The organism is Candidatus Villigracilis saccharophilus, assembly GCF_016711665.1.
In genome coordinates this window covers 1-57,671 of the sequence record NZ_JADJSO010000020.1, presented here as the reverse complement: position 1 = coordinate 57,671, position 57,671 = coordinate 1, and the positions used below count along the sequence as shown (strand labels likewise).

General features: G+C 51.0%; 48 protein-coding genes (1 of these 48 running past the window's edge). 16 read left to right on the top strand and 32 right to left on the bottom strand.

Annotated elements, in window-relative coordinates; all coding sequences use genetic code 11:
- On the top strand, positions 1 to 796 hold the 3' portion of the coding sequence (locus tag IPL17_RS08390; RefSeq protein ID WP_345306632.1) for a TIGR03560 family F420-dependent LLM class oxidoreductase. Its footprint begins 89 nt before the window's first position; only the last 796 of its 885 coding nucleotides appear in the window; the start codon falls outside the window, past its left edge; it ends in the stop codon at positions 794 to 796.
- Positions 797 to 807: 11 nt separating this feature from the next.
- Positions 808 to 1,842: an alcohol dehydrogenase catalytic domain-containing protein gene (locus IPL17_RS08385; RefSeq protein ID WP_345306631.1), complete on the top strand. Its 1,035-nt coding sequence runs from the start codon at positions 808 to 810 to the stop codon at positions 1,840 to 1,842.
- 230 nt (positions 1,843 to 2,072) lie between these two features.
- On the opposite strand, the gene IPL17_RS08380 is transcribed toward IPL17_RS08385, so the two are convergent.
- The 8 genes from IPL17_RS08380 to IPL17_RS08345 all read right to left on the bottom strand — a co-directional run bounded on the left by IPL17_RS08380 (position 2,073) and on the right by IPL17_RS08345 (position 11,194).
- Complete coding sequence (locus IPL17_RS08380; RefSeq protein ID WP_345306630.1) at positions 2,073 to 2,714, bottom strand: CBS domain-containing protein; 642 nt, start codon at positions 2,712 to 2,714, stop codon at positions 2,073 to 2,075.
- 150 nt (positions 2,715 to 2,864) lie between these two features.
- The gene (locus IPL17_RS08375; protein ID WP_345306629.1) at positions 2,865 to 3,575 is read right to left on the bottom strand and encodes an ABC transporter ATP-binding protein; all 711 of its coding nucleotides are present in this window, start codon (positions 3,573 to 3,575) and stop codon (positions 2,865 to 2,867) included.
- A gap of 1 nt (position 3,576) precedes the next feature.
- The gene (locus IPL17_RS08370; RefSeq protein ID WP_345306628.1) at positions 3,577 to 4,329 is read right to left on the bottom strand and encodes an ABC transporter ATP-binding protein; all 753 of its coding nucleotides are present in this window, start codon (positions 4,327 to 4,329) and stop codon (positions 3,577 to 3,579) included.
- A complete protein-coding gene (locus IPL17_RS08365) occupies positions 4,326 to 5,297 on the bottom strand; it encodes a branched-chain amino acid ABC transporter permease (RefSeq protein ID WP_345306627.1) in 972 nt (323 codons plus the stop codon). The genes IPL17_RS08370 and IPL17_RS08365 overlap by 4 nt, the downstream gene beginning before the upstream one ends.
- A complete protein-coding gene (locus IPL17_RS08360) occupies positions 5,294 to 6,160 on the bottom strand; it encodes a branched-chain amino acid ABC transporter permease (RefSeq protein WP_345306626.1) in 867 nt (288 codons plus the stop codon). The genes IPL17_RS08365 and IPL17_RS08360 overlap by 4 nt, the downstream gene beginning before the upstream one ends.
- An 81-nt stretch (positions 6,161 to 6,241) precedes the next feature.
- Positions 6,242 to 7,588, bottom strand: a complete 1,347-nt coding sequence (locus tag IPL17_RS08355) for an amino acid ABC transporter substrate-binding protein (protein ID WP_345306625.1) — start codon at positions 7,586 to 7,588, stop codon at positions 6,242 to 6,244.
- A gap of 223 nt (positions 7,589 to 7,811) precedes the next feature.
- A complete protein-coding gene (locus IPL17_RS08350) occupies positions 7,812 to 8,501 on the bottom strand; it encodes a response regulator transcription factor (protein WP_345306624.1) in 690 nt (229 codons plus the stop codon).
- Positions 8,498 to 11,194: an ATP-binding protein gene (locus IPL17_RS08345; RefSeq protein WP_345306623.1), complete on the bottom strand. Its 2,697-nt coding sequence runs from the start codon at positions 11,192 to 11,194 to the stop codon at positions 8,498 to 8,500. Before IPL17_RS08345 ends, IPL17_RS08350 begins: the two co-directional genes overlap by 4 nt.
- A 216-nt stretch (positions 11,195 to 11,410) precedes the next feature.
- Between IPL17_RS08345 and IPL17_RS08340 the strand changes: the two genes are divergently transcribed.
- Entirely contained in the window at positions 11,411 to 13,813 is a 2,403-nt protein-coding gene (locus IPL17_RS08340) for an ATP-dependent DNA helicase (RefSeq protein ID WP_345306622.1), read from the top strand.
- A gap of 190 nt (positions 13,814 to 14,003) precedes the next feature.
- Here IPL17_RS08340 and IPL17_RS08335 read toward each other — a convergent pair whose 3' ends face one another.
- Complete coding sequence (locus IPL17_RS08335) at positions 14,004 to 14,219, bottom strand: YjfB family protein (RefSeq protein WP_345306621.1); 216 nt, start codon at positions 14,217 to 14,219, stop codon at positions 14,004 to 14,006.
- A 260-nt stretch (positions 14,220 to 14,479) separates the two neighbouring features.
- Between IPL17_RS08335 and IPL17_RS08330 the strand changes: the two genes are divergently transcribed.
- The 5 genes from IPL17_RS08330 (at position 14,480) to IPL17_RS08310 (ending at position 21,311) form a co-directional block, all read left to right on the top strand.
- Complete coding sequence (locus tag IPL17_RS08330; protein ID WP_345306620.1) at positions 14,480 to 19,339, top strand: protein kinase; 4,860 nt, start codon at positions 14,480 to 14,482, stop codon at positions 19,337 to 19,339.
- A 158-nt stretch (positions 19,340 to 19,497) separates the two neighbouring features.
- Complete coding sequence (locus tag IPL17_RS08325; protein WP_345306619.1) at positions 19,498 to 20,010, top strand: choice-of-anchor D domain-containing protein; 513 nt, start codon at positions 19,498 to 19,500, stop codon at positions 20,008 to 20,010.
- 54 nt (positions 20,011 to 20,064) lie between these two features.
- A complete protein-coding gene (locus tag IPL17_RS08320; RefSeq protein ID WP_345306618.1) occupies positions 20,065 to 20,589 on the top strand; it encodes a choice-of-anchor D domain-containing protein in 525 nt (174 codons plus the stop codon).
- Between the two features lie 52 nt (positions 20,590 to 20,641).
- Positions 20,642 to 20,962, top strand: coding sequence for a hypothetical protein (locus tag IPL17_RS08315; protein WP_345306617.1), 321 nt, complete (start codon positions 20,642 to 20,644; stop codon positions 20,960 to 20,962).
- 73 nt (positions 20,963 to 21,035) lie between these two features.
- Positions 21,036 to 21,311 carry a hypothetical protein gene (locus IPL17_RS08310; protein WP_345306616.1) on the top strand — a complete coding sequence of 92 codons (276 nt, stop codon included), beginning with the start codon at positions 21,036 to 21,038 and terminating at the stop codon, positions 21,309 to 21,311.
- 168 nt (positions 21,312 to 21,479) lie between these two features.
- Here IPL17_RS08310 and IPL17_RS08305 read toward each other — a convergent pair whose 3' ends face one another.
- Positions 21,480 to 21,797, bottom strand: coding sequence for a hypothetical protein (locus IPL17_RS08305; RefSeq protein WP_345306615.1), 318 nt, complete (start codon positions 21,795 to 21,797; stop codon positions 21,480 to 21,482).
- 137 nt (positions 21,798 to 21,934) lie between these two features.
- Between IPL17_RS08305 and IPL17_RS08300 the strand changes: the two genes are divergently transcribed.
- From IPL17_RS08300 to IPL17_RS08290, 3 genes are all read left to right on the top strand, one after another.
- The gene (locus IPL17_RS08300; protein WP_345306614.1) at positions 21,935 to 22,378 is read left to right on the top strand and encodes a hypothetical protein; all 444 of its coding nucleotides are present in this window, start codon (positions 21,935 to 21,937) and stop codon (positions 22,376 to 22,378) included.
- Between the two features lie 35 nt (positions 22,379 to 22,413).
- Positions 22,414 to 23,796 (top strand): hypothetical protein, encoded by a 1,383-nt coding sequence (locus tag IPL17_RS08295; RefSeq protein ID WP_345306613.1) that lies wholly within the window; start codon positions 22,414 to 22,416, stop codon positions 23,794 to 23,796.
- A gap of 148 nt (positions 23,797 to 23,944) precedes the next feature.
- Positions 23,945 to 24,988: a GNAT family N-acetyltransferase gene (locus IPL17_RS08290; RefSeq protein ID WP_345306612.1), complete on the top strand. Its 1,044-nt coding sequence runs from the start codon at positions 23,945 to 23,947 to the stop codon at positions 24,986 to 24,988.
- A gap of 531 nt (positions 24,989 to 25,519) precedes the next feature.
- Here the strand turns inward: IPL17_RS08290 and pfkA are convergent.
- The 9 genes from pfkA to IPL17_RS08245 form a co-directional block, all read right to left on the bottom strand.
- Positions 25,520 to 26,491: a 6-phosphofructokinase gene (pfkA, locus tag IPL17_RS08285; protein ID WP_345306611.1), complete on the bottom strand. Its 972-nt coding sequence runs from the start codon at positions 26,489 to 26,491 to the stop codon at positions 25,520 to 25,522.
- Positions 26,492 to 26,542: 51 nt separating this feature from the next.
- Positions 26,543 to 27,100 (bottom strand): phosphatase PAP2 family protein, encoded by a 558-nt coding sequence (locus IPL17_RS08280; protein WP_345306610.1) that lies wholly within the window; start codon positions 27,098 to 27,100, stop codon positions 26,543 to 26,545.
- Between the two features lie 22 nt (positions 27,101 to 27,122).
- The gene (locus IPL17_RS08275) at positions 27,123 to 29,870 is read right to left on the bottom strand and encodes a cation-translocating P-type ATPase (protein WP_345306609.1); all 2,748 of its coding nucleotides are present in this window, start codon (positions 29,868 to 29,870) and stop codon (positions 27,123 to 27,125) included.
- Positions 29,871 to 29,886: 16 nt separating this feature from the next.
- Entirely contained in the window at positions 29,887 to 30,585 is a 699-nt protein-coding gene (locus tag IPL17_RS08270; RefSeq protein ID WP_345306608.1) for a histidine phosphatase family protein, read from the bottom strand.
- A gap of 54 nt (positions 30,586 to 30,639) precedes the next feature.
- Positions 30,640 to 31,323 (bottom strand): phosphatase PAP2 family protein, encoded by a 684-nt coding sequence (locus IPL17_RS08265; RefSeq protein WP_345306607.1) that lies wholly within the window; start codon positions 31,321 to 31,323, stop codon positions 30,640 to 30,642.
- Between the two features lie 11 nt (positions 31,324 to 31,334).
- Positions 31,335 to 31,571, bottom strand: coding sequence for a hypothetical protein (locus IPL17_RS08260; protein ID WP_345306606.1), 237 nt, complete (start codon positions 31,569 to 31,571; stop codon positions 31,335 to 31,337).
- A gap of 11 nt (positions 31,572 to 31,582) precedes the next feature.
- Positions 31,583 to 32,272 carry a hypothetical protein gene (locus IPL17_RS08255; RefSeq protein ID WP_345306605.1) on the bottom strand — a complete coding sequence of 230 codons (690 nt, stop codon included), beginning with the start codon at positions 32,270 to 32,272 and terminating at the stop codon, positions 31,583 to 31,585.
- A gap of 19 nt (positions 32,273 to 32,291) precedes the next feature.
- Entirely contained in the window at positions 32,292 to 33,155 is an 864-nt protein-coding gene (locus IPL17_RS08250) for a hypothetical protein (protein ID WP_345306604.1), read from the bottom strand.
- A gap of 74 nt (positions 33,156 to 33,229) precedes the next feature.
- Positions 33,230 to 33,388 (bottom strand): lmo0937 family membrane protein, encoded by a 159-nt coding sequence (locus tag IPL17_RS08245; RefSeq protein ID WP_345306603.1) that lies wholly within the window; start codon positions 33,386 to 33,388, stop codon positions 33,230 to 33,232.
- A 231-nt stretch (positions 33,389 to 33,619) separates the two neighbouring features.
- On the opposite strand from IPL17_RS08245, the gene IPL17_RS08240 reads away from it, so the two are divergent.
- From IPL17_RS08240 to IPL17_RS08220, 5 genes are all read left to right on the top strand, one after another.
- Positions 33,620 to 34,579 carry a diacylglycerol kinase family protein gene (locus IPL17_RS08240; RefSeq protein ID WP_345306602.1) on the top strand — a complete coding sequence of 320 codons (960 nt, stop codon included), beginning with the start codon at positions 33,620 to 33,622 and terminating at the stop codon, positions 34,577 to 34,579.
- A 439-nt stretch (positions 34,580 to 35,018) separates the two neighbouring features.
- A complete protein-coding gene (locus IPL17_RS08235; protein WP_345306601.1) occupies positions 35,019 to 36,032 on the top strand; it encodes a LacI family DNA-binding transcriptional regulator in 1,014 nt (337 codons plus the stop codon).
- Positions 36,033 to 36,099: 67 nt separating this feature from the next.
- Positions 36,100 to 37,287, top strand: coding sequence for an MFS transporter (locus tag IPL17_RS08230; RefSeq protein WP_345306600.1), 1,188 nt, complete (start codon positions 36,100 to 36,102; stop codon positions 37,285 to 37,287).
- An 86-nt stretch (positions 37,288 to 37,373) separates the two neighbouring features.
- The gene (gene bglX, locus IPL17_RS08225; protein WP_345306599.1) at positions 37,374 to 39,596 is read left to right on the top strand and encodes a beta-glucosidase BglX; all 2,223 of its coding nucleotides are present in this window, start codon (positions 37,374 to 37,376) and stop codon (positions 39,594 to 39,596) included.
- Between the two features lie 344 nt (positions 39,597 to 39,940).
- Positions 39,941 to 41,485 (top strand): aminotransferase class V-fold PLP-dependent enzyme, encoded by a 1,545-nt coding sequence (locus tag IPL17_RS08220; RefSeq protein ID WP_345306598.1) that lies wholly within the window; start codon positions 39,941 to 39,943, stop codon positions 41,483 to 41,485.
- 267 nt (positions 41,486 to 41,752) lie between these two features.
- On the opposite strand, the gene IPL17_RS08215 is transcribed toward IPL17_RS08220, so the two are convergent.
- The 13 genes from IPL17_RS08215 to IPL17_RS08155 form a co-directional block, all read right to left on the bottom strand.
- Positions 41,753 to 44,077 (bottom strand): HD domain-containing protein, encoded by a 2,325-nt coding sequence (locus tag IPL17_RS08215; protein ID WP_345306597.1) that lies wholly within the window; start codon positions 44,075 to 44,077, stop codon positions 41,753 to 41,755.
- Positions 44,077 to 47,118, bottom strand: a complete 3,042-nt coding sequence (locus tag IPL17_RS08210) for an Npt1/Npt2 family nucleotide transporter (protein ID WP_345306596.1) — start codon at positions 47,116 to 47,118, stop codon at positions 44,077 to 44,079. Before IPL17_RS08210 ends, IPL17_RS08215 begins: the two co-directional genes overlap by 1 nt.
- A complete protein-coding gene (locus IPL17_RS08205) occupies positions 47,115 to 49,163 on the bottom strand; it encodes a tetratricopeptide repeat protein (RefSeq protein ID WP_345306595.1) in 2,049 nt (682 codons plus the stop codon). Before IPL17_RS08205 ends, IPL17_RS08210 begins: the two co-directional genes overlap by 4 nt.
- 124 nt (positions 49,164 to 49,287) lie before the next feature.
- Positions 49,288 to 50,748 (bottom strand): adenylate/guanylate cyclase domain-containing protein, encoded by a 1,461-nt coding sequence (locus IPL17_RS08200; RefSeq protein WP_345306594.1) that lies wholly within the window; start codon positions 50,746 to 50,748, stop codon positions 49,288 to 49,290.
- Between the two features lie 45 nt (positions 50,749 to 50,793).
- Entirely contained in the window at positions 50,794 to 51,063 is a 270-nt protein-coding gene (locus IPL17_RS08195) for a hypothetical protein (RefSeq protein ID WP_345306671.1), read from the bottom strand.
- An 8-nt stretch (positions 51,064 to 51,071) separates the two neighbouring features.
- Positions 51,072 to 51,536, bottom strand: coding sequence for an STAS domain-containing protein (locus tag IPL17_RS08190; RefSeq protein ID WP_345306670.1), 465 nt, complete (start codon positions 51,534 to 51,536; stop codon positions 51,072 to 51,074).
- Complete coding sequence (locus tag IPL17_RS08185; protein ID WP_345306593.1) at positions 51,425 to 52,993, bottom strand: SulP family inorganic anion transporter; 1,569 nt, start codon at positions 52,991 to 52,993, stop codon at positions 51,425 to 51,427. Before IPL17_RS08185 ends, IPL17_RS08190 begins: the two co-directional genes overlap by 112 nt.
- 21 nt (positions 52,994 to 53,014) lie before the next feature.
- On the bottom strand, positions 53,015 to 55,321 hold the full coding sequence (locus tag IPL17_RS08180) for an adenylate/guanylate cyclase domain-containing protein (RefSeq protein ID WP_345306669.1): 2,307 nt from the start codon (positions 55,319 to 55,321) through the stop codon (positions 53,015 to 53,017).
- A 28-nt stretch (positions 55,322 to 55,349) separates the two neighbouring features.
- Positions 55,350 to 55,802 carry a hypothetical protein gene (locus IPL17_RS08175; RefSeq protein ID WP_345306592.1) on the bottom strand — a complete coding sequence of 151 codons (453 nt, stop codon included), beginning with the start codon at positions 55,800 to 55,802 and terminating at the stop codon, positions 55,350 to 55,352.
- A 224-nt stretch (positions 55,803 to 56,026) separates the two neighbouring features.
- Complete coding sequence (locus tag IPL17_RS08170) at positions 56,027 to 56,218, bottom strand: hypothetical protein (protein ID WP_345306591.1); 192 nt, start codon at positions 56,216 to 56,218, stop codon at positions 56,027 to 56,029.
- A gap of 326 nt (positions 56,219 to 56,544) precedes the next feature.
- A complete protein-coding gene (locus tag IPL17_RS08165) occupies positions 56,545 to 56,949 on the bottom strand; it encodes a hypothetical protein (protein WP_345306590.1) in 405 nt (134 codons plus the stop codon).
- A 66-nt stretch (positions 56,950 to 57,015) separates the two neighbouring features.
- Complete coding sequence (locus IPL17_RS08160; protein ID WP_345306589.1) at positions 57,016 to 57,156, bottom strand: hypothetical protein; 141 nt, start codon at positions 57,154 to 57,156, stop codon at positions 57,016 to 57,018.
- Positions 57,157 to 57,425: 269 nt separating this feature from the next.
- On the bottom strand, positions 57,426 to 57,671 hold a 246-nt coding region (locus tag IPL17_RS08155; RefSeq protein WP_345306588.1), incomplete at its 5' end, for a hypothetical protein.

The following is a 57,671-nucleotide window of genomic DNA, read 5'->3' as shown; positions in this document are numbered from 1 at the left end:
AGAAGGAGCAGGTTTTCATAGCCTGTGGGTGATGGATCATTACTATCAGATCAAAGGCTTGTTCGGTGAAGCCTATACCGACCCAATGCTGGAAGCCTATACCACGCTCGGATATTTTGCAGGGTTGACTGAAAAAGCCAGACTCGGCGTTCTGGTCACGGGCGTGATCTATCGCAACCCCGCCGTGTTGATGAAGATGGTCAATACGCTCGATATCCTCTCTGGTGGTCGTGCTTATTTTGGAATTGGCGCGGCGTGGTATGAAGATGAGGCAAAAGGGAATGGAATTCCCTATCCGTCAACATCGGAACGTTTCGAGCAACTGGAAGACAGCCTGAAATTGGCAAAGGCGCTCTGGGCCAGTGATGAGACATCTTTTGCAGGCAGGCATTTTTCTGCTCCTGCAATTACCAATAATCCGCGCCCGCTTTCAAGCCCGCATCCTCACATCATGATCGGCGGTACGGGTCCCAATAAAACATTGCGAATGGTCGCCCAATATGCGGATGCCTGCAATATCGGTGATTGGGTCGGCACAGAAAACATGCAGAAATCGCTCGACACGCTCAAGGAACATTGCGAGACTTTGGGACGTGATTATGAAACGATTGAGAAAACCTGCCTTGGCACTGTGCATCTTTCTGCGAAGGATACGGTAGACGGCGTTATAGATCGAATCCAGAAACTTTCTGAGATGGGCTTCACCCACGCGATCTTCAATATGCCGGATGTCTACAAAATTACCCCGCTTGAAGACTTTGCAAAAGAGATCATCCCCGCTGTGGCGGGGCTTTAAGGAGAAAAAATATGAAAGCAACTGTAATGTATGGCGCGGGAGACGTTCGCATCGAGAATGTTCCTGACGCTCGAATTATTGAACCCACCGACGCTCTCGTCATTGTCACCCGCGCCGCCATCTGCGGCAGCGACCTCTGGCCTTACAAGGGGATGCGGGCCAGCGAAGAAGGCCGCCGCATGGGACATGAATTTATCGGCATCGTTGAAGCAGTTGGCGCGGATGTCCGCACCATCAAGGTTGGTGATATGGTAGCCGCGCCTTTCGCATGGTCTGACGGAACCTGCATTTACTGTCAGGAAGGCTTGCACACTTCCTGCTTGCATGGAGGGTTCTGGGGCGGCACCAAACTGGATGGCGGACAAGGGGAAGCGGTGCGTGTCCCTCAGGCGGATGGGACTCTCTATCCTCTTCCTGTGGGGCGAGATGACTCCTTAATGCCCTCGCTTCTTACTCTGACCGATGTAATGGCTACAGGCCATCATGCAGCTGTCTCAGCCAGAGTTGGTCCCGGGAAAACCGTGGCAGTTGTCGGTGGCGGGGCGGTCGGCTTGTGCGGTGTCATCGCCGCGAAAAGACTCGGAGCCGAGCAGGTCATCCTGCTGGATCGTCACGCCAGTCGAATCGCACTTGCGAAAGAATTCGGCGCGACCGATATTGTCAGCGAGCGCGGAGAGGAAGCGGTTGTGCGTGTACGCGAACTGACCAAAGGGCTGGGCGTGCAATCCGTTCTTGAATGTGTGGGCTACGATGAATCCACGCTCACCGCGCTGAGCATTGCCCGTCCTGGTGGCGCGGTGGGGCGCGTGGGTGTTCCGCAGGGTGAAGCCATGCCCGCCGCCATGCCGACCTTTTTCAACAACGTCACCATTGCCGGAGGCCCTGCCCCAGCCCGCGCATATATCGCAGAACTGCTGCCAGATGTCCTCGAAGGAAGAATCGAGCCGGGCCGCGTCTTCGATTGGGCCGGCGGACTCGATCAAGTTCCCGATGGCTACCGCGCCATGCACGCGCGCGAAGCCATCAAGGCCATTATCGCATTTTAGCAGCGATGTTTTATGTACCGTCCCGCAGGTTTGTGTAAATCAGTCGGTTTACAGTTCAAACCTTCGGGACGGTAGTGAGAAAAGGATTTCCCAATTGCCGCATGGATAAGCGAAGAACGTAACAAGACCGGCTCAGTCGAAGAATTTTTATTTCTATCTACTCACACACAACAAGAATTGTTTTATTGTCCACTCTGAGGGAATACTGGGTAGTTAGCATAGGGCTTCTATCAGCACTCTCTTATATCAATAAACTTCAGCACAACCTTCGACAGCGTTTTCTTGACATCTTCCAACTTCATCTCCGCCACTTTGAATGTGACGATAACGGTCTTTCCATCTTCTGTCGCAAACTGGCCAAAAGAAATGAAGTTGCCGCCCACATCTGCAATGGCTTTGGTGATCATCGCTAGTTGACCAGGGTGATCTTCGGCAATGGCCGTCACACGGATTCCTTTTGTGCGCGCGCCCATCAATTCAAGGAATATCTTGAACAAGTCTGTCTCTGTGATCATGCCGACGACTTTGTCCGCTTTCATTACAGGCACGCCGCCGATCTTGTTATCTGCCATTATGCGCGCAGCTTCTTCGATGGGAGTATCAGCCTGCACGGTTAACACTTCGCGCGTCATCACTTCCTTGACCGTGATCTTGCTAAGCATGTAATTCATTTCCCACACGCTCAAACTTGTGGCCTGTGACGGGGATGCGTTCAGCAGGTCCTTATCCGATATGATACCGATCAATTTGCCATCCTTCAGGACAGGCGCGCGGCGGATTTTTTCCTTCTTGAACAACGCCAGCGCATCATGAATGGGCATATCTCTTGTGATCGAAATAACAGGGCGGGACATTCTTTCACCGACTAACATGGGGAGCCTCCTAATTTGAATAATGTCGCTGCGAGGCGCTCTTGTTTTTTGCCGAAGCAGTCTCCTAATTATAGGGGGATTGCTTCGTCGGGAAGAGCAAGGGCCCTCCTCGCAACGACATATTGAAAATTACTATTTCAATTTTTTGATTTACAAACCAAGATACGCCTCGCGGACATGTTTATCCTTGATCAATTGCCGCGCGGGACCTTCGATGCCAGACTTGCCTTCGGCGAGCACATATCCATAATCACTGATGGCCAATGCCATTTGAACATTTTGTTCCACCAGCATGATCGTAAGACCCGTATCACGCAGGGCTCGCAGCCCTTCAAAGAGTTGCAGAACAAGCAAAGGCGCAAGACCGAGCGAGAGTTCATCGATCATCAAGACTACCGGGTCTGCCATGATGCCTCTTGCCACTGCCAGCATTTGCTGTTCGCCGCCGCTCAATGTCCCAGCCTTTTGAGTCTTGCGTTCAAGCAGGCGCGGGAACATGGTGTACACCTTTTCAAGATTCTCCTTGACCTTCGGGCGCGCGCGTTTATTCGATGCACCCAATTCAAGGTTTTCGTACACGCTCATATCTGTGAACAACTGCCTGCCTTCAGGCACGAGCACCAGTCCCAACTCTGCTTTGGTGTATGCGGGCATGCGGCTGACATCCTGTCCCTGAAACCAGATCGAGCCGCTCCACGGTTTGAGCAGTCCCATCACAGCCCGCAGCATGGTTGTCTTGCCCGCGCCATTCCCGCCAACCAGACAGGTTAACTTTCCAACTTCCAGATTCATGCTGGCGCCCCACAAGATTTGCACTTCGCCATAACCAGAGGTGATGTCACGAACTTCAAGAATAGCCATGTTAATCATCCTCCATCAACTGTTCGGCAAGTTTGGGGTCGCCCAGATAAGCCTCGATCACTTTCGGGTGGCTGACGATCTCACTTGGCGAACCTTCAGCGATCTGCGTGCCATAATCCAGCACAAGGATGCGGTCTGAGACATTCATAACAGCCTTCATCAAATGCTCGATCATAATAATGGTGACGCCCTGCGCGCGAATATCCAAAACCATTTGGATCATGCCATCGATCTCAGATGGATTCAAACCCGCGAGAACTTCATCCAACAAAAGCAGATGTGGGTGTGATGCGAGCGCGCGCGCCATCTCAAGCCTTTTCTTCTGTGCCACGTTCAGGCTACCCGCTAACTGGTCGGCGCGAACTGAGAGACCGACAAACCCGAGCACTTCGTCCGCGATCTTTGCGGCTTTACTCAAACTTTGATTCTCATGTCCGAAACATGCGCCAACCATCACATTCTCACGCACGCTCAACTCATTCAACGGGCGCACGATCTGATGCGTGCGCGCCATGCCCATCTTCGCGAGATGATACGGCATCTTATTCGTCACATCTTTACCCTGAAATAAGATGCGTCCTTCTTCCGGATGATAGACGCCATTGATGGTATTGAACAAAGTTGTCTTGCCCGCACCATTCGGACCGATCAATCCCAGAATTTGTCCCTTGGGAAGATCAAACGTGACTTGTGTCAGCGCCTGCAAACCGCCGAAGCGTTTGGTGACACCTTGTACTTGTAAGAGAAGCGTCATGCCAATACCCTCCTCAAAATTGGGAAGCGTTGTCTCAGCCAGCCGACTGCGCCTGCAGGAATGAACAACACGATGATCAATAACAACGCGCCCGAGACAGAGAGTTGAATATCCTTGAAGAAGTCACTGGTCACCAGATACCCGCGCATGCCCTGATAGGCAAATGCGCCGAGGATCGGCCCAAGCACTGTACCTTGTCCGCCGAGCATGACCATGACAAGCAATTCGATCGAAGCATGAAGTGGGAAAGCATCATGCGGTTCCACGTTTCCATTCTTGAAGAAGAACAACACACCGATCATGCCGGGGATGATGGCGGACAACACATACGCCCAGGTCTTTGCATCTGGCGCGAACACGCCCATCACTTCCGCCGCATCTTCATTCTCGCGGATGGCAAGCAGTCCCAGCCCAAACTTGGAGGTGCGGATGATGTAACTGAGGATGATCGCCAGAATGGCAAGTCCGCCGACAACGTAGAAAGCCATTTCCAATGCTTTCGCTGCGCCGCCGTAGGCGAGGTAAGCCTTGAAGTTAAGCGTAATACCTGTCGGTCCACCGAATAGGTCAAAGTTATTGATGAACGCTCTCATCGCTTCGTTCACACCGATGGTAGCCAATGCAAAATACGCGCCGCGCAATCTCAATATCGCCTTTCCTAAAAGAAAAGCCAGAACACCTGAACTGACTCCGCCAGCCAGGATGCAGATCCAAAGCGACATGCCTTGTGAACTAAGCAGATAGAAACCAACGTAACCACCGAAGCCAAAAAATACAATGTGACCGAAACTCACATAGCCTGTGTAGCCAAGCAAAATATTCAAACTGGATGCGAGTGCGATGGCCTTCAAGATCGTGAATGCAGTTTCGCGCGCGGCGGCTTTGCCTGTGATGGTGGGATACAACATCAACCCCGCGATGACCAACAGGGGAAGGATAATGCCGATGTACTTTTGAAAGTTTCTCATTGTTTCGCTCCAAACAATCCATTGGGACGAACAAGCAGAACCAAAATGAACAAGCCAAATTCAATAACGGGAACCCATGAAGTTTCAAGAAAAGCGGGGACGATGGCTTCAAGCACACCGAGCGCCAATCCGCCAACCAATGCACCGATGGGATTTCCCAAACCGCCCAAAACGCCGATCACAAAACTCTTGAGTTCGTATCCGCCGCCGGAGAGAATGCTGAATGGAAAGAAGGTTGCGATCAATGCGCCTGAGATGGCGGCCAGCATGGTTCCCAAACCAAAGCTCAAGGCAAGAATGCGCGAGGATGGGATGCCCATCAACTCAGCGGCTGCGCGGTTGTTCGCGACGGCACGGATATTTTTCCCGGGGCGAGTCTGATAGAGAAACAGGTACAGCCCGCCCGTCACAATGATCGCTGCCAGGGCTGCGATCAGGCGCGTGCCGAGCAAGGTCGTCGAGCCAAGATTCACACTGCCCATGTTGAAATCCACATTGAATGGTGATGTGGTGAAGGCGGCAGTTCCCAGCCCGATGATGATCATGTTAACTGAGAATGTCGCCAGCAGTGAGGAAAGATGTGGCGCGTTGATCACACGATGGACTGCCACGGTGTAGATCAAAATCCCCAAAAGCAAACCCACGGGCGCGATGATAAATAATCCAAGATAGGGATTAATGCCCATTTTTATAAAGATGAGATAAGTGCCGAACATGCCGAGTGAAATGATGGGACCGTGGGATAAATTAATGACGTTCATCACGCCCCAGATCAACGTCAGCCCCATTGCGGCAACACCGTACACAAACCCAAGCAAAATTCCATCTGGCAACGAAGCAAGGAGCAGGTTTATTTGTTGCATGAATTAACTCCAAAATGATAAAGACTTCGGAAGTCTTTTGGATTTATGAAGACTTCCGAAGTCCAGAGGAGAGCTTATATATTACGGCGTGGTGATCGGGAAGATGGGAGCCTTGGTGGCGACATCCGCAGGCCAGACGACTTCGCGAACCAATTCGCCCGCTTCATTCTTCTGCCATTGAATGACAACCATGCTGTGACCGATCTGCAAACCATGCGCTTCAGCGGATGTGTCGAACTTGATGCCGCCGTAGAAGGTGAAGATGTTGGTTGCGTCAAGCGCAGCCTTGACCGCTTCGCTGTCGATTGAGTCTGCGTCTCTGATGGCTTTTTCAAGCAGCAGGCCTGCGGTATATCCGCCAGCAGCATGATAGGTGGGTTTGTCGCCATAAGCAGCTTCAAAGGCTGCGGAGAATTCTTCGCCGCTAGGTCCGAACCATTCAATACCGAGTCCGTTTGCTTCCGCTTCAGTATGAGTGGCTTTGGCTTCCCATTGGCTGGGACCAGTCACGCCAAGTGCGGCATCGCCCAACTCGGAAAATTTGCTGTCAGGAGGAGCAACAAGGAGGGCGATAAATTGAATGCCAACCTTGCGTTCGTACAATTGACGGGCAAAGGTACTTCCATCGGGATAGTGACCGCCACCCAAAACGACTGTCGCGCCAGAGTCAACGATCTTGTTGATGATCGGCCCGAAGTCTGCGGTGTCGGATGCGTAGGCTTCTTCCAATACGATCTCAAATCCAGCGGCTTCAGCATAGGGCTTCAAACCGCCGACTACTGCCGTGGAGAATTTGTCGCTTTCATTTACGATCGCGATCTTGGCAGCGGGGTCAAGGGTCTTGAGCATATCTACAGTGCTGGTGAGATACAGCGAGCCAGGGGTATAAAGTTGGAATACACCCGTGTAGCCCTGCTTGTAGGTATCATCATCAGCCGCACCAGTGGTGATCATCAACTTGCCGTTCTGTTCCGCAATGACTGCGGCAGCCGCAGTGAGACCAGAGGAGTATGGGCTGATCAGAAAGTCAGCGTTGTCTTCGGTGATGAGGCGTGTGTAAAGTTCCTGCACGCGCTCCTTGGTAGATTCATCATCGTAGCTTTGCGCGGCAAATTTGACGACTGTGCCGTCGCTCAAGGTGAGTCCGCCCGCTTCATTCACTTGATTCATCCACAAATTAAAACCATTGACCTGACGCTTGGATGAAACTTCCTGTGCGCCAGTTTGTGAAGCGGTAAAACCGATGGTGACGGTTACTTCTTCTGCGGCAGCAGCAGGTGCTTCGGTTGCGGCAACGGGTTCCTCATTTACAGCGGGAGCTTCCACAACGGGTGCCTCAGTCGCAGGGGCAGCTCCGCCTCCACAGGCAGTGAGCGTAAGACTAAGAACGATCAACAGGGCAAAGAGATTGAAAAGTGTGCGTTTCATTTTCGGACAAGCCTCCTTCGTGGCGTGAAAGAATGAATTGCGAATCACAAGAGTTGGGACCGCATTTAAATAGATTATAGGAAGGAAGCGGAAATATCGAATAAAAAACGGATGGGCAGATATAAATAATTTATAAATAATTTCCCCTAGAAAAACTAACCGAGGCCTAAGGTCACAAGGACTGAAGGCATTACCTTCCTTCGGTACTTTGCCTGAAGATTTGTTACCCCTCGAAGCGATACCCCATCCCGTGTTCGGTGAACAAGTGGCGCGGATTGAGCGCATCCACTTCTATCTTCTGGCGCAGGCGGCCAATATACACGCGCAGATATTCGGCTTCGTTGCCATATTCCGCACCCCATACATTTTGCAAGATCGCGCGGTGCGACAAAACTCTGCCCGCGTTTTTCAACAAATACACCAGCAAATTAAATTCCGTCGGCGTTAATTCCACAGGTGAATCTTTCACGGTCACAAGATGCCGATCCATGTCCACACGAATATCTCCGCGCACCAACTGCTCTTCATTCGACGATGGCTCCAGCCAGCGCGCGCGCCGCAGCACAGCCTTGATGCGTCCCATCAATTCGCCGACGCCGAACGGTTTGGTTAAATAATCATCAGCACCCATATCGAAGGCTTGAACCTTATCAGACTCTTCGCCCAATGCGGTCAAGATGATGATCGGTGTTTTGGATGTCTCGCGGATGCGGCGCGTGGTTTCCAAACCATCCAGGTGCGGCATCATCAAGTCCAAAATTACAAGGTCAACTTTCTCATTATTAAAAGTTGCCATCGCTTCCAATCCGTTGGCGGCGGTCAGCACTTTGTAATGGCGCGCCTCTAAATTTCGGCGCACGAAATCGCGCAGTGATTTTTCATCATCCACTACCAACACAACAGGATCATTCATAAAGGTTCATCTCTCGCTTCATATAAATTCAACGGAATGGAAAACGCAATGCACGCGCCCGCATTCATCGGCTCGACCCAGATCTCGCCTTTGTGTGCGCGTACAAGTCCCTGACAGATCGCCAGCCCAAGTCCCGCTCCGCTTGTCACGCGCGCAAGGCTGTCATCCAGACGATAAAAACGTTCAAAGATACGTTCACTTTTTTCGGGCGGAATTCCCGGCCCGTCATCCATCACACGGAAAATTATCGAATCATTTTGTCTGTTAACTTTCACTTGAATATAGGACTGCTCGCCCGCATATTTGACCGAGTTCTCGATCAGATTGCGGATGACCGTTTCGAGACGCGGCACATCCGTATAAAGAGACGGCAAATCCTTTTCGATTTGGACCTCGAACCTGTTCCCGCTTTCGAGACGCGCCTGCTTCGCCCCGCGCAGGATGGTCTCCTCAATATTGCATTTCTCCAAAGATAATTTCAATGAGCCCGCTTCTATCCGTGAAAGATCCAAAAGATTGTTGACCAGACTCGTCAAGCGATCGGTCTCATTTGAAATGATGGTTAAAAATTCTCTTTGCGATTTACTGTCCCATTCCACATCTTCAGCCAGCAATGTGGATGCGTAGCCTTTGATCGCAGCCAATGGTGTGCGAAGCTCGTGTGAAACCGTTGAAATGAGATTTGACTTCATACGATCCAGATCACGGTCAGCCGTAATATCGTGCAGGATGATGCCGCGTCCAATTGGCATGTCTCTTGCATCGGTCACATCGAAGGTCTCGAACCGTAGATGCAGCGGACGTCCGGCCGCCATCAGCGCGATCTCAGATTTTTGCTTCGACCCTTCAAGAATATTCCTGACTTCATCTTCCTTTGATATGTCATCGATGGACCTGTTCAACACCCGGCTTATGACACGCTCCACTTGTATGTTGGATATGTCCTCATTTGAAAGTTGAGATAGTTCCGCGACTCGTCTGTTCGCATAAATGATCACGCCATTCAAGTCATTCAAGATCAAACCATCGTCCATGGATTGAACAAGCGCTTCAAGGCGGTGCGTTTGTTCCTGTAACCTCGCGTCACTGCGTTCAAACAAAATCGCGTTCTCAATTGCCATCGTAGCCTGGTTTGCAAAGCTCGACAGCAGTTGTATTTCGTTAACTGTGAATTCGTGCGGCATGGGATGGAACACAAGCAGACACGTTGGAGGCGCGTGCTGTGTGTTGAGCGGTACGCCCAATACTGCGCGATAGCCTTCAGCGCGCGCCCGCGGCCTTTGCGGCATATAGGATGGATCGGTTTCTGTATCGCTGACCTGGACCGGCTCACGCGCGCGCAAGGAACGCATACTCACGGAACTCGGTTCGCTTGGCTGAAGGGATAGCTGTTCGGTAAAACTTTGAGAGAGTCCACGGCTGGCGCGGACTCGGAATTCGCCGTGAGCTTCATCCAATGCGATGATGGCGATCCTCTGCACGTTCAACAGGCGGCCGACCTGTTCCAGAATGCGATCCAGCACAACGCTTAAGTCCAGAGACGAGACAACTGCGGTGCTGGTCTCCAGTAAAGTCGATTGCTCCTTCATTCGTTCGGTAATGGAATTCTCCATCCGCAAAATACTTCGGATGAGATTCCCGATCTGATCGGCGCGGTGTGACATCCTTTCGATCTGTGTGCGCTGACTCTGTTCAACCTCTTGGTCCAATCCGATCGCTTCGGATATGAGCGCCAGTTTTTCAATCGGGTTGATCACGCGCCAGGCGAGAATTCCCCAAAACGCAAGACCGATCAAAACAAAGGTTGCCATTGCCACCTGCGTGATGCGCTGAAGAATAATACGGGTCGCAAATGCATTCGCCGTGGGACGGCTGATGATCACGCCCCAGTCCACGCTGGGGATGGATGCGTAGGTGTATAAGCGTTCTTCATCGCTAAGATCGGTCTCCACGATCGAGCCGCTGTTCCCAGCCAGGACTTGTGTGTAAATATCAGGCAGAATTTCATTCGCGTGTTTTAATAGAAAGTCAGGGTCGGGATGTGCAATGACCTGACCGCTCGCGTCGAGGATCAGTATTTCAAAACCTTCTTCGTTCGTATGTTCCGAGATGATCGCAGATAAGGTATCGCTTAAACTTTCAAGTTTTATATTCGTGCCGACCAATCCAAGGAATTCTCCGCTCGAAGAACGAATGGGCATAACCGCCGTCGCCACCGCCTGATTGGTGGTGGGGGAGATGCGTCCTTCAGAAATTAACGGAACGTTGGATGTCAATGCGTTTTGATAATAACTGCGGAAAGAAAAATCCGTCCCCACTGTGGAACTGGGGCCAACGGGATAGTGATACAACATGATCCCATCCGCACCCAAACGATAGACCAAATTTACATCGGGCCGCGTGCTTAATACGACAGAAAAAAGCTCCCCCATATTTTCTTCTTCAATTTTGATCACGCTTGAATAATAAGAAAGTTCCTCGACCGTTTTCAAGGAATTATTGATGGCAATATCTGTTTCAAGGGCAATGGCGCGCGCGAGAGCAATATCGTTCGCCTCCACATCCCCGCGGATCCTTTCCCCTACCAGGCGGTCAAATATCAATAGCGTTACCAGAAACGGAATGATCAGGAACAGGTAAAACGCCAGAAGCTGAAGTCCAAGATCGCGGTGAAACGTTAACCATCTGCGCATAGGATTGTAGGCAATTTTACTACTCAATATTGTGGTGGCAGCGGGAGTTATTTACAGATATTGATGGCGAAGATCCAAAAGCAAGCCAAAGATTTAGATGCCGCCATAATCGGCAGTTGGTCACTAAATTGAGGGGAACATGTAGTAGGATGTGCGCCTGCCAATTGTATGAACTGGCTTGTACCAGAATCTAAAAACATATTTTCTGCCGAACCCATGCTAGAATCTTCGGACAAAATGCAGACTGAATCTGTTACCCAGATCAAAAATGATCAACCTTACTTTGTCTCCGTTCGCAGCCTGGTCGAATTTGTTTTACAGGCGGGCGACTTGACGGTTGGTGGATTTCAAAAGCGTGATCGTGCCCAGGCCGGCACGCAAGGTCATAAACAGGTGCAGCGTTCCCGTCCAGCCGGTTATCAATCCGAAGTGGAAATTCGCCATCGGGTTGAAGGTGTTGACCCGCCGATGGAAGTGCGCGGCCGGATCGACGGCCTGTATGCCGGCGAAGAACCAGTCATCATCGAGGAGATCAAAACAACCACGCTGAGCCTGGATCTGGTTAATGAGGACCACAATCGACTGCATTGGGCACAGGCACAGTGCTATGCCTATATGTATGCCCGACAACATCAATTGAGCGGGGTGCGCATTCATCTGACTTATTACCATCTCGACAGCAAAAAAGAGAAAACTTTTGAGCGCTATTTGTCGCTGGCGGAACTGGAGATTTTTTTCCGAGACTTGATCACTGCCTACCTGGGCTGGTTTCGAAAGATCAGCGCATGGCAGGTCCGGCGCGACCAATCGATCCAACAACTCGAATTCCCCTATGATGAGTATCGCCCGGGCCAGCGGGATATGGCTGTGGCAGTCTATAAAGCCATTCGAGCCAATGACCGCCTATACGTGCAATCGCCGACTGGGGTCGGGAAAACCATCGCAGCCCTTTTCCCTGCGGTTAAGGCATTGGGGCAGGGACTGGCTGCCAGGATCTTTTATCTGACGGCGAAAACGCCCGGTCGTCTGGTGGCGGAAAAGGCTCTGGATGATATGCGGCAGGCTAACCTTCAATTCAGAAGCGTGACCCTGACGGCCAAGGAAAAGATCTGTTTTTGTCCGCCGGTTAATTGTGACCCGGAAGTGTGTATATTTGCTCGTGGTTATTTTGATAAGGTGAAGCAGGCACTGGATGAAATCAGTCATCATCAATCTTTTACTCGTCCAGTGATCGAGGAGATCGCCCGTCAATATCAGATCTGTCCTTTCGAGTTTTCACTGGACCTGGCATTGTGGGTGGATTGCATCATCTGTGATTACAACTATTCATTCGATCCACGAGTTTATCTTCATCGTTTTTTTGACTTCAGTGCGGAGCCTTATATCTTTCTCGTCGATGAAGCGCATAACCTGCCGGATCGAGCCAGAGCGATGTATTCGGCTGAACTCGATAAAAGGACAGTGCTGGATCTGCAGCGCACACTGAAACCGCATTTGCCTGCCCTGGCAAAAAAGCTGAGCGTGATCAATAAGATATTGCTGGAGATACGCAAAGCCTGTCAGGCGGAGGAGAAGGATGCGCTGATCGAATACGAGCCGCCTGAAAAGCTGATCAAGGCAGTTCGGGATTTCAGCCAGAAGGCGGAAGACTGGCTGGCCCTGAATCAAACTGCTGAGTTCAGACAGGAATTATTGGAATTCTATTTCCTGTGCAGTAACTATCTCCGTACTTCCGAATATTTCGATACGTTCTACGTGTCTTACTTTGAACGATTGGGGCAGGCCGATCTTAAAGCAAAATTATTCTGCCTGGATCCAGCTCCCATGCTGGCTGTCCCGCTGGAGCGCAGTAGATCGACAGTCTTTTTTTCGGCGACATTGCTGCCGATCGATTACTTCATGAAGCTCTTGACTGGCGATAAGGATCACCCCTGGCGAATCTTTCAATCCCCCTTCCCGCTGGAAAATGTCTGTTTGCTGATCCACAACCAGATATCCACCAAATATGCGCAGCGGGCTGATTCCTATGACGCGATCGCCGCGGCAATTGAAACGATCTGCAAAACGCACGTGGGAAATTATCTGGTGTACTTCCCATCCTACGCATATCTTGATTCTGTGCTTGAACGGCTCAAGGAAAGGCTGTTAGAAAAGCAGCTTCTTGTTCAGGATCGAGCCATGACAGAAGCGGATCGCGATGTCTTTTTAGCCCGATTCTCGGCGGGTAATCAGGAAACGCTGGTTGGACTTGCCGTCATGGGCGGCATCTTTGGTGAAGGGATCGATCTGGTGGGCGAGCGCTTGATCGGTGTCGTGGTTGTCGGGGTGGGCATACCGCAACTGGGTTTGGAAAGAGACTTGATCAAAGAGTATTTTGACCGCCAGTCTGGAAGTGGTTTCGCCTATGCCTACCAATATCCAGGTTTCAACCGCGTGCAGCAGGCAACGGGTCGGGTAATTCGCACAGAGACGGATCGGGGGATCATTGTGTTGATCGATGACCGTTTTACCCATGCGCGTTACCGCCACTTATTTCCCTCACACTGGCGAAGTGTTCAAGTCGTGCAAAATTCCGACGAGATGAAAGATAAATTGACGCAATTCTGGTCGCGGACTTAGCGGATTACCAACCCGATCTATCGATGTGACTGCTCCCGACTCAAGAATCAGACGGGCAGCCAGGGCGAAACCAAGGTTGTATGAAAAGCAAGCATGTACGCGAAAGAACAGACCTTTTTGAATAACAGCTTGTCTGTTAAGGTGCCGGCACAGGAATATATAGTTTGGATCAAAAAATGCTGCCGACTTGTTATGCCCCAATATTGACGATTTGTCCGGTTCCATCCACGGTTGGGCTGGGTCCACTGTTGATCATTTGAAGCAATGCCTGGGCCTGATTCGCCTGAGTATCCATGATTTGCTTCAATACACTGAACCCAATTTCCTGTGGGATGCGTACGCTTTGCATGGCGCTCGCCATTAATGCCAGCGAACTTTCCATTGAGTTAATACCATTGATTGCCATAACTTAAGTATCGTCAGAATGTTCAAAAACATAAGGAATTAAGGCTATGACTTTATTGCCTGGTCATAGGTGAAATGGCAAAACTCTGAATTGAGAACCGTGTCATCCTGCCAATCTCGCTTGCAACTGGCAATAAATTAATCCAAACCGATATAAAAGCGATACAACAGGGAAAATACTCTTGCTTTTCAATTCCCATGCTTGTATAGTGGGAATCAGATAAGTTCACCCACATTTCTCATCATTGAAGAGGCAATATTATGAGCGCAGAGTTTAGTTTTGGAATGATCGCAAAAAACAGACGCCGTGAACTGGGATTGACCCAGGATGAGTTGGCGCGCCGTGTGGGCTGCGCCCCGATCACCCTGCGCAAGATCGAAGCGGATGACCTGCGTCCATCCGTGCAGATCGCGGAACGACTGGCGATGGCGTTGAATGTGCCTCTTGAAGAAAGAGCCGCATTCGTAAAACTGGCGCGCACCGAGCGTGTTTTTGAAGAGATCAGCGTTACTCCCATGCCGCGGCCTGAAGAGATCGGCAGTGAGGATCTAAGCGGCCGCGCCATACGCGGATATGCCTTGGGGGAACGCCTTGGCAATGGCGGAATGGGCGCGGTTTATCGCGCCGTCCAACCGCTGGTCGAGCGCGAAGTCGCGATCAAGATCATTCTGCCGATGTATGCCAACCACCCGGATTTCATCCGCCGCTTTGAAGCGGAAGCCCAGCTTGTGGCACGGCTGGAACATCCGCACATCGTGCCGCTCTATGATTATTGGCGCGAACCCGGCGTGGCATACCTGATCATGCGGTTGCTGCGCGGCGGGAGCGTGCAGTCATTATTACGCAGCGGGACGATATTTTCGAACGAAGCGATCCTGAAAATGATGGAACAGATCGGTTCCGCGTTGAGCGCCTCGCATCGTGCGGGCGTGGTTCACCGTGACCTGAAACCCGCCAACGTTTTGCTCGACGAAGATAACAACGCTTATCTGGCTGATTTCGGCATCGCAAAGAATTTGAGCAGTCCATCCTCCGAGACTCAAGCGGATATGGTCATCGGTTCGCCGGACTATATTTCACCGGAGCAGATCCGCTCGGAGTTCATCCGCCCGCAAACGGATATTTATGCCCTGGGCGTGATGTTGTATGAAATGCTGACCGGCACGCTGCCTTTCCGCGGTCCCACTCCCATCGATGTGATGAGCCAGCACCTTAATACACCTCTGCCTTTATTGGCTGAGAATCGGATCGGTCTGCCCAAAGCGCTGGATGATGTCATCAAACATGCCACCGCCAAAGACCCAATGCAGCGTTACGAAAATGTCGAATTGATGCTGAACGATCTGCGGACTGCTTTAGGCGCTGGTCTACATGAGATCAAAAGCAAACCGCTTCCTTTGAATCTTCTGACGGAGTTGGATAACCCGTACAAGGGACTGCGCGCTTTTGTGGAAGGCGACGCGCAGGATTTTTATGGACGCGAAACACTGACCCAGCAATTGCTGATCCGACTCGGGGATGGCGGGGAACTCTCGCGTTTCCTGACCATTGTCGGGCCGAGCGGGAGCGGAAAGTCATCGGTGGTCAAGGCTGGCCTGATTCCCGCCCTGCGGCGCGGAGCCTTGCCCGGTTCGGAGAACTGGTTCATCGTTGAGATGATGCCCGGCGCTCATCCGCTGGAGGAACTTGAAGCCGCGCTGCTGCGGGTCGCGGTCAACCCGCCCGCATCGCTGATCGAACAATTCCAAAAGGACAGTCGCGGATTGATCCGCGCTGTGCGCCGCTCGCTGCCGGATGATCCCGCCATCGAATTGGTGCTGGTGATCGATCAATTCGAAGAAGTGTTCACCCTCCTGCAAGATGAAGCCGAACGCATGCGCTTCCTCGGTTTGCTGGTGGCAGCTATCCTGGATGAGAATAGCCGCGTGCGGGTCATCCTGACCATGCGCGCAGATTTTATTGACCGCCCGCTCGGGTATGTTGATTTCGGCGACTTGATCCATCAGCGCATGGAGATCGTATTGCCGCTGACGCCGGATGAACTGGAAAGCACGATCGCATCGCCAGCCGAACGGGTGGGCTTGCAGTTGGAGTCTGGTCTGGTCGCAGCCATCCTGCGCGATCTTGGCGACCAGCCCGGCACACTGCCCCTGCTGCAATACGCATTGACCGAATTGTATGAGAAGCGCAAAGAAAACACATTGACCAGATCCGCCTATCAGGAGATCGGCGGCGTGCTCGGCGCGTTGGGACGCAGGGCTGAGGAAATTTTTACAGCGCTGGATGAAGAAGAACAGGTCATCGCCAGGCAGGTCTTCCTGCGACTGGTCACGCTCGGCGAAGGCGTGGAAGATACCCGCCGCCGGGTTTTGATCTATGAGTTGGAAAATTTGAAGTTCCGTGATGTGGACCTCAGGAAAGTTTCCAGATCTTTCAAGACAGTTTTGGATGCGTTCGGGAATGCCCGCCTGCTTTCCTTTGACCGTGACCCGGGCACACGCGGACCGACCGTTGAAGTGGCGCATGAAGCCATCATCCGTGAATGGCCGCGCCTGCGTGAGTGGCTGGAGGAAAGCCGCACATTGGTACGGACGCAGAGACAGCTTTCGATAGCCGCATCCGAATGGATGGATGCTCATCGGGATTCCAGCTTTTTATTGAGCGGCACCAAGCTGGCGCAATACGAGGGCTGGACGGTGAGTTCAGCAATTGCGTTGACTCAGCATGAAATTGATTACTTAAAAGCAAGTATGAATGCGCGAGATCAACGAGAGATGGAAGAAGCCGAACGTCTACAGCGCGAGTTGGAGACGGTTCGGAAATTGGCAGAGACAGAATCAAGCCGCGCTGAATTGCAAACACGGTCTGCAAAACAATTAAGGCAACGCGCGGTCTATCTTACTGGCGCGCTAATTCTGGCAATGGTTGCCGCCATCATTGCCGGGGTGATTGGGAATCGAAATTCGAGACTGGCTATTCAGAATGAAAATATTGCCAGCACCGCCCAAGCTGCAGAAGCCTTAGCTGTTCAGGAACGGGATCATGCAGAGAGTGAGAATAAGCTTTCCACATCGCGCGAATTAGCCGCAGCAGCAATTAGCAATTTGGAAATAGACCCTGAGCGCAGTATTATGCTGGCATTACAGGGACTATCAATACAACATACCTCAGAAGTAGAAAATGCTTTAAGACAAAGTTTGGCAACTTCCCGAGTCAAGGCTACTCTTACCAGTGAGTCGCAGCCGACTTCCATAGCGATCAGCCCGGATGGAGTCCACATAGCCGCTGGCGAGAAAAATGGCATTGTACAGATATGGGATCTTCAGACCGGTCAGGAGAGTTTGAAGCTAAACGTAAAAACATTAATCAACGCTGTTGAGTACACCCCTGATGGAAGCAGGTTAATCACCGGCGATGCAAGTGGATATATAAAAATATGGGATATCACGACAGGCAATTTAGAATCTTCATTTCTGGCACACGCTTCCGGGATTGAATACATGGCCTTGAGCCCGGATGGTTCTCGTCTATCAACAACAAGTTCTACCTTTTTAAAAATTTGGGATACTTCAACCAGCGAAAAGCTCTTTACTCTTTCAGACTTTACTGGTGATGTTACATCAGTGGCATTCAGCCAGGATGGAACACGCCTAGCAACAGTCGATTTAGGTGGCAATGCAATCATTTGGAACATTGCTACAGGGAAAAATCTTTCCACATTTTCTGTTGGTAACAAAGAATGTTATTTTAATGCACTCTTCAATCAAGATTCAACAAGACTGATAACATCTGATTCTTGCGGGACAATTCGTTTTTGGGATATTACCGGGAATAAAGGCCAGGAATTATTCCGTCGAAATATTCGATCATCCGGCGGAAGTGTTTCTCTCAATCTCAGCCCCAACGGAACTCAGTTGGCAGTGGGTGAAAATAATTCAATTTCAATTTGGGATGCATCTAAAGGTTTTGACCTGTTTGTTCTTCCAAATGATTTACAAGCCTGGCGTACTGATTTTAGTTCAGATGGAAAGTTATTTACTGCTGGAGGGTATGGCTCAACAATCATTAAAGTATGGGATTTATCTTTGCCCGGAGAGAAGCTTGCAATAAACTCCAATGGGGGCATGCGTATTGGAGATGTAATCTTTAATCCAGATGGGACGCGTCTTGTTACGGAAAGTTGGGAAACCGGCAAAGTACAAATATGGGATACATCAACCTATCAACAACTTCAGGCTGTTCAAGACTCAGACATTTGCTGCATTACAACATTCAGCCCGGATGGAAAACTCCTTGTTACTGGTTCCAGTCAGGGAGGAGTAAAAATTCGAGATTCTAGTACAGGTGAGGTGATTGTTTTAATAGGCGAATCCATTGCAACCCAAGTTGTCTTTAGTCCAGACGGCACTCGTATCGTCACTGCTGGTTACGATGATATTGTGAAGGTTTGGGAAACCAATAACGGTAGGATTTTGCTTTCTTTTTTTGTACGCAACCAAATAGGTTGGGTCTACGATATTGCATTTAGCCCAGATGGAAAACTTATCGCGACCGCAAGTACAGATACAAATGCTGAATATGGAATAGTACAAGTATGGGATTCAAATACAGGAAAGAAGCTATTCGGGGTCAACGATCCAGATATTACTGCAGCAACCTATAGTCTTGCATTTAGTCCTGATGGAAAATATTTGGCGGTTGGCTATGGTGATAATACAGCTAAAGTCTGGGATATTTCATCCATGAAATCACAAACCCAGCCCATGCTTACTTTCCGTGGTCATTCAGGTTTAGTATGGGATGTTGCTTTTAGCCCTGATGGCTCACGTCTTGCCACCGCTGGTTTTGATGGCATCATAAAGCTTTGGGATGTATCTACCGGACTTGACCAAGGCAAGGAAATCACCACATTTTTTGGTCATACAGCCGAGGTCAGCGGAATCGCTTTCAGTCCGGATGAAAGATATCTTGCCAGCGTCAGTTGGGATGGAACCCTGCGCGTTTACTACACCCAAATCGAAGACCTGATCGCCGCCGCTAAAGAACGGGTGACCCGTTCCCTGACCACTGAGGAATGTCAAAAGTATTTGCACGTGGATGTATGTCCAGCACCGCCATAGGTCATAAGAACTAACACATAGTATTTCAATTGAATTAGTAACATGTAAAGCCCGCTTGAAATCAAGAATCAGCGTTGGTGTCTATAAACGCACCTGTTGTCAGGCGATTGATGAAACAAAATATTCCGTCCAATCAAACTATTTTTATGGAGGTTGTTATGAAAACTTCAACGATCAAATCTCAAGAGCGCAAAAAGAGTATCTGGGATTATCTATCCCGTCACTTTGGGAAGTCGTTTTGGATACTGACGATATTGAGCGTCAGTTGTACTGCCAATGCGGCCGCCGCTTCTGAGCTGCCGCTAACCGATAGCGGGTCAGAAGCAAAGATTGCCTTCGCACCCGATCAGATCGATTTTGGAGTTTTGCCATTTGGAACCCCCAGCGCTGCTCAAACCGTGACGATAGGGAATGCTGGAACGGCTCCATTGTTGATCGAAAATCTTTCTGTCTCCAGCGGTTTTTCGATTGCATCAAACTCCTGTCCGCAGGCGCCAAAGGCAATTGCAAGTCAAGGGTCGTGTGTGGTTGACGTAGTTTTCATGGCGAGTCTTCCCGAAAATTGGGTGGGGTATCTCCAGGTCAATTACGGTTCCGGCCAGGCAATCACGATCCAATTAAAAGGATCGGCGCACTCGGGAATGGAAATGCTGGCGTCAATCCTTCCCTGACGGCGTTCACTTCAACAGATTAAACAGATCAGATCATCAAACATGGAGTCTATTATGAATATACATGGATCTCAATATGGAAACAACTCAAGCCCCAAAATGAACGGACGAAATCGGTCCTCTTCATTTTCGCAGATCAGGATGGTCGTCCTGGCGATCATAATATTTTGCGCCGGCTGCACACCCATCGCGCCGATCACCGCCTTGCTGTCGGTCACAGCGATGGAAGCGAAACCAACGATCAGTTTCTCACCCGAGATGCTCGACTTTGGCACGCTGACGCTGGGGCATGTCAGCTCGGCAAAAAAAGTAACGATCCGCAATGACGGAACAGAGCCTGTGTTGATCGATCAACTTTCAGTAACGGCTGGATTTTCCATCGTCGCAAGCACCTGTCCACTGGCGCCGGAAGCATTCGCCGGCCAGGGGACCTGTACGGTTGAGATCGCGTTCAAGCCGAGTGTGCCCAATAGCTGGGTGGGTGAACTGCAGGTCAACTACGGTCAAAACGGGGGGATGTCCATGCCGCTAAAAGGGTATGTGCAAGGGCAGGAATTCCTTAAGGACGTGGTCCGCTGAACGGTACGGGATCGTTCAATATATTCAAGCATTCGTTAAAGGAGATCATAAAATGAAAATCAGATTATTCGCCTTGATTGGCGTCCTGCTCGTAATTTCCCTGCTGGTTGCTGTTCAAGTCTCAGCGAAAGGAAGTGGAAAAACCGCACAAAAGATCGGCAAATGGAGCATCGTTGAAAAGTATTTGAATTTCATCCATGGAACCGATCAGGTACGTCTTGACCAGGATGCGGCGGGTTCCGCGTATGGCGGCTGTGACCCTGAAAAAGATAAACCCTATTCGAGAGTATATACCCGCCCGCAATTCGGAAACCCCGAGTTACTGTATCACCGCCGCTGCAGCAATGATCTGGCATTTCTGACTAGATATTAAGGTGACAGCATGCTGCGCCTGATCGCTCGCTGTCTGTTGTGGGTTCTCAACATCAACCCGAGGAGTATTGAACATGAAGCAGAGATTCATCATCGCGATGATCCTTACGATCGTTCTTTCCACATCCCTGGTCGTTCCTGTACATGCAGAAGGCATGGCGCGTAACATGGGAATTGGTGAAGCAGTAAATGGTGGCTTGTCCTACAACTTCATAAATATGGGAAACCATCCCATCCATCCATGCATTATGGATCGTAGTTTTGGTATCACTCATTTTGGAAGCCCGTACGGGATGGTTGGCTGTCTTAATCGATCGGCTCCGCGCTTCAAGATAAAGCATCGCTGGTAGATGGCTAAAACACGCAGGCTTTACCCGTTCTTTTTGATTAATAGGTTCGAAGGATGCCATGAAAACCAGCCGTAAATTTTCAATTACCGCCAATCGAAGGATCATCATCACGAGCCATGGCATTTACCTGAATTTTGGAAAGCCAGGCAAACGTCACAATCTTTGCCTTTATTGATTGGCGCCGTTGTTGGCAAGTTGACATGTTCCTGGCTGGTGAAAAGGGTTGAAGCCAGCGTTTATTTGAATGTAAGTCAAAAGAAAGGAGGTGAGTACTATCTTAAATTGAGAATTAATAACTTCGGTATTGACAAGATGTGTTTTGGATTGATGTTTGTTTTCAATTGCCGCCAAAGGAGTTCCCAAATGAGAATTAATTTTCCTTCTGTATTGAACATCCTGCGATCCCTTGCCGCGAATTTTGTCTTTCCAGCGGTTAACCAAAAAGCCGACCATGGATCGGATGCGCAGGCTGACGTTATGGATCAACGCGCCGCTGATCCAAAATTGGCCGCCTCTAAATTTGAGAATGAATTTAGTGGGCCAAGATGGATATACCGCGGTCATTACCGATCGATATTTCCATCCATGTTTTAGAGTCCACGACAAGCAAAGGAGAATATAAAATGAAAAGAAGATCGTTTACCCTGTTTAGCATAATGATCATTCTTTCTCTTATCTTTGCCATTCCTGTATCCGCCAAAGACAAGAATGAGGGAGGTCTGAAGCCTGGTGAGATCGTAACATTCGAGCAGAAAGTGCCGGTCAATGTTGTTTTCATCGGCTACGATAAAAAGAGTATTGATACACAGACCTTCCTTGATACCCTGCCGTCCACCTATTCCCCGATCGTGCGCTATCCGCCACTCTATGGAATCCCCGGGCGGGATATGGGCTTGAAATTTAATTTTGAGTACAACCTTTCATTCAAAGATTCCAGCTTTTCAAGGAAATTCTTTAATTACATGAAGGGCATTGGCGTATCGGGTGACCCGACGCTTTATCAAACTTTCTATAACGATCAAGTCAACAACGTTCTGGATGTGAACGGGCCAGGTGCTGTATATTGACGCGCCATCGGTTGAAAAATGGCTGGCTCAAAAATTTGGGGAACCAAAAAGGATACACGGTTGTCTTTATCAATTGGTACAGCCGACCCGATTTCAATTTTCACGTCTACACCAAGACTGATGAAGCCGACCCTGATACTGGCTACAACTTCGGCGCCGAGCGACACTCACGCAAGATGATCGCCTGGGGCGGAAGTAACAGCCGATTGTGGTTCTACGATCTTTCAGCGGGTCCTGAAGCGTGGACCAATAATTGGAACGTGGACGATCTTGATCTCGACGGGAACGGCTTCGAGGATTATCGCATGCCGCCCATTTGGGAGTATTCCGCTGGCGGCTTCCGCGACCCGTCCGCTTTGAGCACCGACCTGGGTTGGATAACCCGCTTTGTTGGGATTAACCTGTTGTTCACTTCCTCTCCGCTTTATGATCCGATGGTAACCGCGCCAGGTGTCGGCGGCGATAAGATCATCCATGTCAACATGCTCGAAGATGATCCCGCCAGCCTCGGCACGGATTGGATCAATATGGCAGAAGTGAAATCCAGGTTTACCAAGTTTGAACCCTATTACGATTGGCAAACGAATTTGGTCGACTACAACCCGATCGATGCAAATGCCCAGCGCGCCTTCCGCATCGCGACGGACCTGCTTCCAGAAGATGATTGCTGGAATGACTTCTTCACCACCTTTGCTGAACTGTTCTGTTATTTCGACCAGAACCGCGCAACGTATATCCCTGATTACGGTGGCGCCGACTATGTGGCCGGGATATATGCTTTCAATACCACTACAGATAATCTTGGTTCAATGGGTGGACTGTTGGGCTTTGCTGATGATAACTGGGTTGACGGCACGCAGAGCTACGTATTCGAGTTCGATACTGAAGATTATCGCTCGTTTGGATATGGATTTAGCACCACCACCATTCATGAAGCGGGACATCATTTCGGCCTGTCCCATCCGCATGACGGCTACGATTCGGAATATGGGTTTGATTACGGCCCCGGCGATGATTTCTATTTTGCATGGTCCGGCGATGAGAGCAATACGATCATGCATTATATGGATCTCAGCACCAGCTTCGGTCAGTTCGATCAGGATAATATGTATCGCTATGAAATGGCTGGATACCTGAACTGGTCGAATGAACTGCTTGGCAGTATCCTTGCCGACCCGAACGCGAAGAGCGTCAAGAAAAATATCGAGCGCGCTAACGAATACGCAGGTAAGGCTGTGGAAAGTTTCAATAGTTGGAAGTATCTCAACGCAGCCAGCAATGCGCGCCGCGCTTATGAGGAGCTTTCCAAGGCCGCTGATCAACTTGGCATATCCACCCCATCCATGAATGCGATGAGGATCGCTCCCAATGGGGATGCTCCGCACGAGGGCGAACCGATCCGCTTCCCTGATAATTGATCCTGCAAATCGAGCATTGGTAAATCTGTAATATAAAAACATCCTCCCTTGTTTATAATATGACAGGGGAGGATGTCCGAAGACAAGATTTTTTGGTTAGCACACCGACCTGAATGGTTCATTCCACAAATAACTATGGAGATTAAAAATGAATGACGATCTTATTACTCTGGTGAAAACTCCCTCAATTCCCAACCTGCGTTTTCGACACTATCGAGGCGAGGGCGATCTGCCCAAAATGGTTAAAGCCCTTGAATCCAGCTATGACACAGACAAAGTGGAACAAGTTACCACATTGGAAGAGATGAAAAACTCTTATGCGCATCTCTCTAATTGTGATCCGTATACAGATCTGATCATCGCTGAAATTGATGGCGAAGTCATTGGGTATTCTCGTGGCGCCTGGGCCATGGATGAAAACAATGGGGAATATGTGTATTACTTTGGCGGTTTCCTTGCTCCGCAATGGAGGCGCAAAGGGATTGGGTCGGTCATGCTGCAATGGATCGAAGCTCGGCTGCGCGAAATTGCCTCCTCGCATCCCGCGGATCACGACAAATTCTTTCAAGTATTTTTATCTGAAAATGAGGCCGCACGGGCTGCCATGCTGGTCAAAGCTGGTTATAGCCCCATCAGATATTTTCATGAAATGGTGCGGCCCTCTCTGGAGAATATTCCAGCCTTCGCACTGCCTGACGGGTTGGAAGTCCGCCCGGTACTTCCAGAACATTACCGTTTGATCTGGGATGCGGCAGAAGAAGCATTGATTGATCATTGGGGCTTCTCGAAAGCAACGGAAGAGGATTATCAATGGTGGTTATCCGACAAGACTTATTTTCAACCACACTTGTGGCAGGTGGCTTGGGATATGGAAAAAGAGCAGGTCGCCGGGCAGGTGCGAACCTTTATTAATCATGCTGAAAATGAAAAATTTAAGCGCAAACGCGGCTACACAGAATTTATCAGCGTCCGCCGTCCCTGGCGCAAACGCGGATTGGCGCGCGCATTGATCGCCCGCAGCCTGCAGGTTCAAAAGGAACAAGGCATGATCGAATCGGCTTTGGGTGTTGATTCTGAGAACCTAAGTGGAGCGACTCGTATTTATGAAGATTGCGGCTTTGTGGTTGTCAAGCGAAATACGATCTATCGCAAACCTGTTTACACAGTATCGCATAATTTGGTAAACATATAATTCGATTCCCACTCGCAATTTTCGCCAAAAAGTTTCCTTAATTATGAGACAAGCGATAGAAAATAGACATGGTCAATTCCTGATCGATCCCGCCGCGGTCAGCATCAAGGAACCTGCACTGGGCTCGTTCAATGCGGGCATTACGCAGACTGTCTAGCAATTGATGGCGGAATGGTGCGGTGATTCTGATTGTTTTATTCGACCTCTTGCAAAAGTCTTTTTGCCACAGAGAAAAACAGAGTTTTAAAGGTTCTTCTCAATTGACTCTGTGTGCTCCCCTGGCACCGCCCGCCACATCGGCTTCGCTTCGCGACGCGATGCGAAGGGCAGGTGTGTGGCTAATTTACACTTACTTATGCAAGAGATCTATTCAAAAATTCACTACCGTACATGCCGCTTTATTTCCCGCAAAGAGCGCGAAGAACGCAAAGATTTAAAGGTTTCCTTAGCGCACTTTGCGGTTCAAATGTACGGTAGCGAGTTCAATAAATGTCTTCTTCAAGATCAGTCATGCGGCAACCTTCTTTATATCTATCTCGCAAGCATTCGCGCCAATTCCAGCAGACGCAGATCCAGCGGCTTTTTGTTGGAGACCACTTCGGTCAGCGGTGTGGCTGTCGTCTCACCCTTGACGAAGCCCACTAAGACTCCATGCTCACCGAGAGTCAGGCGTTCTACTGCGTCGGCACCCAAGCGGGTTGCGAGCAGGCGGTCATAGGCGCTGGGCGCGCCGCCTCGCTGGACATGCCCCAAGGTCGTCACCCGCAGGTCAAATCCCAGACGTTCTTTATGTTCCTTAAAGTAATCAGCCAATGCTGTAGCGTTGTATTTAGCGCCTTCGGCAACCACCACCAATGCATGAGCCTGCCCTCGCTCATAGGCACTGCGTAATTCATCTGCCAAGGTTTCGGGATCGGTCTCCACCTCTGGGATGACAATCGCTTCAGCGCCGCCGGCAATGCCTGCCATCAACGCCAAATAACCACAGTCACGGCCCATCACTTCGATTAGAAAGGCGCGTTCGTGAGATAAGGCAGTGACCTTGAGCCGGTCGATCGCTTCCAAAGCGATGTTGAGAGCCGTATCCACTCCAATGGTAATGTCTGATCCGTACAGGTCATTGTCAATGGTCGAAGCCACGCCGATCACGGGAAATCCCATTTGCGATAAAGCGTGTGCGCCAGTCTGAGAGCCGCCGCCCCCAATGATGACCAACGCCTCGATCTTATGCTCTTGTAAAACGCGCAAGGCTTGCAGTCGTCCCTCTTCAGTCTTGAATTCAGAACAGCGGGCACTGCCCAACATTGTGCCACCTTGCTGGATAATTCCGCTTACATCGCGGGCTCCGAGCGGTATGACATTGTTGGTGATGAGTCCGCTGTAGCCATGCCGGATGCCAAAGACCTGCCACCCCTTATCAATACCGACCCGCACGACAGATCGAATAGCGGCGTTCATGCCGGGTGCATCGCCTCCGCTGGTGAGTACAGCCATGGATTTCATGTTTGTTCCTTTCTGTTATGTATCATTCGATTTCATAATGGTCATGCATTTTTATAAAAATAAATATGTGCCAAACCAATATCCGAACCAGGCAATGGCCAATCCACCAAGCGGGTCGGCAAGATTATGTTGGCGGGTAAACAGCGTTGAAAGCGCAACGATGACTACGATCCCAATCCAAAGCCACGGATGGCTTGGATACAACTGGTTGTAGAATAGGCAGATCAAGGACGTCTGATACACATGTCCGCTAGGGAAGGCGTTGTAGTCGCCATCGTTTCGATAAACCATTTTCAAAATCTTCGTTGCCCAGTTGACAGTGGTCAGGAGCGGACGTTTCGCGTAGGTGGGAAAAAAGCAAAAAAACAACATTGCTGATACCTGGACGAATAAACATGCGCTGACGAAGGAGCGAAAAAGTCCCTCGTCCATTTTCCAGGCTGCCCAGATCAAACCAGCCGCCCAGACTGGCAGGCATAGCAAATAGGGAACCACCCACACGGGCCACAGTGGAACCCAAATATCAAACCGAGTGGATAAGTTAAAGCCGCCGGTAATCTTCCGATTAAGAGGAAAATACAGGCTGGTAACACCTACGATAAGAAGCATTATTCCCAGTCGAAATATCAAATTACGCCTCTTGATTGGCGCTTTGTTTTGCCATCCAGCCGTTGCGGATCACCTTCACGATTTCCAGTACCAATAACGGGATTGCGCCCAAAGCGAGAAGCAGAAGTCCGTCGGTGAACGATATCGTTGTTGTCTTGAGGAAGCGGCCCAGCGTCGCATTATGTTGGCTCCACACCTGGAGCCCGAATGAAATGGCAACCACGAGGACAAGATTGATATTCGTGAAAAGCGAGATGCGCCAGACAGGCTTGGTTTCGCTGCGGGCGCCGAAGGAACGCAGGAGTTCGGCGAAGACCAGAACAGCGAAGGCATAAGAGCGGGCGGTTTCGGTGGTTCCCGCTTGTAACATATAGTAGTAAACCCCAAATGCGACACCTGCCGTAAGGAAGCCGGTGAAGGCCATCGTGCGCAGAAAGCCGCGGCTTGTAATGCGTTCAGACTGTCGGCGCGGGCGGCGCTTCATTACATCGGGGTCGATGGGGTCGGTTGCGAGACATAGTGCGGGCAGACCGTCGGTGACGAGATTGATCCAGAGCAGGTGAATTGGCAGCAGCGGCGTTGGCAGGCCGATGATCACGCAGGCGGTCATCAGCAGTAACTCACCGGTATTGCCCGCCAGTAAGTATTGAAGTGTTTTGCGGATGTTATCGTAAATGCCGCGACCCTCTTCCACGGCGGCGACGATCGTGGCAAAGTTGTCGTCAGTAATGATCATGTCTGCGGCTTGCTTGGTGACTTCCGTGCCGGATTTCCCCATGACAATGCCGATGTCAGCGCCTTTGATGGCAGGCGCGTCGTTGACGCCGTCACCAGTCATAGCAACCACGGCATCGTTGGCTTTCCAGGCGCGAATGATGCGCAATTTATGTTCAGCAGTGACACGGGCGTATACAGTGATCGTGGACACGCGCTTGCGAAGATCATCTTCGCTTATCTTGTTCAACTCAATACCAGTGATGGACTTGTCTTCAGCGGATGCGATGCCGATTTCGTGTGCAATGGCTGTCGCTGTATCCGGATGATCTCCGGTAATCATCACAACCTGGATACCTGCCGCGCGGCATTTCTCAATGGCATCTTTGGCTTGTTGACGCGGCGGATCATACATGCCTGAAAGACCCATGAATACGAGATCTTTTTCCACCATATCCGAAGTGAGTTCAGCGGGGGAAGCGTTCTCAAGGTCACGATAAGCAGAGCCAAGCACACGCAAGGCTTGCTGTGCCATGGCGGTATTTTGTGACAGGATATTTTGACGATCTTCATCTGTCATGGGGCGAATCCCGTCGCTGGTATATAAGCTCATGCAGCGATTTAACAGCACATCAGGCGCGCCGTTGATAAAGGCACGCAATTTTCCATTCGACATCTTGCGAATTACCGCGCTAAGTTTGCGATCAGAGTCAAAAGGAATTTCGTGATGCTTCGGTAGTTCCTTCTCGATAGCCTCGCGGTCGCCGCCGGCTTTGATTCCTGCGACAAGCAATGCGCCTTCAGTCGGGTCACCGACGACTTTCCACGCACCTTCTTCCTGGGTAAGATGTGAGTTGTTGCAGGCTAGAATGACGGTCGCGAATTCAAGCAGCGCTGCCATGTGAGGCGCTTCCGCCTTTTTGCCATCGAAGCGGACTTCGCCATCTGGTCCATAGCCTTCTCCGCTGACTTCATAAGTTTGACCTGAGACATAAAGCCTGCGCGCGGTCATTTCGCCGACGGTTAAGGTGCCCGTTTTATCGGTGCAGATAACACTAGTTGAGCCGAGTGTTTCAACTGCTGGCAGTTTGCGTACAAGCGCGCGGCGGCGGGACATGCGCAGCACTCCCAGCGCGAGCGCAACGGTGACGACGGCTGGAAGCCCTTCCGGTACAGCAGCCACGGCAAGACTGACCGAAGTCATGAACAACTCCATAGGGTCCGTTCCGCGCAGCAATCCCAGCACAAACAGAAGCACGACGATGCCTAGCGTCACCCACACAAGGATGCGTCCAAACGAGTCAAGCTTTTGCTGAAGTGGAGTGGATGGCTCTGCGCCCGCTTCTTCCATCAGGCTTGCGATGTGCCCCAACTCGGTATTCATTGCTGTTGCCACCACCACGGCCTGACCTGTACCTGATGCGATACTCGTCCCCATAAAGATCATGTTTTTACGATCACCAAGCGCAACCTCGCCTGCTTCCAGAAGAGTGAATTCTTTTACCACAGACTCTGACTCACCAGTCAGTGCAGACTCGACACACTTGAGCGATGCTGCCTCCATCAGCCTCGCATCTGCCGCGACCAGATCACCAGCCTCCAGCGTGAGGATGTCACCGGCGACGATTCCCGAAGCAGGAATTGAAGTAACCTGCCCGTCGCGTCGCACCTTCGCTTGCGGCGCGGTCATCTTTTTGAGTGCTGCGATGGACTTCTCGGCATTGAATTCCTGATAGAAGCCAATAACGGCGTTAAGCACAACGATGGCGAGGATGGCGATTGCGTCCACCATTTCACCCAGCACGCCCGATATGATACCCGCCGCGATGAGAATCCAAATGAGGATACTTTTAAATTGCCCAAGAAAAATCTGCACTGGGCTGATACGCTTGCCTTCTTTTATCTCATTTGAACCGTCTGCCTCGAGGCGTTGCGCTGCCTCCTGTGCAGAAAGTCCGTTCGCCGAGGAACCAAGTTGTGTCAGCACATCTTCAGCAGATTGGCTGTGCCAGTCTTTACTTTTTTGGTGGGTATCAATTGCGGGTACCGAAGTCATGTTGTGGTTCCTTTTTCTAAACTTTTTTATCCGTTTCTGGCGGCTTTTCAAATACCAGAGCTTTCTCAGCCGGGTGGACTTCCTTTGCGACTTCCACAGTTGCTGTTGGAGGCTGCGTGGTCACGATCACAGGACTTAAATGTTTTATGTCATTTACCGCCAAAAGTTCCGCCCGATTGCCTTCCACTTTGAATCGAGTCAGCGAACAATTGCTAACGGTCGTGCGCCACCAGCGCCAGCGCTTCTCAGGCAAATACCAGGATAACGATGCTGAGATCACACCAGCGTGAGCGATCACAGCGATGCGTTGATCTGGATGTTTTTCCACAATTTCCATTAACACCTTTGAAACGCGCCTCACGATCGGCCAGCGGATCGGGCCGCCCGCGTGAGATTTCAGATAATCTTCAAGAGGATCAGCGATCGAAAGAATTTCCAATATCACCAACGCAGGAAGTTCAAGGAACATTACTTCTTGTATGCCGGAGCGAAATTGCGGGTCAAGCCCGATCTGTTCGCCGATAAATTGTGCAGTTTCCTGTGTGCGGCGTAACGGGCTTGAGTACACACCATCAAGGTGGTTTTCTGGAACACTAAAATATTGGCCTGTCTGTTTAGCTTGTTCCTGTCCCAGTTGCGTCAAAGGGGCGTGAAAGTAATCTCCGTTAATGCGCACAGCATGTCCATGCCGGATGAGAATAAGTTCAGTTGACATTAATGGATACTCCCTTTTCTTATTCTTGAACGATGCATGGCAGACCTTTTCCGTCTATAGAGTTGCGTCTGCAACCGGCTGGTGAACGAAAAAGCGCGTTTTTCCCCAGCGATAAAATTGAATGATCACTGCCAAAGTCAGGCTGCCAAGTAAATAAGCGCCGAGCACATCACTGGCCCAGTGTTGACCGAGGAATATACGCGAGGGTCCAACGAGAATGATCAGACTGCAAAGAAGCACTAACAGCAGGTTTCGTTTGAGGGAAGGTTTCAATAAACTAAAAATCAGGAACGCAACAAAACCAAAATATCCAAGATAGAACATCACATGCCCGCTTGGAAAGCTGTAGCTGGTAAGTGTGGAAATCACATTCACCATCCCCGCCGTTGGACGCGGCCGCTGAATTAGATCCTTCACCAACACATTGACTCCCGAGGAAAATGTCGCGGCGAATAACACCATGAGAGATTCCCATTGCAAGCCAAGCTTATAAAACAATAGGACGGTCAATACTGCGATAATTATGGATTGAGGCAAAAAACCAGGCCAGCTTATCAGCCCCATGAATAGCGCAAAGAATGGATTATTGATCAACTGAACGAATTGTGAGATCTGAAGGTCGACCGCAAAAGAAGGCATGGCCTTAACGAGAAAAGTCAGTGCAGCAAAAGAGCCGGCTACCAGGAGAAGCGTCACTTGAAACAGCATGGCTCGATATTTTCGTACAGGCGCTGACACGCTCTTCCATATTAGGATTTTACGCTCCCAGACCCTCTGGTCGGTTTGGGATGGTCATTCTCAAGCATTGGGTCGATCGGGTGTGTAACCTCCACCACAGGCCCGCCGTCATCCTGGAAACGGAGGTTATCTTCGACCACAACTTTTTTCTTTTCCACTTCAGATTTACTGTCCGGGTACTCGTTGCCCAGGATCTGCCTGAGGTGATTAAACAACTTAAAGTTAAATATTGAAAATTTCTTTTTCATTTACTCTCCTCTTATGGCGCTTGTGTCCCCAGTGGATTCTGAATGGGTTGACCGGCATTAGCACCCTGGTAATAAGGAAACGTCAAAGGCAGCTCAAAACCGAAATACGCAGAAACGCGTGCTACGATCTCACCCTTGATTTGTGCCCGGCGGGTGTTGTAGGCTTTGACGGCATCATTCCAATCCGTGCCAGCCAGTTGAATGGTGTTCATCGCCTCATCAACCGTATCACCCAGTGCAAGAGTAACTTGGGCATCTGGCACGGGTGGCGGGGCTTGGGTAATGGCGTTAACGTAAAGCGAGAAACCTTGACCTATGCCGCTGGGCAAGGCGTCCTTGCCTTGCAGATCATCCAGATTCAGTTTGGTTGGATCCAAGGGTTGACCATTTTCGTCACGATAATTTTTCAACAACTCAGTTAGCGCATCCGCTTGCGAGCGGAAATTGCCGGTCCATACTTCACCGCTATCGCTGACCGCATCGTAATAATCTTTTGTGATCTGTGTTTTTGCCTGGATCTTGGCATACTGTGTATCCGTCACCAGTTGGAAATTGGATGCCGCAGCCTGGACGCCTTGCACCAACCCCACAAGCTCGTCGTATTCCGTCGTGCCAGACTTCACAACTCCGCAGCCGGTTAGTCCGATGAATACGGCACCGGCAACAAAGATGGAAATGATCTTTTTGAAATAGTGTTTCATATCTAAAACTCCTTATCGTTTAATTGCCGCGCCCGGAGCGACTACTACCGCTGCCGCCGCGCGACCGAGGACTGTTCCTGCCCCCGCCTAGTGGGAACCCTGATCCGCGTGAGCCTGAACCGTACGGATTGAAGTTGATGCCACTACGGGCCAACTTGGGGAGCATCCACATCAGAAATAGTAGAAAAAGGACGCCGATGCACAACAATCCGCAGATGGATAAAATGCCGAGCGGGCCGGAAGGCAGTGTTGGCAGGCTGATTATCTGCTGGGTCGGAGTGGGGGATGTTAGCGGCGAGTAGTTGCTGCGAGCAACTGTGTCGAATTCCTGTATCAGGGTCAACAGTGCCTGGTCGAGGCTCTTTGTCGTTTGGTAAGTGTCTTCAGCGGCACGGTTTAAGGATGTCAATTCAGAAGCTGTCAGTGCAGGCAAGCCCAGCCCCACACCGTAGTGCACATCAATACTATTGGGTTCAACAACAATCAAAAATACAAAGCCATTATCCTTACGTTCACCATCCGGTAGTCCAAGCCGCATATAACGAAGAAAATGAACCGCGCAGTTGACGCGGTTGCCAACCTGCTGCTCTGATTGAATAAGAATCATCGTCTGCGCAATGGAATCACTATTCAGCCGGTCAAGGATCACATCTACCTCGTTCACAGCGTTCTCCGAGACATGACTCTGCCAATCCACCGTCCAATGCATCTGCTGTAGATCGTAAGTGAATCCGTAATCTGGGGCGGAACCTTGCCCGCATAAATCTGCTGCAGGAATTACGACAGCTCTGGCAGGAGATAGATCTGCTAAAAGGCTGTACGCCAATGTGACAACCACAACAATCAAGGTGATAAATCCCCGGGCCAGGTTACGATTAATCACAGATACCTCATTTCGAGAATGCTGTTCATTTGTGTGAAGAGGCAGCTTGATAGGCTGCCTCTTGAAGTGCGAAATTAAATGATCCCTAACAGATTCAGAATGATGAGGATGACGGCAAGCACAACCAGAGTGTGGATCCACCCGCCTGTTTTCGGAAAGCTTGGGCTTATGTTCGAACCTAAAAAGCCGAGTAACCACAGGATGATCAGAATTACGATGATGGTGTACAACATGATATTTCTCCTTGTTTGAGTGATATGTTCTAAACTCATCATATAGCAAACACTTCCCTTCCGCATCCATCAGACAGGCAGTGTTTGTCTCCGCCACTTGGGGGAGATGTGATGGCTTGGAAAAAGATGTCTGAATTATTCCTCGTCCAAGTGGTGGAGACGGCTATCCCCTAACCGATGGATGTTGCTGATGCATGATTGCTGTATGATGGATTCACAAAGGAAACAAATATGCCCAAAAAAACAATCTCTCACCGTCCGCTCCGCGCAAAACTCATCTTTAACGCAATCGCAGGTCAGGCGGATGAGTCCCCACGTCAGCTTGCCGAGATCCTGACCGAAATGCAGAATTGCAATATTTTGCCGGAAGTTTATATGGTGCATCCAAATAGCCAGGTTGAACCTATAGTGCGAAGCGCGATCAAAAGAGGCATTAATTTGATCGTTGTGGCAGGGGGGGATGGAACTATTGATAGTGTCATGGGTGTCATGATTGGCAGTTCTGCCACTCTTGGCATTATCCCCACTGGTACGCGAAATAATTTGGCCTTCAACTTGGGGATTCCTGAAACGATTCCAGGAGCGGTTGCTCTCCTGCGCGAGGGTCGTCGGCTAAAGATTGATGTTGGAAGTATGCGCAGCGGCCACACCCGTCGTTGGTTTCTAGAAGATGCAACACTGGGACTTTTGTCCGACATATATCCGTTTGCAGACAGCGTCCAGCATGGAGATTTAACACAGATTGGTAATCTATTATCCACTGTAGTCTCTTCAACACCTTCGCGCCTCAGAATGATTCTTGAGGGACGTAAGCCGATTGATATGAGTGCGTACATGGTGTTAATTGCCAATATGCCATATATTGGACCGCGCTTTCAGATCTCCCCCGATGTATCCTGGAACGACAACCATCTGGATGTGTTCGTTTTTTCAGACATGAGCAAGTTGGATCTGATCTCTTATGCAGTACAGTCCACGGGCGGCGCAGTAGAGGATGCCCGCATCAAGCATTACCGCGTCAAGCGGCTGACGATCCTTTCCAATCCGCCAATGCCAGTGCTTGCCGATGGTATGCTTCTTGACCCGGGGCCGGTCACAGCCGAGATCCACTCTCGTGCCCTGGCTGTTATGGGTGGCGCGATCAATACTGCAATGGGGGAGCAGTTTCTTCATCACAGCCGAAAACCTTAAAACAGGGGATTCGTATACAATGAAGGTGATCGCCGGTAAAAAACATTATCTTTGCGGTCTTTGCATTCATATTTTGACTGCCCAGCACGGTGAATCTATAAAGATTATATGATTGAAGATGTGATGTGCAATGCTGGCCTTGAACTTTTACCATTAAGGAAAAATAACCCGCTTCGTTCCGTACCTGCATTTATGACTTGCTTCCAAGCCTCAATTCGCAATATCGTTGAAACCATTGGAAGTTGGATCGAACGTTTATTACCAAAATCAATCCATTCCGTCACTGCCAAAAGTTTTTAAATCATAGAGACTCTTTTTGTTCTCGCTTGCAGTATCAACTTCCTTGTTAGGTAGCTACTTAAGTTGATTACGATTTATTCTGTTGACTGTAATTTTTTAATCTCTTATAATGCAATCGATTGCAAAAAAAGAGCTTCCTTTGAAGAAAAGAACCATTCAAACTCTTGATGACATTGCCCGTTTGGCAAAAGTTTCCAAGTCAACGGTCTCTCGCGCTTTAAACGATAGTCCCCTCCTCAGCCAAAAGACAAAAGAACGCATTCAGGCGCTTGCCGGAAAGCACAATTTTCGCATCAATGTTTCTGCCCGTAATCTTCGAGTACGCCAGAGCCATACGATCGCTTTTGTAGCACCCGATTGTGAGCCAAATTTTTTCTCTCCTGAAAGTTTATTTGGGTTCGAGATACTCGGAGGGATCGGGAACGAACTGCGCTCTTTAGGATATGACCTTTTGATCGCGAATGTCAATCCGCTTGATACCACTAGTATCAACTCCTACTTTGGCAGTGCGCGTGTGGATGGATTTATTGTGCTGGCGTCGCAGACTAATCAAGCCATCGTTGAAAAAATGTTGGAGTTGGGCGCTCCCTTTATTACCTGGGGGGTACCGCTTCCGAATTTGAATTATTGCTCTGTAACTGGAGATAACCTCGCTGGAGGGGTGCTTGCTACACAACACTTAATTCAATTAGGCAGACAACAGATTGCCTTTCTAGGCGGACCTCCCGATGACCTGACCGTACAACACCGTTATGAAGGATATGAAAATGCATTACAGACCGCCGGGCGGCGGGTGGCATTAAAACGTGTTGTTTACGGTGATTATTCCTATACCTCTGGCTTGGTTGCCATGCAAAACCTATTAAAAAAGTCGCCAGATCTGGATGCTGTCTTTGTGAACAGCGACTTGATGGCAATTGCAGCGATCAAGATCATTCTCGAAAGCGGCAGACGAGTCCCCGAGGATGTGGCTGTGGTGGGCTATGACGATGTTTCCATTGCGATGTACAACAACCTGCCGCTTACGACTATCAGGCAAAATGTTCCATTGGCGGGTAGTTTGCTGGCGCAGAATTTGATCCACTATATCAAGACGGGGGAGATTACCAATGTGACCACCCCTGTTGAATTGATGATTCGTAAATCGGCGTAGTGACCGATTTTTTTTACTACGAACTGAAATCGATTGCAAAAATGAAACGTAAAGGAAGAAAATCTTCATGAACTTTTTGACGAATGTAAAGCAATACCCCAAGATCGGTTTAGTCATTTTGTCCTTCGTTGCCTTTGTCGCTTTGGGGATGCCAGATGGCTTGTTGGGTGTGGCATGGCCCTCCATTCGAGGCGATTTCTCCATTCCGCTCGATGCAATCGGTATGTTTCTGACCGCTTTAGTGATCGGGTATATGACCTCCAGTTTCTTCAGCGGACCCATCGTGACGCGTTTTGGCGTTGGGAAAGTTCTAGCCATCAGTTGCATCCTGACGGGGATTGCCCTGTTTGGGTACACATTTGTCCCCGAATGGTGGATGATGGTGCTTCTGGGTGTGATCGCTGGCTTTGGTGCAGGCGCGATCGACGCGGGCTTGAACACGTACGTTGCGGCCCACTTTAGTGAAGGCCTGATGCAATGGCTCCATGCCAGTTGGGGTGTGGGGATCACACTGGGACCGATCATCATGACGCTCGGGTTAAGCAATACAGATACTTGGCATACCGGATATCGTATCGTTGGCGGTTTTCAGCTTTTTTTGGCGGCTTGCTTTGTATTGACCCTGCCCATGTGGAGTGACAACGACAAACCCGCTGCGCATGATGAACCCAAGAAACTGACCGATTACAAAACGCCAATGAGCGAGACCATGCATCAGCCGCGTGTATGGATGAGTGCTCTGCTTTTCTTTCTCTATGTTGGTGCGGAAGGTGCATTAGGTACATGGATCTATACCCTGCTCACAGAGTCTCGCGGAATTGACCCAACCTTGGCTGGCTTTTGGGCGGGTAGTTATTGGGCAACCTTTACGGTGGGGCGCGTGATCGCGGGATTGTTTGCCAATCGGATTGGCATCAATAAGTTGGTCATCGGTGGTTTGCTTGGGGCATTGGTCGGTGCGGTCATACTGGTTTGGAATCCGTCTGATGAGGTGAACTTGCTGGCAGTGGCGATTATCGGCTTTTGCATTGCGCCGATCTTCCCCGCCATGATGTCAGGTACAAGCAAAAGGGTGGGGGATTACTTTGCTGCAAACACCATCGGAATGCAGATGACCGCCACTGGCTTGGGAACAGCCGTCATTCCCGGTGTGATGGGCATTGTTGCCAAACAGGTCTCGCTCGAAACCATCCCGCTGATTTTGCTGGGTGTGTATGCGGGTTTGTTGGGCGTGTATTTGGCGGTTTCGAAATGATGAATGAAGAATGCAGAATGATGAATGTCTGCTCACTAATCTCTACTTTCTAATTATCTAATCTCTAACGAACAAGGAGAAAAAACATGAGCAAGGTAAATGATTCAGGAAAAGAGAAACAGGTATCAGTTAAGGTTGAGGCGCTTCTCAAAAAGATGAGCCTTGAAGAAAAGGTCGGGCAACTCAATCAGGTGGGTGGCGCGGCGTTTTCCCCCGGACCTGCAGCCGAGGATCAAATTCGCAAAGGCGGAGCGGGCTCGGTCTTGTGGTTGAACGACACGCAGAAGTTCAACGAGTTGCAGAAGATCGCCATCGAAGAAAGCCCATCGGGCATTCCGCTGTTGTTCGCATTGGATGTGATCCACGGGTACCGCACCATCTTCCCCGTGCCGCTGGCGATGGCGGCTTCATGGGACCCGGACGTGCCGGAGAAATCTCAAGCCGTGGCGGCGAAGGAAGCGCGCGCGGCGGGTCTGCACTGGACCTTTGGTCCGATGCTCGATATTTGCCGTGACGCTCGCTGGGGACGTATCGTCGAAGGCGCGGGCGAAGATCCGTATTTAGGTTCTGCGATGGCGGCGGCGCAAGTGCGCGGATTCCAGGGCGATGACGTCACTGACCCCGAACGTATGTTGGCATGTGCAAAACATTTTGCAGGTTATGGCTACTCAGAAGGCGGACGAGATTATGATCCTGTCTATCTTTCCGAGTCACAACTTCGCAATATCGTTCTGCCGCCGTTCAAAGCCGCAGTGGATGCAGGCGTGGAAACTTTCATGAGCGCGTACATGGATTTGAACGATGTGCCCGCAACGGGCAATCGCTTCCTGCTTCGCAAAGTCTTGCGCGAGGAATGGGGCTTTGATGGCTTCGTTGTTTCGGACGCATTCGCAGTTGCAAACATGGTCATTCAAGGTCACGCCAAAGACAGACGCGAAGCCGCACTGCGCGGACTTAAATCTGGCATGAACATGGATATGTCCAGTTATACCTACACCGAGAACGCCGCCCAATTGGTGGCGGATGGTGTCTTGACCGAAGCCGAACTTGATGAACTCGTGCGCCCGATCCTGACCATCAAATTCAAGATGGGCTTGTTCGAGAAACCCTATGTCGATGAAACATTGCTTGAAAAAGTAATTGCATTACCCGAACATCGTGCCACTTCAAGATGGTCGGCACAGCGTTCAATGGTCTTGCTCCGCAACGAAGGCGGACTTTTGCCATTGAGCAAGCATGTCAAGAAAATCGCGGTCATTGGTCCCGTTGCCGATTCCATGCAAGCCACTGAAGGCTCATGGATGGTCTTCGGTCATACCCCTACGGCAGTGACGGTGCTTCAAGGCATCCGCACCAAACTGCCGAACGTCGAAGTGACCTACGCCTCGGGTCCCGAGATTCGACGCGACATTCCTTCATGGTTCGAAAGCCTGATGGCTGGTCAGGAACGTAAGCCCGAGCAAACTCCAGCGGAGTCTGAAGCGGCTTTTCAATCCGCGTTGGAAACTGCCAAGGCTGCCGACCAAGTCATCATGGTTCTCGGCGAAACCGACATCATGGCAGGCGAAGCCGCATCGCGTGCTTCGCTCGATTTGCCTGGACGGCAAGAAGAATTGCTCAAAGCCGTTTCCGCATTGGGCAAGCCTGTTGTTTTAGTTTTATTGAATGGTCGTCCGTTGAGCATCAACTGGGCGGCAGAAAACATCCCCGCCATCCTTGAAGCGTGGGAGCCCGGCACCGAAGGCGGCAACGCAGTGGCGGATATTCTCTTTGGTGACGCGAACCCCGGCGGCAAACTTCCCGTCACCTTCCCGCGCAGGGGCAGCCACGCGCCGTTGTATTACGCGCGCAACACAACCCACTCGCCCGAAGGCAGCCCCATGTATAACCCGCGCTATTGGGACGGCTTGCCCGTGCCGCTTTATCCCTTCGGCTTCGGTTTGAGTTACACCACCTTTGAATTTTCAAATCTCAAAGTTTCATCCGAGAAGATCAAAGTAGGCGAGAGCCTCACCGTCACTTTCGATGTAACCAACACTGGCAAACTCGCAGGCGATGAAGTGGCGCAACTCTACATCCACCAAAAATACGGAACCGATACCCGTCCTATGCGCGAGTTGAAAGGCTTCGAACGCATCACACTGCAACCCGGCGAAAAGAAGACTGTGACCTTCAAACTTGGCAAAGATGAATTGACCTACTGGAGCACGAACGCCAATGCATGGATTCAAGACCCCGCCTCTTTCGACCTTTGGGCTGGCTCTGACTCCCAAGCCTCTCTCCACGCTGAATTTGAAGTGACGGCATAAAAAATTATTAACCACGCAGGTCGTAAAGGGAAAACCCTTTGCGGCCTGCGTTTCGTTTGTGGAGAAAGGAATACATTATGGCAATCACCCACAAACGACTCGGCAGGCATGGCGTACTCGTCAGCAACATCTGTACAAAGGATATGCGCGCGGAAAAGTAGTCATTGCAGTAGAAAGTAACAGCAAAACCTAATCAGCGTGCAGTGGATATATAAGGTGCATGGTTTTGAGGGCTTCACGATATGGTCAAGTACAATTGTGATATAGCCAGTTTACATTCCTTCTTGAAATTTATCGGCAATATAATTCTGGCAGCAAACAACCGCCACTTTTGGAGAAGCACAATGGAGATCCAGTATTTTTCTTTTTTGAAACATCTTATTCGTTTTAACCGGCGTGTCTACCTCGACCACAATGCAACCACTCCAGTCAGTCACCGTGTTCGAAAAGCAATGGAACAGGTATTGAAACACCAGTATGGCAACCCATCCTCCTTTTATGAGATGGGCAGGAAATCTGCCGGGATGGTGGAACAAGCCCGCGAACAGGTAGCGCAGGCCATTCATGCCGATCCATCTGAGGTCATCTTTACCAGTTGCGCATCCGAATCCAACAATGCCGCGATCAAATCCGCGGCTGCTCACTTTTATCCGCAAAAGAAAAAGATCATTGCCACGCCGATCGAACACCCATCGGTGTCGAATACACTGGCTTACTTGCAAACTCAGGGAGTGACAGTTGAATATTGCCAGTTGGATAAGAACGGGCGCATACTGTTATCTGACTTGGAACAGCGAATCGATGGCGATACCTTTTTGGTGTGCTGCATCCTGGCCAATAATGAAACCGGCGTAATTCAGGATATCCAGGCTGTCACTAGAATAGCAAGAAAACACGGTGTACTGGTGCTGGCAGATTGCGTGCAGGCACTTGGAAAAATCCTGATAGACGTTCATACCTGGGACGTGGATTACGCAACGTTTTCAGCGCACAAACTCTATGGACCAAAAGGCATTGGCGCTCTGTACATCAAGCAGGGCAGTCCCTTCGCGCCGTTTCTGCATGGCGGACACCAGGAAGGCGGGCTGCGTGCCGGCACCGAAAGCCTTCACAATATTGTCGGCTTTGGTACCGCCTGTAAGGAAGTCAATAGCCTGCTGGCAGATGCCGAACGGGTCCGGGAGATGAAAAGAAATCTGATTGAACGTCTCAAACAGATCAAGCCCGATTGTGTGGTCAATTCACCAGCATCTGAAGCGGAGTGCCTGTCGAACACGCTTAGTATCACCTTCCCTGGCGTGGAGAATTCCGGGTTGATGGGGATGCTCGATTATCGGGGGATCGCCGTCTCGGCCGGTTCGGCGTGCAGCACCGGAGAGGATACTCCCTCACATGTGTTGAAAGCGATCGGACTGTCCGATCAGGCCGCACGCGAGACCATCCGAATCAGCCTCGGACATACCACCACCGCTGGCGATATCCGCTATACGGCACAGGTGATTCAGGAATATGTTGAAGGCCGCGTTTCGTTTGTGAACATGCTCGCCCCGGCGCAATTGAACGAAACCATCCTCTTTGATGAACAAACCTTTATTCTTGATGTGCGTCCCCCAGACATGCGGAAAAATGTTAAGGGATTACCGAATGCGCACGAAGTTAACCCACTGCATGTCGAACGATACTTGAATCAACTTCCACGGGATAAACAAATCCTGGTGTACTGCCCGGGAGGCGGATTGTCTGTCATGATCTCATATTACTTGAAGGCAAAAGGCTTCAAGCGAATTACCAACCTGCGAGGCGGGCTTGATGCGTGGCGCAAGCGGCGCAATGACCTGTACGAGAAATATGCCGGCCAGAATGTGACCGTGCTCGAACCAGATAAATAAAAGAATGATATATCATCCATGCTGCTATTTGCTTCATCCTTCGTAGTTTATTTAAAAAAAAGTAAGTACAAGTAGTCAGCATGAGGATTTGTTAGAAGTCGAGATAATTGTCCACTTCTGTCCACTCGTGCTCGTGTCACCTGGAGAATTATTCTACTTTTCTTCTCTCGGCGGATGAGCAAAGCAACTGGCACAGAAGATATGGGTAATGTCATGTAATTGAAGATGGATTTTTTACAACACAAAAAATTAGGATCAGACTAATTGTCATTCAATAACCTCTTTCAACTTTTTCTTCAATTCCGCAACATTCTGAGCATGGACTTCATTCCGCAGCTTTCGTGCTGTTGCCGTGAAATAAACATGGGATTCTATGAACTTCAATTGCCCTGAAAACCATTGGGTGTCAGTAAAATCCTGACCAAAGAAAGCCAGTTCGCGGCGCAAGTTATTGTTGCGGAACATGAAATCATCGCGTCCTAATACATCCAGATCGGCATCCGCCATGATCTCTTCAAGAATGGTCTTTGGAGATTGGGGGACCACGGTCGCCAGGATAATCCCTTTGACGATCTGAACCTGTTCCTCACTATAGCCAAAGCTCGGTAAAACTTCCAAAGCGATACGAGCGCCCGCTGCTTCATGGCCCGCTCGAGCTTCAATAAAACCGAGATCATGGAACCAGGCGGCGGTCAGCAACAGGTCAAGGGATTCGCCTTTGATGCCTTCGCCTTCCGCAAATTTCTCAACAGCCAGAACTACATCATCGGTGGTGTGAGACAGACCGTGGTAGTAAAGACCCGCAGATAATTCCTTCTCCAGGCGTCCCAGGGCGTATTGTTTTGCCTGTTCAAAATTTTGGTTTTCCATAATTATCCTTTTGAGTTCCATGGGGGAATGCGGCATATACCAGTATCGCAGATACACTTCTTTAGGAACTATCAGCACTGCAACACGCTGCCCGGCAATAATATCAGCATTTCGGATGTCACCGCGAATGACGCCTGTGGTTCCAAGCGGCATCCACGCAGTCACCGAGAAGGATTGATACCCGCCAAGTGGAATGATCTTTAACCCATCACCCAGCGGAATATAAACAAAAGCGGATGGCGCGCCTGCTTCGATCAGTTTTTCACCCGCCTGAAGTTCGGCAGACTTGACGTGCTTGAATCCTTCCACTAGGTTGAAACTTGTTAATTTTTGTCCAGCTGCGCTCATTTTATTCAATACGGATTGGCGCTGGCCTGCATCCCAATCCATCTCCTTTGCGTCAAGGTAGCGCGCACGCTCCGATTCGGAGACGTTTCGAAGGGATGGTGCGATTTGGATCTGATCCCGAACTTGGGGATTCAGTTGATAGAGTTGTTCCTGAACCATCTCGGCAAAATGAGGATCGTCATCCGTGCTTTCTAATAGGATCTGAATTTCTTTTGCAGTTTTCACAGAGGAATTGGACGTCCTACGCCAAAAGCTATCCACCGTGTCGAGCAGAAAATCACCGATCACATACGCTGTGCTGTATGCGGAACGGTTCTGGGCTTCCTGAGTTTCGAATGAACCGCGATGAAATGAGATGCGCAAATTCCCTTCAAGGTTGAATTCACTGCTGGCAATGTTTGACTCGCCAGCGCCGTCGGGGTTATTCGGCAGCTCCATTAAGAAAAGCCTGTTTCCGCCCAATCGCAAGGCAATCACGCAGTCGCCTGTTTTCTGGCTGGCATAGATCTCATACCCGCCTGATGTTTTTTCCACGGTGCCGCGCTGGCGAAACGCATCTGCACAGCGCAAGGCTCGCAGAGTATCCGTGATGTCATCGATAAGTTTTACCGCTCCTTCTGATTCGTTGGTCAGCCAATCGAAGGCTTCGCCTTCAAAATCAGCATAAAATTTTTCCAAATAAGTCGGCGGTTCTTTATCATAAGGAAAATTCTCTGGCAGAGACTTGCCCTTGGCGGCTTGTTGTTGGCTAAATAAATGACGCAGATTATGTCTGATCGTCGCTTTCATTTGCTGACGCAGCGCGGCAGGGTCATCCAGTACGGTTACAGGCGTTTTGCTTTTGCTGTGACCGATGGACATGGCGAGCAATTCACGGAAGATGATCTGCGGATCACGTTTGAGAATGCCCGCCTTGTAAAGCTGCGACAAACGCCAGGCGATGTTGCCGCAATTATCATTCCACATGGTTGTGATGACATCATCCAATGAGCCGTCGAAAACAGATTGTGATGCAAATTCGGGATGCATGGCGCGCCCAAATGGCGAGAGATCGCTCATGCCAATGTCGTGCAAATAAGCCAGCGCAACGCCGTAGCCGTATAGGAACAATTCCATTTCCTGTTCGGTGCGACGCGGAATCAATACTCCGTTAATGGTCTGTAAGACAAGCAAGATCTGTTTGGCAACATCCCGCACATGCACCACGCCATGATCAGAGTAAAAGGCGGGGTGTTTTGCGACATCTTCCATGAATAATGGATTGCGAATTAGGTTTTCCAGCTTCGCCTGTTCGTTAACGCGTCCATAGAAGGATCGCTCGATGTGTTCGCGCACCGATGCGGACAGATAACGCTCAGGATCTGGATTGTTCATTAACCAGTTTTTCCGTTCTCAAGTTCTTTGATGCGCGCATTCAATTGACCGATGTCCCGCACACGATCGCGCAAACGGCCCGTTAGGACGCGAATGATGCCCGTGGCAACTTCAGGGCGTTCCTCCATTAACTCAAAGAAAGGCGCTTGATCGAGGCGGAAGAGGCGGGTCGCTTCCACTGCCGTCACCGAGGCAAGACGAGGTTCGGGGTCGAGCAATGCCATCTCACCGAAGACATCGCGTTCGCCCAAATAATTCAACAGGCGTTCGCCATCATGCACGCGGACCTTGCCATCCAGGATCACGTACATGCTATCGCCTGTATCGCCTTTTTCAAAAATGGTTTCATTTTCAGATATATCCAATTCTTCGAGCAAGTCAGCCACATCCGCCAACACGTTGTCGGGGGTGTGGCTAAACATGGCGACAGACTTCAGGATCAAAACTTTTTCAACGTTCGATAACATGGCAGGGTCTCCTTTTTTCGCGGCGTAGACTGCGCACGCACGCACCCATTCGGGCAGGTTATGATTTTCAATGAGCTCAATTAATCGTTCAGCACGATCTCGCTTCGTCTGCGGGAAGAACGATCCCAACTGCTGGCTGCGTTCCAACGGCGCAAGATTTTCCAACAGCGGCATGATCAGCTTCTTCCAATCCGCGGGCAATTGTACATCCATGATCTCCAACGCATACGAAGCCTGCGTGGACGTTCCCACTGTCAGTGCCTCGCGCACACGCCGAATCGAATCGCCATCGAAGGTGAAAGACAATAACAAAAGGACACGATTGCGAATCTGCACATGGAATTGAGTCAACGCCGCCTGCAACAACAGCGTTTCAGCGCTATCACGAATGTCAACTTGCGTCGTGCTGATCCACGCGGCTTGCTCCACTTCTGTTTTCACAACACCTTGTATCATGGCGGTATCTTTTGTGCGATACCCGCTGTGACTCAACGCATTCAAAATTTTGGAACGCACTTCGCTGTCCGATTCAGATATTCGAGACAATAAAATATTTTGCGATCGGACTCCACCAATGTGACCGAGGACTCTGGCTAAAGTCAACAAGCGCTGACGGGGCGCATCTTTCTCGCCGAAAGCGGATTCAATTTCAGGCAGCGCCTCTGCGCCGATAGCGATGAGCGCCAACCCCGCGGCGCGACTCGTCTGCGGCGAGTCACAGGCGCTGATGAGCTGTGAATAATAGTCACGGCGATTAACTGAGCCCATTACTTCGATGGCGAGATTGCGATCTGCATTGGAAGAGGCAGCCAGTAGATGATTTAGTTTTTGTTCAGCGCTTGGTTCATTCCCACATTTCAACAAGCCGATTAACGCGCCACGGAGAGAGTTGACATCCGTTTCGTTGAGCGCACTCGTGAGTTGAGACTTGTCTTCCGCAATCGCGCCCAACGCCCGCAACGCGGATTCTTTCACCGCTGGAAAAGTTTCCACCGCCAGTTGATTTTGCACATCACGCAACATGGACTTGAGCTTCAAGTTCTCCACGCGGACAAAAGCTTCACGCCTAACTTCAGGCGCGGGATGTTGAATCAAGCTCCGGAGTTCGGGGGTGAGTGACAGCACGTCAAGCACTTCAAGTTTATTCATGGCGTAGATCACCACGCCTGCGTGTGCATCTTGCAAGCGGCTTTGCAAGAGTGAAACGCTGGCAGGGTCAGCGAGGACATTGGCGTCATCGCCTAATCTGCGTTTGGTGATGACGCGCGTGAGGGCTCGCACATAATTGCCGCTCAACAAAAAAATGACAATCAGCCAGGCGACTCCTAAACCGACAAAGACATATGCCAGCCCGATATAACTGAATTTCAACCCCGCCGTAAGCGCCAGCAAGGAAATACCAGCCAGCCCCACAGCAATCGGTTGGACGATGCCCTCGGCAATGGTTTGGACTCTGCCGCGCATCGTATCGGGCAGGGATTGATAGACGATGGCGTTGGCTGATTGCGAGGTTGAGAATCCGAATGCCACGTTGCTCAGTTTTGCAAATGCACCAACAGCAAAAACCATAAATAAGGATGCACCCAGGCTGCCGCTCAGGGCTAGCATGCCAAGGCTGAGAATCACCAACAGCGGCATGGCGAGCAAGCCCACGCGGAGTCCGAAGCGGGCGATGACGCGGCTGGTCAACACGGTCGAAGAGATCAACGCGACGATGCCGATGATCGAGAGCAGACGTCCAATAAAAGCCGTGAGCTGATTCGCGTCGGGATATTGGGCGAAGGCGCGGTCATAGAAGATGTTATCCACAAAGAAGAAGGCGACCCACCATAGCACGGTGTAGGCAAAGATCAATAGCACGTAGCGGTCTTTGAAGATCCCTGTTTGCGGTTTGGCTGGGCGGGCTGTGCGCTGTGCAGCTTTAGGCGCGTCCGTTTTCGGCTGCAGATACGTATGCGTGAGGATGCGCAAAATAAAAAGTGCCGCGCCAAAACTAAAGCCTGCCAACAACATTAAATTCGTGGCGCCAACGGTTTTCACCAAGGCAGGGATGAACAGACCGCCGATGATGTTTGCCAGCCAGTTGCCCGCGCCCAATAACGGAAAGAGGCGCTTGCCCTGCCGAAAATCGAAGAGACTGCCCGCCAGGGGCCAGACCGCGAGATTGCCGAGATTGAGGACGATCTGAAACCAAAGCGGAAGAATGAAGGCGGTGATGTGATAGAGCGGAGATTTCAACGCGAACCAGATCAGCAAGCTGGTGCAAGCCAAAAAGATCAGGTTGATGAAAAGCAATTTGGAAAACGAAACCCGTCCGCCAAGCCTGATGTAAAACATCGCCACCAACGAAGCGAAAATAGCAATGGCAATGTAGGAATATGGCAGACCCTTTACGCCATACTCGGAGAGGAAGACACCAAATGCCATGGACTGTACAAAGACGAAGCCCAGCGCAAGAATGAAATACAGCAAGACCAGCAAGCCGACCAGTCGTTCTTCGCCTGGTTCAATGTTGAAGAAACCAGTGAATCGTTGAAAAGCTGTCAGCTTATTTTCTGAGTTGCTTCGACTCATTTCAACAACTCCTTCACCGTCTCATCCCAATCCAACTCTTCGCCCTCCGCAGGATTCAACCCCGCCTCCACCACGGACGGGTCGAGCGCCCATTCGGCGAGCCACATATCCAATCCCTGCTGACTGTCACTACTCCAGGCGGGCTGTTTGCGCGCCAAGCCCAATAACGCCAGCGCCCGCTCGGTCTGCCCTTCGGCGTGGGCAAGTGCAGCAAAACCCATCACCGCCCCCACCACCCACGGAAGATAACCCACACGTTCTGCTAATTCCAACCCTTCGCGCAATTTCGTACGTGCCTCGACGAGTTGCCCGAGTTGGGTGTCGATATCCGCCAGTTGGATGAGCCCCAGAGCGAAGGCGGCTTGCAGACCAATCTCGCGGCAGAGCGCTAACATTTGTTGGAAATAATTCCTTGCCGCCGCGTACTCCTTATGTGCAATTCTCATTGCGCCCAAGTTGTTGAGAGCAGTCATCTCCCACCCACGGTTGCCTGCCGCAACAGCCCGCCCTTGGACTTCGCTGAATAGCCGTTCGGCTTCATCCCAATCCTCTTGCACTTGCATTGCCACAGTCCCCAAGCGATTGAGCGCGGACAACTCGCGGTCCAGGTCGCCCAATGCTCGCGCCAGGGTCAGGCTTTCATCCAGCGCCACTTTGGCATCATCCAGTTTGCCCAGCCGCCAGTAATTAGCACCTAACGCAGACAACGCGCGGCACAGGCTCAGTCCGTTATTGCTTGCTCGCGCCAATGGCACGGCTTGTGCGAGAATCGTCTGCGCTTCGGCGTAGTCGCCCAACTCGCTCGTCAAATCGCCCAACACTGCCAGCGCGGTGGCGCGATCGGCATCAGTTTTCGCGGCAGTTTGCGCCTGCCCAATGGCAGCGCGCGCGGCGGGGAAGTCGTCCAAAATCGAATCCGCGAGTTTCAACGCCAGCGCGGAACGTTCAGGATCGCTCTCGGGTGTCAGTTCCAACAAGCGGGCAAAATGATCTCGCGCGGTGTTGAAGGCGCTCACATCCAATGCGGCTTGACCTGCCTTCTTCAAATAGGCGCGCTGTTTGGCGGGGTTGTCACTGCGTTCATAGTGATACGCCAGCGTGTCCAGCATGGATGCTTCGGTCAACGCCCCCGCTGCGATCTGTCTTTCCAGATACGCCGCCAACTGCTCATGCAATTTGGCGCGCGTGGCAAACGGCAGACTCTCGTAGGTCACTTCATGCGTGACAATGTGCTTGAACAGGTACGCCAACTCAGGCTCGGGCGTGTCAAGCGGCGTGATGTCCAGCCCCGCTAATTGCTCCAGATCAGATTGCACGCGGTTCTTTCCACCCAATTCAGGATAGTACCCAGTCAGCCACTCGACGCGAAACAAACGTCCGACGATGCTCGCCACGCGCAGGGTGGTCTTCTCGCGCTCGCTCAACTGGTCAATGCGGCTGAGGATCAGTGTGTGCAAACTATCGGGCAGTTCGATTCTGTTCAGGTCGGCGGGGTCGAGTCCACGGTCACGCACGTAGTTGAGCAGCTCTTCGAGATAGAACGGATTGCCCTGTGAGCGCGCCATCAGTTTATCCACCAACCCGCTGGGCAGTGCGCCGCCGCGCGATGGATACAACTGCGCCAGTTTCGCGCGGATGGCGCTCTCCGCTTCGGCTTGATTCAATTCATGCAGCTCGATTTTGGTGAAGTTCGGCATGGCTTCGAGCCGCGGCGCTTCCAAGCGCGCCAACTGCGGGGGGCGATACGCCAGCACGAAACACACGCGGCTGTCATTCAACGCGCGAGCCAATTCTTCGAGCAGGTCATGCGAGAGCGCGTCGATCCAGTGCATGTCTTCGATGACGATCAACAGCGGTTCATCTTTTGCCGCCGCGCGTAAACAATCTTCGAGCAACGCCCGCAGCGCACTCTTGCGATACTGAGGTTCAAGTGTTTGGGTGAAATCATTATCGGGGATTTCCAAGCCCAGCACCACGTTTAACAGCGGCATGGCTTGCAGGCGTTCAGGCGCGCGGTCTTCGATCTCGCCTTCGAGATTACGCATTTGCTTTTTCAACGGCGCAGACGGGTCCACATCGAAGAACGCCCCCCAGATGGATTTCCAGGTTTGATACGGCGTATTGACTGCATCCGACTGACAGGCTCCGCCATAACCAGCGAATCCCTTTTTACGGGCGAGCGCGGATCACCTCCGCCACGAGTCGGGACTTGCCCATGCCTGCCTCAGCGATAATGCCGATGACTTGTCCCTTGCCTTGTTCCGCCAGATCCAACTTGTCATTGATGACTTGCAACTCTTGCGTTCTTCCCACCATCGGCAGGCCGTAGGTTGGTTCCTGTAAACGGATGGCGCGTTGTTGCCTTTCGCCCGTTACTGCAAATACGGGTAACGGTTCCGCCTTGCCTTTCATTGCCAGCGGTGCGCGCGGCTCAAATGAAAAATCATTCGCCACGGCTTTGTGGACATGTCCACTCAACAAGATTTCCCCTGCAATCGCATTCGTCATCAAACGTGCTGATAAATTTACTTCATCACCCAACGCACCAAATGTGCTGCGTGTTTTTCCGCCATAGGCACCCACGCGCAAGATGCCCTGGGTGATGCCCATTTGCAAAGGCTGAAGAAAACCCAAGCCTTCGGCAGCTTTCTTCAGATCAAGTGCGGTCTTCACCGCGCGGCGGGCGTTATCTTCATGCACGCTCAAGGCGCCGAAGTTGATGTAGGCGTAACTGCCTTTATCTCCGATGGTGATCTGCAGGAACGTGCCATCGTAACGCTCCACAATGCTCTGTGCCTGTCGGATGAACGTATCCAATTGTTTTTCGGCGACATCCGCATCATAGTCAATGCCAATGAAGCGCATGAACAACGCCACACACGGGCGAAACTCCGTGAGAAAAGATTCATCACCCGCTTGTTCACGCTCATACACCGCGCCATGCAGCCACACGCGCAATTTATTGGGGGCAGGCGGGCGGATAGCCGCGGACTGTTCGAGACGTAAGTCGAAGTGCCACTCCGACTTACCAATCACCGCAAAGCGTTCATGTGATTCGGAGTCTTCACGCCATTCCTTGATGGATAATTTTTCGCCAAGGATATTCACAGTTGCTTCATCAATAAGCACATCCCCTTTGGTCGCAAGATGTTCGGCTGTAGAGGTGCGCGCCACCGTCCCACCCGCGATTGAATCCATATAATGAACCGTCGGGTCACCCACCATGAAGCGCCGCGCAGGTCCAGTTGCAACTGCCACTTTCAAGGTTAATGCAATGGCTGAAAAAGATTTCATCGCCTCCTGCAGCGCCAGAGCGCAACTCACCGCGCGCGGTGTTGCGGGTCCGTTTGCATCATCGAACCAGCAGGTAATTGCGTCGCCCGCGAAGTTGATCACACTGCCGCCGTATTTTTCCACTTCGGCGATCAGCGCGGTGTACACAATGCCCAGATGTTTACTTAATTCTTCCCCACCGCGCCGCGGACCCAGCGAATCGCGCAAACCTTCGGTCAAGGGCGTGAAGCCAGAAATGTCCGCAAATAAAGCAGAACCTGTTGTTCGGTCGGACAGAGTCTCGCCACGCGCCAAGGCGCGCAGTCGGTCTTGCGGAATGTAGGTATGCAGTGTCATGGAATTTTATGAATCCTAGGTAGATCCTGCGTAGGAATGACAATATTATTTTTCAAGTGCAGCCACCGTGCGAATCAGATGCGTGGTTCTCGCTGCCATCAATTGAATGATCAACTGATGAAAATAAGATGCCACCTCTGGCGACTTTTTTTCCATTTTCGCCAGGCTCCTCGCAGAAAGCAGATACACTATGGATGGCTCATCAGCCACCACAGCTGCGGTCCGCTTTTGTCCGAGGTAGAACCCAAGTTCCCCGATCACCTGGCCGGACTTCATGGTTTCGAGCCGCACAGGCGGCTTGTTCGGAAACTCCAACCGCGCAGTCAACTGTCCGCTTTCGATAAAATAAATATTATCGGCGCATCGAATTGGCGCATCAGATAATCTCCAATCTTCACTTCCTTTTTCTCAAGGAACTCGAACAGGTCGTTTAGGTGGGTATCATTCGGCAGTAGTTGGTGGAACATATCCTTTAGAGGAATGGTCTGTTCCATCGTTTCATTTGCCGTATTTAATATTTTGTTCTCTATCCACTCCAGCCCATGATCCAGATCGGGGAAGGACTTGGCTGCGCCTGATTCCTTTGATACGAACTCTCCCTTTTCAAGCTGATTCAAGATTTCGGCGGATGGCCCCGTGACCAGGATTGCGATGCTGCGATCCTGCAATACCTGCTTCATTTTGGAAAAGCTGAGCAGGGCTGTTGAGTCAAGTCCGCTGACTTTTGCAAAATCCAGAATAAGGAATTGCAGTGGGGTTTGTTTTGTATCTTCAACCCGTCCGCGCACCTGTTCCAATAATTTATTGGCTGTGCCGAAAAGATAAACCCCTGCAGTTGCAGGATAAATGTCTTTTCGCCCTGTTCGATCAATGTCTTGCGTTGATTGGGACTGCGTGTGAATCGGCTTTGAAGCTCAGCCCCGGACAAGGCATGTTTTGTCACACTGACGCGGCTGTAGTTGACGACGAATAATCCAACCGCTGCAACGATTCCCACGCCCACTCCCTGCAGATAACCCAGTGTGGCTATGACGATCAAAATTAAGAGGATGACTACGTATTCCAATCTGGAGAAGTTGGACCATGACAGATAGACCCATTCATATAAAAATGATAAGCCAAAGAGGATGAGCATGACCCCAAGTGTTATTTTGGGAACATAAGATAAAGCCGCAGCCCCAAAGAAAAGCGGCAGGGCAAATACTGCGGCGGTCACCCAACTGGATATACGGCTGCCCTGGCCGATCTTTTGGTTGATCGCTGTGTCTGTCAGGTCATGGAAGCAGACAACGCCCCCCAGTAATCCTCCAAAGATATTTGCCAGCCCGGTCACGCGCAATTCGCGGTTCACGTCCAGGTCCTTGCGAATGATCAATTCCACACCGCTGGTGTTCAACAGCAAGGTGACCACGCTGATCATTAGCACACTTGCCATACCGCCCGCTTGCGCCAATATGGAATTCCAATGGATCAATCCCATATCTGAAAGACTCAAGGGCTGCCATAAGTTTGCGTTGGAAAAAGGACCCAACAGCCAGCCTTGCGCGCTCAATGTGGATACTGGCGTATTGGTAAAAAATACGATTCCATAAAAAAGGATGGCTGTCCCAAGCAGCATGCCCGGCAGGATCAGAAAGTGATCATAGCGGTTAAGGATCAACAAGGTGATAAAAGCAAACACAAGCCCCGGTGCCCAGCGTAATAAAATACCAGGCTGGAATAACGTGCCCAGATCGCCAATATGAAAGGAGACATCCGCCATTACCCCGATTCCACCAGTGACCAGGAGCCAGCCCGTGCCTGCCAAAAAGCCGCCGATCACGGGATAAGGAAGAAAACGCACCAGGGAGCCTAGTTTGAACTGTCCCAGCAATACATAGACTAAACCGGTCAGCACTGTGGTTAGTATGCTGGCGGCAACCACGGTGATGAATTTTTCCTGCGCTGACGAAGACGACATGCCTTGCATGATCCCGGCTGCCATGACTGCCAGAATGGCAGCGGGGGCATCCTGACCGGATGTGAAATTGCCTTTGTACGAACTGAACAAATTGATGACAAGAAGGGGCGGCAGCCATCCAAGCAGGATCAATCCAATGCCATTTGCGACAAAGGACGAGATATCCCCTGCAAAAATAAGGGCGGCAAGCGAAATGGCATAGATCACGTCTACAACCCCGATCACCAATCCAGCGCTTACTCCGGGGATGATCTGATTCTTAAAAGATTTATTGATCAATGACATTGTGCTGCTCCAAAGTGGTGTTTATTTATTCAACGCAAGCGACTCATTGAAAAAGCGCGAGGCTTCCTCGAAGTCACCCATCTGATGGGCATGCTCGCCTGCTTTTTCCAAATATTCAATTGCCTTGGGAATTTCATCGGCGGCTTTCCAGTGCTGTGCGATCTCGGCATATGGCGGCACGCTGAAGATATTTTGCTCCAATAATTCCGCCACAGCACGGTGGAGTTGACGGCGTTGTGCAAAGAGCATCAGGTTATAAGCAGCTTCATGTGTGTGTGGATCTTTAAAATTGTAACTGGAAGATTCGTTGGGACGTTTTTGTATGAGGTCCAGTTCTACGAAAGTGTTCAAGTGCGCTTGGAGAGTCTCGCGTGAATGTTCTTCGGGATAAATTGAAGACAAAGATTCGAGGGTAAACATATGACCGATGACGCTCGCCACCTTGAGAGTCAATTTTTCGACGTGGGATAAATTGTCGATCAACTGAGCAAGTTCGATTGCAATTCCAGAATCGGCATTGATTTGAACCATCTTGCGCAGCGGGCGATAGATGGCGATCGTTTCGGTTTTTCCTTTGACATTGATCGGCGGCATGGACTCGAATTCAACTTGAGCCTGGGTGGCTTCGTAAACAGAGTCGTTGCATAAGATGAGCGCGCGCTGTCCTTTTGGAATTTCTGCCGATGATTTCGAAGCCGCCACCATCAAACGTGCGGCGAGGTTGGTGCGGTCGCCAATGGCGCCATAAGTGCGGTGACCCGCGCCGCCGTATGCGCCGACTCGCATTTGACCTGAAGCCAGCCCAATGAATAGGTCGGTCATATAGGATAAAGATTCAGGGGGTGACGCAAGTTCCAGCGCGGTGAACACGGCTTGCGCGGCATCGTCGCGGTGGGCGATAGGCGCACCGAAGACGATATAGATGTAACTGCCTTTATCGCCGACGGTGAATTGAATGATCGAACCGTTATGCGGAGCAATAACGCCCTCGACCCATTGCATGAAGGCATTCAGTTTCTTATCCGCTTCTGGGTCGTTGTCGTAATCGAGCCCGCCGAATTTCATGAACAAAGCGGTGGCAGGACGCAGCTCCGAGAGCATCTCGCTTTGACCCGCGCGCACTTTTTCAAAGACAGTTGGGTGCATCCATGATCGCAGACGGGATTTGATAATGGCATCGGCACCGATCTCCGCCCACGGGCTGGGTGCGATCTCGTTCTTCAAACTTGTCAGTACGGCGAATTGTTTTTCTTCACGCCAGGCGGAGATGTTGAATTTTTCTTCAACAGATGTGAGATTCGCTGTTGCCAGCACGACCTCACCGCGGTCCGACTCATGCTCAGCGTTGGCTAATGCCGTGAGTGTGGCACCCGCTAAAACGTCGATCTGATGCGTGCTCCCGTCGCCGACCGCCATGCGGCGCGCAGGTCCAACTGCCAGCGCCACTTTGATCGATAATCCAATCGTCTTGCCATTGGGCGTGGAGATGGCGCTGAACTGCATCATGCCTTTTTGCATGGCAAAAGCACAGGCGGCGGCGCGCTCTAAAGAAGAATCCGCGCGCGGGTTGCCTTGCAGGTCGAGATCGTCGAACCAGCAGGTGATGGCGTCGCCGCTGAAGCTGATGACCGCGCCGCTGTAGCGATGCACTTCATCGATCAGCACCGTGAAGACGCGGTTGAGATGGCGGATCATTTCCTCCGCTCCACGCTGCAAGCCCAATTCATTCGCCAGCGATTCGGTCAGCGCGGTGAAACCAGAGACATCCGCAAACAAGGCGGCGCCGTGCGCGCGCTCGGGCAGAGTGACGTGCTGTGCCATTGCCTGACGGCGGTCCATGGGGATGTAGATCGCCACGGTCTCGGCTTTGGCAAGTTTCTTCTCTTCGATATCCAATTGCATTTGAGCCAGTTGACGTTTGAGGCGCTGTTCGCGGATACGGACTTCATCTGCCATCTTGGCGAAGACGCGCGCCAGTTCGCCGAGCGCATCGGTGCGCGCCGCCACCGACTCGACCATGGCGGGTTCATAGGCGCTTTGCTCAATGGCGTTGGCGGCGTTGGTGAGGATCTCCACCTGGCGCAGGTTCTCGAGCGCCTCGCTGAACAATTGCGCGTTATGCAATGCCGCGCCCGCATTGGCGGCGATGGTGGTTAGCAGGCGCAGCGAGTCATCCGTGAAGATGCCTTCCTGCGTGGTGCTTTGCACGCTGATCACACCGATGGTGCCTTTGCCTGTTTTGATCGGTACGCCCAGATACGAAAGCGCTTCCCTGCCCACACGCGTTGCGCCGATCTCTGCTGCGCGTTCATTGAGATTTTGATTGATGAGCAGCGGCTCGCCTGTGCGAATGATATTACTGGTGAGCCCTTCGCCAAAGGTGAGCGGTTCGAACGATTCGCCATATTGATATGGGAAGTGGATCAGATTCGTCTGCGGATTGGAGCAATGCCAGGTAGACGATATCGGCGCTGAAGATCTCGCGCATCTGACTCCCGATGAGCTGGATCGTGCTATCGAGCTCTGATTCCACGATCAGCGCCTGGCTGACTTTGCTGATGGCGCCGAGTTCAGCGGCGCGTTCTTCGGTCACTTTAAGCAGGCGTTGGGTCTCATCGAAGAGCCGCGCGTTCTCGAGCGCCACGCTCATGGCGTTGGCAAGCGTGGTCAGCAGGCGTACATCTGATTCGCTGAAGGCATGCTCGTGTTGCATGTCTACCAGATCGACCATGCCACGCGCTTGATCGCCACCACCAGGCACAAAGACAACTGATTTTCCCATTCGTGCTAGGCAGGGTGAAACTGCCATACTTTTCCACCTCTTGCGCCATGTTCTCATTGATAACCAGTGTCTCGCGGGTGCGAATGATGTGCGCTTCAAAACCTGTATCGCCAGGTGGACTTGACTCAAGGAAAATGCGTTCCCCATTTTCGTACATATATGGGTAATGAACCAAATTAGTTTTCGGGTCATAGATGCGGATGTCCACATCGGCTTGATTAAATATCTCGCGGATCTTATCGCCAACCGCGTCATAAATGCCTTGAATGTTCAACTCTCGCGGCGAGGGCGGCTTGCACGCTGTTGATCACCGCCAGTTCCTGCGCGCGCTCTTCTGTAATCTTGAGCAGGCGCTGAGTCTCATCGAAGAGACGCGCATTCTCGAGACGCTCTGCGTTGGTGAGGTCGTCAACAACCCACATCTGATTCTGTGAGTTTTTCATCAGGTTGGGTTATATTATCAATCCGCCAATAAGCATCGCATATAAACGTTTGGCGCTTCACCCGAAGATGAGGGTTCCCTATCTGTCCCCTTTGATCAGATTGTAGCGTGTTTCGATGGTTTGCGGAAACCAATAAGGCTCGTCGAATCCAGCCCTTTCTTGTATGGGTGAAACTGTTTTCTCAAGGGATCATCAGCCAGTATCCCATTGCGCGTGAAAGATTTGCCGTGATCTTGAGCAGGCGCTGGGTCTCATCGAAGAGACGCGCGTTCTCGAGGTCGCTGTTCCGAGCGAGGCGGCAATGGTGTCAGGGAGGCGAGCTCAGATCACCCGTAGGCGTGGTCGCGCTCATAAGTCTCGATAATGATGTTGCCGATGATGCGGTCGCTGCTGATGATCGGCAGCGAGACTCCCGACCTGCTCGCGTCTGTCCCAGGCAGGTTGGGAGAAATCATATTTCCCTCCTCTACCGTACCCCAAGCCAGATGTTTGTGTTTTGAGGATCTTGTCAAACTGTCCATCTGGAGCGTGGGCTCAGCGGGGAAACTCAACCGTTCGCCATGTTCGTATTCGTAAAGATACTGAAGCAGGTTTGCTTCCACTATCGTACCAGCGGATTCGATATCCTCTGTATCCAGTACTTCTCGCAGTTTATCCCCAACCAGGTCCACGATAGCTCGAAAGTCCGTTTTTGCCGCCAACGCAGCCCTGCACACTGTTGATGATGGCAAGCTCTGCGCGCGCTCTTCCGTGATCTTGAGTAGGCGCTGGGTCTCATCGAAGAGACGCGCCCGTTCTCAATGGCGGTGGCTGCCTGAGTGGTAAAGGCTTGCGCCATATGAGCGTGTTCGGGGTGTGAAATCCTTCTCCAATTTATCGAAAGAGTGATCCATGCCGATCATTCGTTCGCCGAATAACAACGGGACCCCATCACCCATGAACTCTCCCTTGTCCATGAGTCTCATCTCTTGAAATGTTCAAGCGCGCAGATACATCCGCAAAAATCATGACTGGGTTCGCGACGACGCACAACCTCACCTGCAGGGTCATCGGGTCCAGCGCCAGTCGAACGGGATTGCCCAAGCAGTTCATCCAAATTGGGAAAACCGTGTCTCGACTATATGCACCATAATATCGCCCATCCAATTGCTGGCCGACACTGCAGCTGTCATAAGGCACCACCTTGCGCAGTTCTGACAAGATCAGTTCAAAGACGCCCTGCAAACTCAAGGTACTGCCAAGGTGCCAGCGCTGCCGAACGTAAGGTCTCGCTTGTTGGCGCGCACTTTTTCGGTTTCCAACAGGCGCGCACGTTTTCGATTGCGGTCGCGGCCTGGGGCGAAGCTTTGCGCCATATGGGCGTGTTCGGCAGTGTAGAAATCATCTCCAATTGGTCGAGGGTCAGTATACCGATCAACTGTTCGCCAAATAGCAGCGGTACACCCAACCAGCC

Excerpts from the sequence above, each read along its gene's own strand:
- IPL17_RS08385 (WP_345306631.1), top strand. The coding sequence starts at position 808 with ATGAAAGCAACTGTAATGTATGGCGCGGGAGACGTTCGCATCGAGAAT.
- IPL17_RS08380 (WP_345306630.1), bottom strand. The coding sequence starts at position 2,714 with ATGTTAGTCGGTGAAAGAATGTCCCGCCCTGTTATTTCGATCACAAGA.
- IPL17_RS08375 (WP_345306629.1), bottom strand. The coding sequence starts at position 3,575 with ATGGCTATTCTTGAAGTTCGTGACATCACCTCTGGTTATGGCGAAGTG.
- IPL17_RS08370 (WP_345306628.1), bottom strand. The coding sequence starts at position 4,329 with ATGACGCTTCTCTTACAAGTACAAGGTGTCACCAAACGCTTCGGCGGT.
- IPL17_RS08365 (WP_345306627.1), bottom strand. The coding sequence starts at position 5,297 with ATGAGAAACTTTCAAAAGTACATCGGCATTATCCTTCCCCTGTTGGTC.
- IPL17_RS08360 (WP_345306626.1), bottom strand. The coding sequence starts at position 6,160 with ATGCAACAAATAAACCTGCTCCTTGCTTCGTTGCCAGATGGAATTTTG.
- IPL17_RS08355 (WP_345306625.1), bottom strand. The coding sequence starts at position 7,588 with ATGAAACGCACACTTTTCAATCTCTTTGCCCTGTTGATCGTTCTTAGT.
- IPL17_RS08350 (WP_345306624.1), bottom strand. The coding sequence starts at position 8,501 with ATGAATGATCCTGTTGTGTTGGTAGTGGATGATGAAAAATCACTGCGC.
- IPL17_RS08345 (WP_345306623.1), bottom strand. The coding sequence starts at position 11,194 with ATGCGCAGATGGTTAACGTTTCACCGCGATCTTGGACTTCAGCTTCTG.
- IPL17_RS08340 (WP_345306622.1), top strand. The coding sequence starts at position 11,411 with ATGCTAGAATCTTCGGACAAAATGCAGACTGAATCTGTTACCCAGATC.
- IPL17_RS08335 (WP_345306621.1), bottom strand. The coding sequence starts at position 14,219 with ATGGCAATCAATGGTATTAACTCAATGGAAAGTTCGCTGGCATTAATG.
- IPL17_RS08330 (WP_345306620.1), top strand. The coding sequence starts at position 14,480 with ATGAGCGCAGAGTTTAGTTTTGGAATGATCGCAAAAAACAGACGCCGT.
- IPL17_RS08325 (WP_345306619.1), top strand. The coding sequence starts at position 19,498 with ATGAAAACTTCAACGATCAAATCTCAAGAGCGCAAAAAGAGTATCTGG.
- IPL17_RS08320 (WP_345306618.1), top strand. The coding sequence starts at position 20,065 with ATGAATATACATGGATCTCAATATGGAAACAACTCAAGCCCCAAAATG.
- IPL17_RS08315 (WP_345306617.1), top strand. The coding sequence starts at position 20,642 with ATGAAAATCAGATTATTCGCCTTGATTGGCGTCCTGCTCGTAATTTCC.
- IPL17_RS08310 (WP_345306616.1), top strand. The coding sequence starts at position 21,036 with ATGAAGCAGAGATTCATCATCGCGATGATCCTTACGATCGTTCTTTCC.
- IPL17_RS08300 (WP_345306614.1), top strand. The coding sequence starts at position 21,935 with ATGAAAAGAAGATCGTTTACCCTGTTTAGCATAATGATCATTCTTTCT.
- IPL17_RS08290 (WP_345306612.1), top strand. The coding sequence starts at position 23,945 with ATGAATGACGATCTTATTACTCTGGTGAAAACTCCCTCAATTCCCAAC.
- pfkA (WP_345306611.1), bottom strand. The coding sequence starts at position 26,491 with ATGAAATCCATGGCTGTACTCACCAGCGGAGGCGATGCACCCGGCATG.
- IPL17_RS08280 (WP_345306610.1), bottom strand. The coding sequence starts at position 27,100 with ATGCTTCTTATCGTAGGTGTTACCAGCCTGTATTTTCCTCTTAATCGG.
- IPL17_RS08275 (WP_345306609.1), bottom strand. The coding sequence starts at position 29,870 with ATGACTTCGGTACCCGCAATTGATACCCACCAAAAAAGTAAAGACTGG.
- IPL17_RS08270 (WP_345306608.1), bottom strand. The coding sequence starts at position 30,585 with ATGTCAACTGAACTTATTCTCATCCGGCATGGACATGCTGTGCGCATT.
- IPL17_RS08260 (WP_345306606.1), bottom strand. The coding sequence starts at position 31,571 with ATGAAAAAGAAATTTTCAATATTTAACTTTAAGTTGTTTAATCACCTC.
- IPL17_RS08255 (WP_345306605.1), bottom strand. The coding sequence starts at position 32,272 with ATGAAACACTATTTCAAAAAGATCATTTCCATCTTTGTTGCCGGTGCC.
- IPL17_RS08245 (WP_345306603.1), bottom strand. The coding sequence starts at position 33,388 with ATGTTGTACACCATCATCGTAATTCTGATCATCCTGTGGTTACTCGGC.
- IPL17_RS08240 (WP_345306602.1), top strand. The coding sequence starts at position 33,620 with ATGCCCAAAAAAACAATCTCTCACCGTCCGCTCCGCGCAAAACTCATC.
- IPL17_RS08230 (WP_345306600.1), top strand. The coding sequence starts at position 36,100 with ATGAACTTTTTGACGAATGTAAAGCAATACCCCAAGATCGGTTTAGTC.
- bglX (WP_345306599.1), top strand. The coding sequence starts at position 37,374 with ATGAGCAAGGTAAATGATTCAGGAAAAGAGAAACAGGTATCAGTTAAG.
- IPL17_RS08220 (WP_345306598.1), top strand. The coding sequence starts at position 39,941 with ATGGAGATCCAGTATTTTTCTTTTTTGAAACATCTTATTCGTTTTAAC.
- IPL17_RS08215 (WP_345306597.1), bottom strand. The coding sequence starts at position 44,077 with ATGAACAATCCAGATCCTGAGCGTTATCTGTCCGCATCGGTGCGCGAA.
- IPL17_RS08210 (WP_345306596.1), bottom strand. The coding sequence starts at position 47,118 with ATGAGTCGAAGCAACTCAGAAAATAAGCTGACAGCTTTTCAACGATTC.
- IPL17_RS08205 (WP_345306595.1), bottom strand. The coding sequence starts at position 49,163 with ATGCGTAATCTCGAAGGCGAGATCGAAGACCGCGCGCCTGAACGCCTG.
- IPL17_RS08200 (WP_345306594.1), bottom strand. The coding sequence starts at position 50,748 with ATGACACTGCATACCTACATTCCGCAAGACCGACTGCGCGCCTTGGCG.
- IPL17_RS08185 (WP_345306593.1), bottom strand. The coding sequence starts at position 52,993 with ATGTCATTGATCAATAAATCTTTTAAGAATCAGATCATCCCCGGAGTA.
- IPL17_RS08175 (WP_345306592.1), bottom strand. The coding sequence starts at position 55,802 with ATGGCAGTTTCACCCTGCCTAGCACGAATGGGAAAATCAGTTGTCTTT.
- IPL17_RS08170 (WP_345306591.1), bottom strand. The coding sequence starts at position 56,218 with ATGAAAAACTCACAGAATCAGATGTGGGTTGTTGACGACCTCACCAAC.
- IPL17_RS08160 (WP_345306589.1), bottom strand. The coding sequence starts at position 57,156 with ATGGGTGATGGGGTCCCGTTGTTATTCGGCGAACGAATGATCGGCATG.